The organism is Melioribacter sp. Ez-97, from assembly GCF_051488665.1.
Classification (GTDB): Bacteria; Bacteroidota; Ignavibacteria; order Ignavibacteriales; family Melioribacteraceae; genus Melioribacter.
The window spans coordinates 1-57,671 of sequence record NZ_JBPSEG010000015.1; the positions used below are offsets into that span (position 1 = coordinate 1).

General features: G+C 41.5%; 49 protein-coding genes (1 of these 49 running past the window's edge). 19 read left to right on the plus strand and 30 right to left on the minus strand.

Translation table 11 applies throughout. The features are described 5' to 3' along the window. Positions 1-358 precede the first annotated feature (358 nt). Positions 359-1,528 carry a glycoside hydrolase family 88 protein gene (locus ACSSWA_RS13430; protein ID WP_437357064.1) on the plus strand — a complete coding sequence of 390 codons (1,170 nt, stop codon included), beginning with the start codon at positions 359-361 and terminating at the stop codon, positions 1,526-1,528. Positions 1,529-1,558: 30 nt separating this feature from the next. After that, complete coding sequence (locus ACSSWA_RS13435) at positions 1,559-2,176, plus strand: class I SAM-dependent methyltransferase (RefSeq protein ID WP_437357065.1); 618 nt, start codon at positions 1,559-1,561, stop codon at positions 2,174-2,176. Between the two features lie 2 nt (positions 2,177-2,178). Here the strand turns inward: ACSSWA_RS13435 and ACSSWA_RS13440 are convergent, their stop codons facing one another. The 3 genes from ACSSWA_RS13440 to ACSSWA_RS13450 are packed head-to-tail and all read right to left on the minus strand — an operon-like array spanning position 2,179 to position 5,394. Further along, positions 2,179-2,961 carry a glycerophosphodiester phosphodiesterase gene (locus tag ACSSWA_RS13440; protein WP_437357066.1) on the minus strand — a complete coding sequence of 261 codons (783 nt, stop codon included), beginning with the start codon at positions 2,959-2,961 and terminating at the stop codon, positions 2,179-2,181. Continuing rightward, positions 2,951-4,531 (minus strand): glycerol-3-phosphate dehydrogenase/oxidase, encoded by a 1,581-nt coding sequence (locus ACSSWA_RS13445; RefSeq protein ID WP_437357067.1) that lies wholly within the window; start codon positions 4,529-4,531, stop codon positions 2,951-2,953. The genes ACSSWA_RS13440 and ACSSWA_RS13445 overlap by 11 nt, the downstream gene beginning before the upstream one ends. 2 nt (positions 4,532-4,533) lie before the next feature. Continuing rightward, entirely contained in the window at positions 4,534-5,394 is an 861-nt protein-coding gene (locus tag ACSSWA_RS13450; protein WP_437357068.1) for an alpha/beta hydrolase, read from the minus strand. A gap of 118 nt (positions 5,395-5,512) precedes the next feature. Between ACSSWA_RS13450 and ACSSWA_RS13455 the strand changes: the two genes are divergently transcribed. Continuing rightward, a complete protein-coding gene (locus ACSSWA_RS13455) occupies positions 5,513-8,578 on the plus strand; it encodes a discoidin domain-containing protein (protein ID WP_437357069.1) in 3,066 nt (1,021 codons plus the stop codon). Positions 8,579-9,209: 631 nt separating this feature from the next. On the opposite strand, the gene ACSSWA_RS13460 is transcribed toward ACSSWA_RS13455, so the two are convergent. Further along, a complete protein-coding gene (locus ACSSWA_RS13460; protein WP_437357070.1) occupies positions 9,210-12,389 on the minus strand; it encodes an N-6 DNA methylase in 3,180 nt (1,059 codons plus the stop codon). Positions 12,390-12,628: 239 nt separating this feature from the next. On the opposite strand from ACSSWA_RS13460, the gene ACSSWA_RS13465 reads away from it, so the two are divergent. The 3 genes from ACSSWA_RS13465 to ACSSWA_RS13475 all read left to right on the plus strand — a co-directional run bounded on the left by ACSSWA_RS13465 (position 12,629) and on the right by ACSSWA_RS13475 (position 17,426). Beyond that, a complete protein-coding gene (locus ACSSWA_RS13465) occupies positions 12,629-12,910 on the plus strand; it encodes a GIY-YIG nuclease family protein (protein WP_437357071.1) in 282 nt (93 codons plus the stop codon). A 593-nt stretch (positions 12,911-13,503) separates the two neighbouring features. Continuing rightward, the gene (locus ACSSWA_RS13470; RefSeq protein WP_437357072.1) at positions 13,504-15,060 is read left to right on the plus strand and encodes a T9SS type A sorting domain-containing protein; all 1,557 of its coding nucleotides are present in this window, start codon (positions 13,504-13,506) and stop codon (positions 15,058-15,060) included. Between the two features lie 272 nt (positions 15,061-15,332). Next, positions 15,333-17,426, plus strand: a complete 2,094-nt coding sequence (locus ACSSWA_RS13475) for a S46 family peptidase (RefSeq protein WP_437357073.1) — start codon at positions 15,333-15,335, stop codon at positions 17,424-17,426. A gap of 28 nt (positions 17,427-17,454) precedes the next feature. On the opposite strand, the gene ACSSWA_RS13480 is transcribed toward ACSSWA_RS13475, so the two are convergent. From ACSSWA_RS13480 to dnaA, 11 genes are all read right to left on the minus strand, one after another. After that, on the minus strand, positions 17,455-20,286 hold the full coding sequence (locus tag ACSSWA_RS13480) for a S8 family serine peptidase (protein WP_437357074.1): 2,832 nt from the start codon (positions 20,284-20,286) through the stop codon (positions 17,455-17,457). 141 nt (positions 20,287-20,427) lie between these two features. Next, complete coding sequence (gene arsM / locus ACSSWA_RS13485; protein WP_437357075.1) at positions 20,428-21,228, minus strand: arsenite methyltransferase; 801 nt, start codon at positions 21,226-21,228, stop codon at positions 20,428-20,430. 15 nt (positions 21,229-21,243) lie between these two features. Then, positions 21,244-21,561: an ArsR/SmtB family transcription factor gene (locus tag ACSSWA_RS13490; RefSeq protein WP_437357076.1), complete on the minus strand. Its 318-nt coding sequence runs from the start codon at positions 21,559-21,561 to the stop codon at positions 21,244-21,246. Between the two features lie 217 nt (positions 21,562-21,778). Further along, the gene (locus ACSSWA_RS13495; RefSeq protein WP_437357077.1) at positions 21,779-23,614 is read right to left on the minus strand and encodes a M1 family metallopeptidase; all 1,836 of its coding nucleotides are present in this window, start codon (positions 23,612-23,614) and stop codon (positions 21,779-21,781) included. A gap of 95 nt (positions 23,615-23,709) precedes the next feature. Next, the gene (gyrA, locus tag ACSSWA_RS13500; protein ID WP_437357078.1) at positions 23,710-26,148 is read right to left on the minus strand and encodes a DNA gyrase subunit A; all 2,439 of its coding nucleotides are present in this window, start codon (positions 26,146-26,148) and stop codon (positions 23,710-23,712) included. A gap of 37 nt (positions 26,149-26,185) precedes the next feature. Beyond that, positions 26,186-27,181: a magnesium transporter gene (locus tag ACSSWA_RS13505; RefSeq protein WP_437357079.1), complete on the minus strand. Its 996-nt coding sequence runs from the start codon at positions 27,179-27,181 to the stop codon at positions 26,186-26,188. After that, the gene (gyrB, locus tag ACSSWA_RS13510; RefSeq protein WP_437357080.1) at positions 27,181-29,169 is read right to left on the minus strand and encodes a DNA topoisomerase (ATP-hydrolyzing) subunit B; all 1,989 of its coding nucleotides are present in this window, start codon (positions 29,167-29,169) and stop codon (positions 27,181-27,183) included. The genes ACSSWA_RS13505 and gyrB overlap by 1 nt, the downstream gene beginning before the upstream one ends. A 4-nt stretch (positions 29,170-29,173) precedes the next feature. Further along, positions 29,174-29,470: a DUF721 domain-containing protein gene (locus tag ACSSWA_RS13515; protein WP_437357081.1), complete on the minus strand. Its 297-nt coding sequence runs from the start codon at positions 29,468-29,470 to the stop codon at positions 29,174-29,176. Further along, complete coding sequence (gene recF, locus ACSSWA_RS13520) at positions 29,445-30,545, minus strand: DNA replication/repair protein RecF (RefSeq protein WP_437357082.1); 1,101 nt, start codon at positions 30,543-30,545, stop codon at positions 29,445-29,447. Before recF ends, ACSSWA_RS13515 begins: the two co-directional genes overlap by 26 nt. A gap of 1 nt (position 30,546) precedes the next feature. Next, positions 30,547-31,668, minus strand: coding sequence for a DNA polymerase III subunit beta (gene dnaN / locus ACSSWA_RS13525; RefSeq protein ID WP_437357083.1), 1,122 nt, complete (start codon positions 31,666-31,668; stop codon positions 30,547-30,549). Positions 31,669-31,971: 303 nt separating this feature from the next. Continuing rightward, entirely contained in the window at positions 31,972-33,384 is a 1,413-nt protein-coding gene (gene dnaA / locus ACSSWA_RS13530; RefSeq protein ID WP_437357084.1) for a chromosomal replication initiator protein DnaA, read from the minus strand. Positions 33,385-33,773: 389 nt separating this feature from the next. Here dnaA and ACSSWA_RS13535 point away from each other — a divergent pair, with 389 nt between their 5' ends. Both ACSSWA_RS13535 and ACSSWA_RS13540 read left to right on the plus strand, forming a co-directional pair. Further along, positions 33,774-34,751, plus strand: coding sequence for an asparaginase (locus ACSSWA_RS13535; RefSeq protein ID WP_437357085.1), 978 nt, complete (start codon positions 33,774-33,776; stop codon positions 34,749-34,751). Continuing rightward, positions 34,744-35,280 (plus strand): hypothetical protein, encoded by a 537-nt coding sequence (locus tag ACSSWA_RS13540; protein ID WP_437357086.1) that lies wholly within the window; start codon positions 34,744-34,746, stop codon positions 35,278-35,280. The genes ACSSWA_RS13535 and ACSSWA_RS13540 overlap by 8 nt, the downstream gene beginning before the upstream one ends. Here ACSSWA_RS13540 and ACSSWA_RS13545 read toward each other — a convergent pair. The 6 genes from ACSSWA_RS13545 to ACSSWA_RS13570 form a co-directional block, all read right to left on the minus strand. Then, the gene (locus ACSSWA_RS13545; RefSeq protein WP_437357087.1) at positions 35,273-36,571 is read right to left on the minus strand and encodes a sodium:proton antiporter; all 1,299 of its coding nucleotides are present in this window, start codon (positions 36,569-36,571) and stop codon (positions 35,273-35,275) included. The genes ACSSWA_RS13540 and ACSSWA_RS13545 overlap by 8 nt on opposite strands. Positions 36,572-36,684: 113 nt before the next feature. Continuing rightward, entirely contained in the window at positions 36,685-37,104 is a 420-nt protein-coding gene (locus tag ACSSWA_RS13550) for an MFS transporter (protein ID WP_437357088.1), read from the minus strand. Between the two features lie 14 nt (positions 37,105-37,118). After that, entirely contained in the window at positions 37,119-37,931 is an 813-nt protein-coding gene (locus ACSSWA_RS13555; protein WP_437357089.1) for a hypothetical protein, read from the minus strand. Beyond that, positions 37,894-38,295, minus strand: coding sequence for a NifB/NifX family molybdenum-iron cluster-binding protein (locus ACSSWA_RS13560; RefSeq protein ID WP_437357090.1), 402 nt, complete (start codon positions 38,293-38,295; stop codon positions 37,894-37,896). The genes ACSSWA_RS13555 and ACSSWA_RS13560 overlap by 38 nt, the downstream gene beginning before the upstream one ends. Before the next feature lie 18 nt (positions 38,296-38,313). Next, on the minus strand, positions 38,314-40,182 hold the full coding sequence (locus tag ACSSWA_RS13565) for an NAD(P)/FAD-dependent oxidoreductase (RefSeq protein ID WP_437357091.1): 1,869 nt from the start codon (positions 40,180-40,182) through the stop codon (positions 38,314-38,316). Between the two features lie 65 nt (positions 40,183-40,247). Next, positions 40,248-41,162: a patatin-like phospholipase family protein gene (locus ACSSWA_RS13570; RefSeq protein WP_437357092.1), complete on the minus strand. Its 915-nt coding sequence runs from the start codon at positions 41,160-41,162 to the stop codon at positions 40,248-40,250. A gap of 213 nt (positions 41,163-41,375) precedes the next feature. On the opposite strand from ACSSWA_RS13570, the gene ACSSWA_RS13575 reads away from it, so the two are divergent. From ACSSWA_RS13575 to ACSSWA_RS13615, 9 genes are all read left to right on the plus strand, one after another. Beyond that, positions 41,376-41,756, plus strand: a complete 381-nt coding sequence (locus tag ACSSWA_RS13575; protein WP_437357093.1) for a hypothetical protein — start codon at positions 41,376-41,378, stop codon at positions 41,754-41,756. 178 nt (positions 41,757-41,934) lie between these two features. Then, positions 41,935-42,357, plus strand: a complete 423-nt coding sequence (locus ACSSWA_RS13580) for a MerR family transcriptional regulator (RefSeq protein ID WP_437357094.1) — start codon at positions 41,935-41,937, stop codon at positions 42,355-42,357. Between the two features lie 17 nt (positions 42,358-42,374). Beyond that, on the plus strand, positions 42,375-43,604 hold the full coding sequence (sqr, locus tag ACSSWA_RS13585; RefSeq protein ID WP_437357095.1) for a type III sulfide quinone reductase, selenoprotein subtype: 1,230 nt from the start codon (positions 42,375-42,377) through the stop codon (positions 43,602-43,604). Between the two features lie 2 nt (positions 43,605-43,606). After that, the gene (locus ACSSWA_RS13590) at positions 43,607-44,299 is read left to right on the plus strand and encodes a DUF1641 domain-containing protein (protein ID WP_437357096.1); all 693 of its coding nucleotides are present in this window, start codon (positions 43,607-43,609) and stop codon (positions 44,297-44,299) included. 16 nt (positions 44,300-44,315) lie between these two features. Then, positions 44,316-44,633 carry a TusE/DsrC/DsvC family sulfur relay protein gene (locus tag ACSSWA_RS13595; RefSeq protein ID WP_422882072.1) on the plus strand — a complete coding sequence of 106 codons (318 nt, stop codon included), beginning with the start codon at positions 44,316-44,318 and terminating at the stop codon, positions 44,631-44,633. Positions 44,634-44,654: 21 nt separating this feature from the next. Beyond that, the gene (locus ACSSWA_RS13600) at positions 44,655-45,122 is read left to right on the plus strand and encodes a DsrE/DsrF/DrsH-like family protein (protein WP_437357097.1); all 468 of its coding nucleotides are present in this window, start codon (positions 44,655-44,657) and stop codon (positions 45,120-45,122) included. A 222-nt stretch (positions 45,123-45,344) separates the two neighbouring features. Beyond that, the gene (locus tag ACSSWA_RS13605) at positions 45,345-46,616 is read left to right on the plus strand and encodes an OmpP1/FadL family transporter (RefSeq protein ID WP_437357098.1); all 1,272 of its coding nucleotides are present in this window, start codon (positions 45,345-45,347) and stop codon (positions 46,614-46,616) included. A gap of 203 nt (positions 46,617-46,819) precedes the next feature. Then, positions 46,820-47,512, plus strand: a complete 693-nt coding sequence (locus ACSSWA_RS13610; protein WP_437357099.1) for a DUF4386 domain-containing protein — start codon at positions 46,820-46,822, stop codon at positions 47,510-47,512. A 54-nt stretch (positions 47,513-47,566) separates the two neighbouring features. Continuing rightward, positions 47,567-48,004 (plus strand): hypothetical protein, encoded by a 438-nt coding sequence (locus ACSSWA_RS13615; RefSeq protein ID WP_437357100.1) that lies wholly within the window; start codon positions 47,567-47,569, stop codon positions 48,002-48,004. Here the strand turns inward: ACSSWA_RS13615 and ACSSWA_RS13620 are convergent. The 3 genes from ACSSWA_RS13620 to ACSSWA_RS13630 are packed head-to-tail and all read right to left on the minus strand — an operon-like array spanning position 48,001 to position 49,938. Next, the gene (locus tag ACSSWA_RS13620; RefSeq protein ID WP_437357101.1) at positions 48,001-48,189 is read right to left on the minus strand and encodes a hypothetical protein; all 189 of its coding nucleotides are present in this window, start codon (positions 48,187-48,189) and stop codon (positions 48,001-48,003) included. The two genes, ACSSWA_RS13615 and ACSSWA_RS13620, sit on opposite strands and share 4 nt — an antisense overlap. After that, positions 48,179-49,261 carry a peptide chain release factor 1 gene (gene prfA, locus ACSSWA_RS13625; protein ID WP_437357102.1) on the minus strand — a complete coding sequence of 361 codons (1,083 nt, stop codon included), beginning with the start codon at positions 49,259-49,261 and terminating at the stop codon, positions 48,179-48,181. Before prfA ends, ACSSWA_RS13620 begins: the two co-directional genes overlap by 11 nt. Positions 49,262-49,296: 35 nt before the next feature. Continuing rightward, entirely contained in the window at positions 49,297-49,938 is a 642-nt protein-coding gene (locus tag ACSSWA_RS13630) for an SOS response-associated peptidase (protein ID WP_437357103.1), read from the minus strand. Between the two features lie 110 nt (positions 49,939-50,048). On the opposite strand from ACSSWA_RS13630, the gene trmB reads away from it, so the two are divergent. Next, the gene (trmB, locus tag ACSSWA_RS13635) at positions 50,049-50,693 is read left to right on the plus strand and encodes a tRNA (guanosine(46)-N7)-methyltransferase TrmB (RefSeq protein WP_437357104.1); all 645 of its coding nucleotides are present in this window, start codon (positions 50,049-50,051) and stop codon (positions 50,691-50,693) included. Here trmB and ACSSWA_RS13640 read toward each other — a convergent pair. Beyond that, entirely contained in the window at positions 50,690-51,478 is a 789-nt protein-coding gene (locus tag ACSSWA_RS13640; RefSeq protein WP_437357105.1) for a hypothetical protein, read from the minus strand. The genes trmB and ACSSWA_RS13640 overlap by 4 nt on opposite strands. 237 nt (positions 51,479-51,715) lie before the next feature. Here ACSSWA_RS13640 and ACSSWA_RS13645 point away from each other — a divergent pair, with 237 nt between their 5' ends. Next, entirely contained in the window at positions 51,716-53,650 is a 1,935-nt protein-coding gene (locus ACSSWA_RS13645; RefSeq protein WP_437357106.1) for a sensor histidine kinase, read from the plus strand. Between the two features lie 3 nt (positions 53,651-53,653). On the opposite strand, the gene ACSSWA_RS13650 is transcribed toward ACSSWA_RS13645, so the two are convergent. The 5 genes from ACSSWA_RS13650 to ACSSWA_RS13670 form a co-directional block, all read right to left on the minus strand. Then, positions 53,654-54,136: a hypothetical protein gene (locus ACSSWA_RS13650; RefSeq protein WP_437357107.1), complete on the minus strand. Its 483-nt coding sequence runs from the start codon at positions 54,134-54,136 to the stop codon at positions 53,654-53,656. After that, entirely contained in the window at positions 54,133-55,041 is a 909-nt protein-coding gene (locus ACSSWA_RS13655; protein ID WP_437357108.1) for an MBL fold metallo-hydrolase, read from the minus strand. Before ACSSWA_RS13655 ends, ACSSWA_RS13650 begins: the two co-directional genes overlap by 4 nt. A gap of 92 nt (positions 55,042-55,133) precedes the next feature. Beyond that, entirely contained in the window at positions 55,134-56,123 is a 990-nt protein-coding gene (locus ACSSWA_RS13660) for a potassium channel family protein (RefSeq protein WP_437357109.1), read from the minus strand. Then, a complete protein-coding gene (locus ACSSWA_RS13665) occupies positions 56,120-56,785 on the minus strand; it encodes a mechanosensitive ion channel family protein (RefSeq protein WP_437357110.1) in 666 nt (221 codons plus the stop codon). Before ACSSWA_RS13665 ends, ACSSWA_RS13660 begins: the two co-directional genes overlap by 4 nt. Further along, positions 56,772-57,671, minus strand: partial view of an amino acid permease gene (locus ACSSWA_RS13670; protein ID WP_437357111.1) — the end only. Its footprint extends 1,380 nt past the window's final position; 900 of the gene's 2,280 nt are visible here — the last part of the coding sequence; its start codon lies off the right edge, out of view; it ends in the stop codon at positions 56,772-56,774. The genes ACSSWA_RS13665 and ACSSWA_RS13670 overlap by 14 nt, the downstream gene beginning before the upstream one ends.

A 57,671-nucleotide genomic window follows, 5' to 3' on the forward strand; every position in this document is an offset into this window, starting at 1 on the left:
ATCTTTTTGTCTTTTAACGACTTATAGCTATTTTATCAACCGATAACTGGGACGCCTATAAAAGGAATTAATTTGTTCGATGTTAATTAGGGGTTAGGGATCAGGGATTAGGGATTTGGGATTTTGGGTTGGGGAGTTTGGGTGTTCTTCGTTTTGGGATTTTAGTTATGGAATTCAACTTTCCGCATTAAAAGTTGCACAACTAAGAACCCCGGCGCTCAAAGTGAAAAACAATCTTCTGAATTTGCAAACCCGTTAATTTGGTACTAAAAAAATGTTTGGGGCGATATAAAAATTCCTTTTAATTCTCTGATTCTTATATTTGTGCTGATTCTTTAAGTTAACGCAGGGAAATAAAATGAAATCTTTTTTAAAGCCGTTAGTTTTTATTGGCGTGCCGCTATTGTTTGTTGCGACCGCTTTATACACTTTTGATAAAGAAACGGCAAAGAGAAATATTAAGAGAGCCGCCGAGCAATATTCATACATGCTTCAATTGATCGGAGATACGGATAAATTGCCGCGTTCGGTTGACGATTCGGGGAATGTAAATACGGTCGAGCCGTACGACTGGACAAGCGGATTTTTCCCCGGCAGTTTGTGGTATCTTTATGAATATACAAAAGACGAAAAGTGGCTTAATGCCGCTAAAACGTTTACAGAAATTCTCGAAGGACAACAGTTCAACAATACTACCCACGACCTCGGTTTTATGATCTATTGCAGTTTCGGAAACGGCTACAAACTGACCGGAAACGAACAATACAAACAGATATTGATCAACGCCGCTAAAACACTTGCATCCCGATTCAATCCGAAGATCGGGTGCATTAAATCGTGGGACGGACACGATGGCGTTTGGCAATATCCCGTAATTATCGACAATATGATGAATCTTGAATTATTATTTTGGGCTACAAAAGAAACCGGGGATTCGAGTTTTTATAATATTGCAGTAACACACGCCAACACTACAATGAAAAATCATTTCAGACAAGATTACAGCACGTGGCACGTTTTAAGTTACGATACAACGACTGGAAAAGTTGAGAAAAGAAATACTCACCAGGGATACTCCGATGAGTCTTGCTGGGCAAGAGGTCAGGCTTGGGGTTTATACGGTTTTACAATGTGCTATCGCGAAACCGGTGAAAGTCGTTATCTGAAACAAGCTGAAAGTATGGCGGAATATATTTCCAAACATCTGCCTGAAGATATGATTCCGTTTTGGGATTACGACGCGGCGGATTATCCGAAGGACGCTTCTGCTGCGGCGATTATGGCTTCGGCATTCTATGAATTGGCGAAACTTTCCCGAAAAGTAAAATATAAAACTTATGCCGACAAAATTATGAACGCACTTTCGCAGCCGGAGTATCTGGCTTCGCCGGGAACCAATGCCGGATTTATATTAAAGCACTCGACCGGAAACAAGCCGGCAAATTCGGAGATCGACGTACCGATAATCTATGCCGATTATTATTTCATCGAAGCAAATTTGAGGAAACTACAATTCGAGAGCAAATAAAATTAATTGCATAAAAGCAAAAGGATATAAATGAATCCACTTCAGCAACATTGGAATAAAATTTTCAAAGAAACCCCGGAAGAAAAACTCGGCTGGTATGAAAGAGAAGTTTCTAAAACCGTCGATTTTCTGGACGGAGTAGACTTAGAAAACAAAGTTGTTTTTCTTCCGGGCGCGGGCACTTCCAGATTGACAGATACTCTGATCGAAAAGGGCGCTCTCCTTGTACTGAACGATATAAGCGACGAGGCGTTAACGGCGCTGCGCAATAGAATTGAAAATCCCGGAAAACATCATTGGTATTGCGGCGATATATCTAAGCCTTTGCCTGAAGAAATTCCGGCTGCGGACATATGGATAGACCGCGCGGTTCTTCATTTTCTGATTGAGGAAACAGAGATTCAAGGATATTTCGAGAATCTCAATCGCATCGTTAAAAGGAACGGATATGTTATGCTGGCGGAATTTTCATTAAAAGGCGCTCAAAAATGCGCCGGGTTGAACGTTCATCGCTATTCTGTCGACGAATTACAAAAAAGAGTGGGCAATGATTTCAAATTGATTAAATCCGAAGACTACGTTTACATTAATCCGGGCGGAGGGGAACGCCCGTATGTTTATACGCTTTTCAAAAGAGACGAAGCATAATTTTATTCAAGGTATATCGATGAATTTAAATAATCGATTATCTTAGCCGGCGAATTTGTAGTTATGTAGTCGACTCCGAGTTTTGCCAGACGAACCGCGTCTGCACTGCTTTCAACATTATAAACGCATAACTCAAGTCCGAGCTCTTTAAGGCTTTCTACCAGATTATTGTCTATATACAACGCGTTGTTGAGATCGACGCCGTCGCAGTTGAGTTTTTTTAACGTATGCATCAATCGTTTGTGCGCTATTCCGTTAAGACATTTTCGCTTTGATGAAAACCATTCGAACAGCCAATAGGTTTTAATTTCCGGAAATAATTTTTTTGCCGAAATAATCGTGTCTGGATTAAACGCGATTATTCTCAGCCGGTCAGGCGATAATTTTTTGTTCTTCAGAGTTTCCGAAAGCTTAATCAGAAATTCTTTTCTGTCGTCTTTAATTTCGATAAAGAGGCCCCGGTCGGCCGGAATTATATCGATGATCTCTTCTAAAGTCGGAATCGATGTTCCTTTGAATTGTGGATTTTTCCAGCTGCCCACGTCGACGGATTTCAATTCCGAAAGCTTGGTTTTTACGACGTTTAATTTCGTTCCTCTTTTGGAAGTCCTTTTCGTATCGGAGTCGTGAATACACACGATATGATTATCGTTTGTAAGCCAGAAATCTCCTTCAATAAAATCCGCGCCTTCCGCAAAAGCTTTTTGAAAAGAAGGAATTGTATTTTCGGGCGCGTCGTCCGACGCTCCCCGATGAGCTACGATATAAATTTTTTTATTCGTCACCTTCAGGCAAATATCCTTTGGCAAGTCTCGTGTATTCTTTAATTTGAGTTTCTATCCATTCGTTGTCTTTCTTTAATTCATTAGCCATCAATTCGGCTACAACCGGAGCCATTTCGCTGCTTGCTTTTGAGTCGAGCAAAAGGGCACGAATTCTTCTCGAAAGAAAGTCTTCGACCGTTCTTGCCATTTCGTTTCTAACCGCCCAAACAATTTCCGCTTTTATGTATGGCAAGTCGGGATGAATCGGTTCGCTCAATTTTTTGTCTTTGGCAATAATTCTTTCTTCGATTTGAAATTTATCCGCGCCGTAATAGTAGAGCGGTTCGTTATGATTGGTATTTTTAAGATAGCCGTGAATGGGAAGATTTTTTGTAACCGACCCGCGTTCTTCGAGTCCCCCAACAAGGATTGCATGATCAATTAAATCCTCGCCCATTTTTCTGTAGATTGTCCATTTGCCCCCGGTTATGGTAATCAATCCGGACGGGGAAATCGAAATCTGATGTTTTCTGGAAATGTCTTTTGTCGGGATAGCTTTACCCTCCGAAATAGCCAGCGGTCTCAAACCCGCAAAGACGCTCAAAATATCGGATCGTTGCGGGTCTTTCGAAAGATAGCGCGCCGAATTCGAAAGAAGAAAATCGATCTCTTCTTCGGAAGCTCTCGGTTCGATTTCGGGTTTATCGACTTCGGTATCGGTTGTGCCGAGTATCACTTTATCGTGCCACGGAACGGCAAACAAAACTCTTCCGTCCGTAGTGTGAGGTATCATAATCGCCGAATCACCCTGCAGAAACGATTTGTCGAGCACAATATGAATGCCGCGGCTCAGAACCACCGAATTCGATCTTTCGCCTTCGTCCATATTTTTAATATCGCCGACAAATATTCCGGCTGCATTGATAAAAGTTTTTCCTTTAACGTGAAAAACATTACCCGTTTCGACGTCGAGTAAATTAACGCCGTTAAGAATTCCTTTCCTGTCTTTCGTAAACCCGACCGCCTTTACATAGTTGAGCAGAAGAGCTCCGTTTTCGTATGCTGTTTGAGCCAGATTAACAGCCAGTCGCGAGTCGTCGAATTGACCGTCGTAATAGATTACTCCGCCGAGCAATCCTTCGGGATCGAGATTGGGAATTGCATTTAATGTTTCTTCTTTTGAAATTTTTTCCGATGGACCCAGACCGAGTTTGCCCGCCATTAAATCGTAAACTTTCATTCCGATATTATAAAACGGACCTTCCCACCATTCATAAGCCGGAATAATGAACTGTTGATTCTTAACGAGGTGAGGCGCGTTTTGCATCAGGAGACCTCGTTCGTGCAGAGCTTCGAACACGAGCGACAAATCGCCCTGCGCCAGATACCGGACTCCGCCGTGAACAAGTTTTGTGCTTCTGCTCGATGTTCCTTTCGAAAAGTCGTATTGTTCTACCAGCAGCGTTTTAAACCCTCTTGAAGCCGCATCGACGGCGGCGCCCAAGCCGGTAGCGCCGCCGCCGATTATTATAATATCCCAAACTTCGCCTTTATCGGATAAAAGTCGTTTAAGTTGTTTGTCTCTGTTCATAATCAATATTGATGAAAAGCGTCGGAAATGAATTTAAGCACGTTCGGCAGCGATTCGCGCCAGTATGTCCAATTATGCGCGCCGTCTCTCATTCTGAATTCGTGCGGTATCCCTTTCTTTGTCATTGCAATATGAACTTCCGAATTCATGATCGTAAGAAAATCGTCGTCGCCGCAGTCGATATACCATCTGACCGATTTCAACCGTTCGGCGGGCAAATTGTTTATCAAATTAATCACATTATAATTATTATAAAATTCCAACGCTTTTTCTTCAGATAAATTTTCTATTCCCCTGAGGATGTAATAGCTGTTCAGACTGTCCGGATTGGAAGGACCTGTAGCCGCGCTCAGAGGGCATGCCGACGAAAAAAGCTCGGGGTGATGCAACGCATAGATAAATGTTCCCTCGCCACCCATCGACAGTCCCGCAATAGCGCGGTAGCGTTTCTGCGACCGGATTCTGTAAGTTTTTTCGATGTACGGTATGAATTCGTTAATAAAGAAATCTTCATACCGATAATCGGTCTCGGGACGGTTAACGTACCCTCGGTATGGAACGTCGGCGTTCGGCATTACAATAATCATCGGAGTGGCTTTGCCTTCTTTTATCGCTTTGTCTGCGATGTGCAATACCTCTCCGAACTGAATCCATCCCGATTGGTCGTCGCTGTACCCGTGAAGAAGATAGAGCACGGGATAGCTTCGCTCCGACAGATCGTAATCCGGCGGCAGATAAACTGCATACTTTCTTTCCCCTTTTAAGATTTCCGATTTCATTGATAAGTTATCGAATACTTTTCCGGATTGAGCGGAAATAACGAACGGAATTAACGTCATTAAAAGAAAAATTTTTTTATACATAAGCGCCTCTTTTATAATTGTCACGGAAAAACTAATTTTATTGAAATCAAATATCAAATTATTATTAGATAAATTTTATTTTTGATTATAGACATACATTTTTTTGCGGGGGTATACCATGAAAAAATATTTTCAATTATTATTATTTGCAGCTATTCTTTTTGCGGCGCCCACGTTAACCCATGCGCAGCTGTCGCTGCCTTACATTTTCGGGAACGGGATGGTTTTGCAGCGCGAGCATGAAATTCCGATTTGGGGCAAAGCCGCTCCGGGAGACAGCGTAACTGTAGATTTAGAAGGGAATATTATTAGCGCTATAGCCGACAGCCTGGGAAAATGGCAAACGGCATTGCCTGCAATGGAAGCGGGCGGACCTTTTGTTTTGAAGGTAACTTCGGGAAACCAATCAATTACACGCAATAATGTTTATATAGGCGACGTATGGCTTGCTTCGGGTCAATCGAACATGGAATATACTCTCAACAATGCTACGGGAGGAAGCGCTGCAATTTCTTCCGCAAACACTCAGTTAATAAGGCAGTTTAAAGTTGCAAAAGGATTATCCGACGAACCCGTTGACGAAGTTCCGTCCGGAAGTTATTGGATGCCGGCGACTCCTCAATATGCGGGCAATTGGAGCGCTGTCGGTTTCTTTTTTGCAAATTATCTTTACAAAGATTTGAACATTCCGATCGGTATAATTAATTCCTCATACGGCGGCAGCCGAATCGAAACATGGATGAGCGATGAGATGCTCGGTTTCGACGAGCAGGACGTTAAACTTGCAAACGGAGAGCCTGAAAGGCAGCCTACCGTTGCTTTCAACAGAATGATTCATCCGATAGTCGGTTTCCCGATTAAAGGCGTAATTTGGTATCAGGCAGAATCGAACGGCGATAATATGAACGACGCTCTTGCCTACGGAGAATTATTCATTAAATTAATTAACGGATGGCGCCAACTATGGAACTTAGGCGATTTTCCGTTTTTGTGGGTGCAGCTTCCGAATTTCGGACAGGTTTATGATCAGCCCCAAACATGGGACGCCTGGCCTCAACTAAGAGCTCAACAATCGAAAGCGCTGTCTCTGCCAAATACCGGAGAAGCTGTGGCAATCGATGTCGGCTCGTTGGATATTCATCCGCCCAAGAAAGAACCGGTCGGTTACCGTTTGTCGTTGCTTGCCCGTAAAATAGCCTACGGAGAGGATATTGTGTACTCAGGTCCGCGTTATAAAGGCAATTTGTTGAGAGACGACGGCAAGATAGAAATTTATTTCGATCATATCGGCGGCGGGCTTATGGCAAAGAATTCCGACAACGGCGAGGTCTATTCATTTGCGGTTACAAGCGACAATACGAACTGGGTTTGGGCTAATGCCGTAATTGACAGCAATAAAGCGCTTGTGTGGAACGACGATATTGCCGAGCCGGTTAAAGTACGTTATGCCTGGGAGTATAATCCGGCAAACGCCAATTTATACAACAAAGAAGAACTCCCCGCCGCTCCGTTTCTAGCCGATGTAAACCCTGGTTTTAAAATAGCTTCGTTTACTGCGGGAAGAACAACGCTCGAAACCGGACAAAGCACAACGTTATCGTGGACCGTTTTTGGAGCTTCGACAGTTACTCTTAACGGAAACAGCGTAGATACGGTAGGATCTATTACAATATCGCCCGCGGAAACAACCGTTTATACGCTCATAGCAATTAACAGGGAAAACCCTAACGAAGCCGATACGGCAGTCGTAACAGTCGAAGTGCTTGACCCGGATATGATTAACCGAGCTTTGAATCATAATGTAACAGCATCTACATACGAGGCGTGCTGCGGAGACGAACTTATTCCGGAATATGCGGTCGACGGAGATATGAATACAAGATGGAGCAGCGCATGGCAGCAGGAGTCCGAAACTACGGTTGCAGACCCGAATCTGGACGACAATCCGGATGACGAATGGTTGATGGTAGACCTCGGCGAGCCGATCGATCTGGAAAGAATCATTCTTTATTGGGAAACGGCATACGGCTCGCAATACGATATTGAAGTTTCGTACGACGGGTATTTATGGCAGACTGTATATGAGGAAAGAAACGGAGACGGAAATCAGGATAATATTATTTTTGAAAATCCCGTAAGCGGGCGGTTTATTAAATTTCATTTTCTTAAACGGGCTACTCAGTGGGGATATTCTATTTATGAAATTGCCGCATACGGAAAGCTGTCGCAAAAGAAACCGCCTGAAGCAAAAGTTACAACGGATTTCGGTAATGTGACCGAACCCAATAAAAAAGTAAACATTACCGCCGACGCAAACGACAGCGACGGGGAAGTAGTAAAAGCAGAATTCTATGCAGACGGTATTCCGATAGGAACGGCAAACAACGCTCCGTTTAAAGTTAGCTGGACGCCGGAACAATTTGGAACTTACAATATTATCGTTCGCGTAACCGACAACGACAGCATTACAGTTCAATCGGAGCCTTTTGAAGTTTATGTTGTTGATAACGCGGAAACGACAATCTTCGAAGCGGAAAACGGTTCTTATACTGGACAAGGCAATATACTCAGTTCGCCGGCTACGAGCGGCGGCAAATATCTGGAATTGCGCGATGCCTGGACTTTAACTTTCGACAATATCGAAGCTCCCGAAGACGGCGATTACTTGTTAATTATGTCTTATCAATTAACGTTTGAGTCGCCCAAGACTCAGTATTTGGTTGTAAACGGCGATACAATTGCAGCAGTTGAATTTACCGCTCCGAACAAAACCTCGTGGCTTAAACGCGGTATTTATGTGCCTCTAAACAAAGGAAATAATGTTATTGCGATTCACGGTTTCTGGAATTGGATGAGTTTCGATTATATAGCCATTAAAGGACTCATCCCGGTTTCTGTAAAAGACGATGATGTAATTCCGGGATATTTTATTGTTTCTCAAAATTATCCCAATCCGTTCAATCCTGTTACGAAAATTAAATATGAATTGCCGGAAAGAAGTCACATAAAATTAACAGTGTATAATTCGCTTGGGGAAGAAGTCGCAGAACTAATTAACAAAGAGCAGACGGCGGGAAGTTATGAAATAGAATTTGACGGAAGCGGCTTGCCCAGCGGAATATATTATTATACGATACAATCGGGCTCTTACAAGTTGACCCGGAAGATGATATTGTTGAAGTAATAACTGGCATGATGTTAATATAATTTGAAAGCGCGTTTCCCGCGTTTGACGTTTCGCGTTTCGCGTTTCGATACGCCCGATAAATCAGGCTACTCAACGCTCGATTTAAATGCAAAACTGCTTAGTAGTTTTGTGTGGGCATAGATTTCAAAACAAGCAAGGTTGCTGAGTTGTTTTGAGCAAAGTGAAGAATGAAAACAAGCCGGGTTAAATTACTTCTAAATGCATGAAGATTCTCGGTTTAATTTTTCATAATTATATCTACATTCATTCTTTCCACATTACGATACGCCCGATAAATCGGGCTACTCAACGCTCGATTTAAATGCAAAACTGCTTAGTAGTTTTGTGTGGGCATAGATTTCAAAACAAGCAAGGTTGCTGTGTAGTTTTGATCGAAGCGAAGAATGGAAATCAAGTCGGGTTAAATTACTTCTGAATGTATGAAGATTCTAAGTCTAATTTCTCATAATTATGTCCAATTCATTCTTCCCGCATTTCGATACGCCCGATAAATCGGGCTACTCAACGCTCGGTTTAAATGCAAAGCTGCTAAATAGTTTTGTGCAAGCATAAATTTCAATAGAAGCAAGGTTGCTGAGTAGTCCGAAGGACGTATCGAAGCAACCGGTTAGCCTACAATCTTCTTAACAAGCTTATCTATTTCCTTCATTTCTGATGAAAGATGATTTTTTATTTCAAGACGAAGTCTGCCGAGACGCGTAGCCGTCAGTTGATTTTGAGGCGGATTTTCCAGAAGATATTTTTCCGCTTTTTTATGCGCAATCTCGCTCAATTGGGCAAGTCTCATATGCGTCTCTTCGTTTTCATCAAATCTCGGAAAATATATATCGAGAATTTTTTTGTGTACATGGCGAGCTCCAAATAATCCTCTTGCTTGAAAGTCTTTCATTAATTTATTTGGAATATTTGAATTCAATATAGATGAAAGGAAAAAAGCTTCTTCAATATTTGCTGCATATAATACATACGATACACTCTCTGCAACAAAAGTTAAATCCAATCTTTCTCTGTCTACAACCGTTGCGTTTGCATCCTTTGCCGAGGAATTATATAACACCAAATATTGCGCATTAAGCTTTTGTTCAGTTAATCCTCTCTGATAATCCAATCTATCATTCGAAGTCATTTTTTTTGATTTTTCGGTTTTATAAATATTCCAGATATTTTCGGCATTCTTAAACCATTTTGAAGCGTTCAAATAGCCTTCCTGTCTTAGTTCGTCGGAGGAAAGGAGTTTTATTTCTTTTTCGTTTTTATCATTTGTTATTATAATAGCCGGCAAAACTATTAAATCGGGATTATAAAGGGCAAAAGGAAGAATACTTTTAGCGAGTGCGGTTCTGAAAAGAAACCGGCTTTCGATTTTTCCTTTAAACTCGAGTCCTTTCCAAGGTTTTTTTGCGTCGTTTTTGATTGCTTCCGAAGTTTTAATATTCAATATCCTGTCGCGAAAATCATCGGGCGTTTCCTGATCCAGATCTACAAAGTAGAAACATCTCGGCACAATCGTGGCTCCTTGTTTGAATAATTTTTTGTACGGATTTTCTTTATCGTTGGATTTAGATTTACGCGTCGAAAAGGCGGAAGCGTTTCCTTGTTTTATATAACGCCATTTAACAATTGTTTCTTTGATATAATCCTTTGCAATTAAAAGATTGCAGTTGTTGTCCGGTAGGTTCCCTTCGATTATTTTTCCGTTAACAACGGTAACTTTCTCTTTTTTAATTTTCTTTTCGGCAAAGAAAACGCAGCTTGGAATTTTGAATAGCGGATTGACATCTTTCAAATCCCATACATTATAGATTTTAAATCCGACTGCTTTGCCGTTGCGTGTATTTTCGTGATGATCGGCGCTAAAAAAGCTTCTGGGAAGCACGAAAGCAATTTTGCCTTCATTATTCAGAAAATATCCGCTGCAATATGCAAAGAAAATTGCGGCTATTTCAAGGTGTGGAAAATTTGCCACTTTTTGAGGTTTAACATGAAGTTTTTCCGCTAACGAATTTAGAATATTCTGATATTCTTCATTTCTAATCGAACTATAAGTAAACCATGGAGGATTGCCGACGATATAATCGAACTTGCCGGCAAGGAAATACGGTTTATACAGATTTTGGACAATAAACTTCCAGATGCTGTCTCTCCCTTTTTCTTTAACGGATTTCAATCCGGTATAAATTTTATAAAAGCTTTGAATAATTTGTTTGTTTGCGCCCGATTTATTTCCTATTCTTTCAACAAAGTGTCTTCTGAAAATCTTTTCAAAAACTTCTTCCGATTCATTCTTTTTGCCCATAGTTTGTTCGGCAAGGTCGTCGCAAATGGCGAGAGCCTCGTCAAACATTTTAACGTCTTCGAGTATCTGTGTAGTTAATGAATATTTATCCCTGTCGATATTCAATAGAAACTCATTGCCGAAAAGATTTTCCACTCCTTCGGGAGCAAGGAGCGTATTTGCAAGAATAATATTTAAATAAATCGGTTTTCTGGCGTTTTTAATATCCTTACCGAGCGCAAGTAATAAGGTCGTTTTAGATATTTGTACGCTGAGCGGGTGGATATCAATACCATAAATCCGTTCGTTGATTTCTTCGACTGAAATATCGGGATATAACTCTTTTATTCTATGAATAGCAGCCCTTAAAAAAGACCCGCTCCCGCAAGCTGGGTCGAGTATTTTATCTTTCTTTGTAAATTCAAACTCGTTTACAATTCTTTCGCAAAGCCAATCCGGAGTGTAATACTCTCCGAGCGCATGTCTTGTGTCAATGTCGATTAATTCCTGATAGACGCCTTTGAGAATATCCTCGTTTACTTCGGTAAAATCGAAATTGGATATTTCCTGGGCAATCAGCCTGAACACTTTTTTCAAATTGTTATAACTTCGTTCGGTATTAACCCAATGGAAAAAATCGTTATCGACAAAATTGAGTATGTTATATCTATGAAAAATTGTTCCGTCTAATACGGCTCTCATTTCGTTGTCGTCTATATAGTCGTCGTTGGATAAAACGCTATACGCCAACATTTTTGAAAAAATGCTAAGGTATGTATGAATTAGAAAAATGTTGTCCCTTGCTTCGAAAGAACCGTATGCGATGCTCAAAAACTTACTCCACTGTTCGTAAGAAACCTGAACTTCCCCGAACTTCTTTGCTTCGTTAAACCACTTATATAGTTCGCGGAACGATTCGATAAAAATATTGCTTTGGTAGCCGAAAGCTTCTTCGATTCTTTTTAAAGTCGCTTTTTGTTTTTCTTCTTTGAATAGAAAGCGGTCAATCCAATAATAAAATTCTTCTGCGTTTCGTTCGTTCAGCGAAAACGATGCGCTACGAATTTCATTTAGGATAAGTTCGTGTTCCCTAAGCGATTCGATCTTCTCAAGACAGTTTACATCCGGCGCAAAAACCTTCCAGTTAATAAAATCCGAGGCGATTAAAGTAAAATTATAACCTTCTCCCTCTCTTAATTGTCCCAGGAGATAACCGGCTAATTGCTCCTTTGCATGATTGAGAGTTTTCTTTAGGTCGTTTTCAAATTCGATAATAATATGATTGTAAAGCGTGTCTGCGCTTCCTTTGTGCAGCTTATCTTTTCGTGGAATATTTACAACTGTTTTTTCGGCTCCGAGCGTAATTTTGTCAATTAGCTCGAGAATTGTTTGGTCGCTTGAATACAGCCGATTTAACAAATCTTTAAATGCCTCTTTTTTTGTCAGTTCTTTATTAGCCGATTTGATTTTAGTTAAATAATCCCTGATAAGAGATAGCTTTGTGTTTTCCATTGTAAATGCTATGATTTATTGTAAATCGTTAAACGCATTGTCTTGTTTTGCCCTGCACGCTTAAATTAAAGACTCGACTTTTCTTCCAATAATAATCTTTATGGTTTAAGATAACAAAAATCGTCGATATGTAAATGAGATAATTTATGTATTTTATCGACGGTAAATGAAAATCTTTCCTATAATCGCGCTTTCTCCTTGATTGGAATTAAAATTCCGACGAGATGTCAAAAGGGTATATGTACATATTAAAATGCTCTGACGGCAGTTATTATACGGGAAGCACAAAAGATATCGAACGCAGACTTTGGGAACATCAACATCAAATTGGAGCAAAGTACACAAAGAGCAGACAACCCGTTGAATTAATCTATTATGAGGAGTATGACAGAATTGACGAGGCATATTATCGCGAGAAACAAGTTCAGGGCTGGCGCAGACAAAAGAAAGAAGCTCTAATTAACGGTTGCCCCGAATTGCTGCCTCAACTTGCTAAAAAAGTGTTTAGAAAGAAGGGATAACTTTCAATACCCCCGCGTTTCGCGTTTCGCGTTTCGATACGCCCGATAAATCGGGCTACTCAACGCTCGGTTTAAATGCAAAACTGCTTAGTAGTTTTGTGTGGGCATAGATTTCAAAACAAGCAAGGTTGCTGAGTAGTTTTAAGCGAAGCGAAGAATGGAAATCAAGTCGGGTTAAATTACTTCTGAATGTATGAAGATTCTAAGTCTAATTTCTCATAATTATGTCCAATTCATTCTTCCCGCATTTCGATACGCCCGATAAATCGGGCTACTCAACGCTCGATTTAAATGCAAAACTGCTAAATAGTTTTGTGCAAGCATAAATTTCAATAGAAGCAAGGTTGCTGAGTAGTCCGAAGGACGTATCGAAGCAACCGGGTGCATGTGAACAAAATCAATTTACAATCCATAACTGAAAAAATAACTTGCAAATTTCATCTACATAACTTTATTTGTATTGGAAATAATAAAATCAAACCATCTAAAGGGGTTATTTTTCGAGTATTTCTTTGTTTTAAAGAGGGCGTTAAACGAAAGGATTGCAGTAAATAAATAGATAAAAACAACTACTCCACAATGAAGGAGGATTTATGAGAACCAAGACGATCCTTTCGTTTATGATCTTATTTATATCATTTAATATTTATGCGCAACCGCTTCTGTCAATAGGTTCTGCATACAATCTAACCCAAGAACCGAAAAGCACAATCAGATATCAGTTGGATGTTCCCGCCCCGTGCGAATTAAGATTCAAATTCCAAAATTGGAAGTCGACGTACAACTGGGGTTTAGATTATGATCGACTCTATATTTATAACGCTTCTTTAGAGCCGATTGGAATAGAAGGTAATTTTACCGGGGAAGGGGATCCCTATATTTTTCATATGATGGAAACCGATTCGGTTTATATTACTCGCATTGGCAAAGCCGGTATATATTATGTTGACATTCATTCTGGCGAAGCATGGGATTGGCCGCAGGGACAGACGACGCAAAATTTTACTCTTTCGATCGAAGCGACTTATGCTCAAGATCAACATGAGCCTAACGACGAATTTACCTCGGCGACACGACTTTCAATCGGCAGTGACTTAATTGCTTATCAGTGGCGGTTTATAAATAATAGTTATGTATATAATGACGAAGATTATTACAAAATTGATTTACCCTCGCCGGGCAGATTAAAGCTTGAAATTGTGGATTGGATGGCAACCCTTAACTGGGGCTTGGATTACGATCGTGTTTATGTATATAATGAAATTTTCGAAGCAATTGGTTCTCGCAGCGGCGACGACGGCAATCCTTATTGGAACTGGATGTTGAGCAATCCCGACGAAGACAGTCTCAATTTTACACACGGCGGAACGTATTATCTTAGATTTCACAGTGGCGTTGGTTATAGCACAACACCTTACAAAATCAAAACGGTATTTATTCCTGTAAACGACATCTATGAACCGAACGACGATATTTCTACAGCCGCCGACGCGGAGTTAGGAAAAGAATTATTTGCCTATCAGTGGAAGTCTCTTGACATGAATACAAATATATATAATGACGAAGATTACTATAAAATAGCGGTCCCGGATTCGGGAACTCTTACAATTACTGTCAAAAATTGGAAGGCAACGGTAAGCTGGGTTACTGATTTTGATCGGTTATATTTGTATGATTCGAACGGCATACCGGTCGGCGCTGCCGGCTCCGATCCTTACGTTGGTCGTATGATGTACACTAATCCTTATACCATAAATGTCGAAATTTCGTCTGCTGGCGTTTATTATGTTAGGCTTCATAGCGGAAACGGAGTATCAACGCAGCCGTATAGTATTCAATTCGATTTTGAAGGTACAACTAACTTGGAATCCGAATCTTCTTTGCCGACAGAATATGAATTGAAACAAAATTATCCCAATCCGTTCAATCCCGTTACGAAAATAAAATATGAATTGCCGGAAAGAAGTCATGTAAAACTAACAGTGTATAATTCTCTTGGGGAAGAAGTCGCGGAATTAATTAACAAAGAGAAAGCGGCGGGAAGTTATGAAATAGAATTTGACGGAAGCGGCTTGCCCAGCGGAATATATTATTATACTATACAATCAGGCGCTTACAAGTTGACCCGGAAGATGATATTGTTGAAGTAATCAAAGATATGATATTAATACAATTTGAAAGCGCGTTTCCCGCGTTTCGCGTTTCGATACGCCCGATAAATCGGGCTACTCAACGCTCGGTTTAAATGCAAAGCTGCTAAATAGTTTTGTGCAAGCATAAATTTCAATAGAAGCAAGGTTGCTGAGTAGTCCGAAGGACGTATCGAAGCAACCGGTTAGCCCGCAATCTTCTCCTCTCTTCCGGGCATCGGAACTGTCCGTTTTTTATATTAGTCAGTAAAATAAATCAAACAGGAGAAGTAATGAAAAAACTGCGCTTTTCATTTGTAATAATCACGCTGCTGATTTTCAATATAGCCGTCAGGGGAATACCGGGCGAGGGGATGTATCCCTTGAGCGAATTGAAAAAACTCGATTTAAAGAAACTCGGCTTTAATCTGAGCTTGAACGACATTTATAATCCGGACGGAATCAGCTTGATAAATGCGATTGTAAATATAGGCGGATGCACCGGTTCGTTCGTCTCGGAAAACGGATTGATACTTACAAACCACCATTGCGCGTTTGGAGCCGTAAGCCGCGCCAGCACGCCCGAAAACAACTATCTTGAAAACGGTTTTTATGCAGCTGGCATTAAAGACGAAATTCCCGCAGCAGGATATACCGTAAGGATTACGGAATCTTATAAAGACGTTAGCGACGAAGTGCTGGCGGGACTCGACGAAATATCCGACTTTGCAGAACGGAGCCGCGTTATCGAAAAACGAATGAACGAGATTGCCGCGCGCGAAAAAGACGAAGCCAACGCTATCGATGCGGAAGTATCCGAAATGTTTCCGGGCAAATCTTATATTCTTTTCAAATACAAAATTATCAAAGACGTTAGACTCGTATACGTGCCGCCACGTTCAATAGGCGAATTCGGCGGCGAAACCGATAATTGGATATGGCCGCGTCATACAGGCGATTTTTCGTTTCTTCGCGCCTACGTTGCTCCTGACGGCTCCTCCGCAGAGTATTCGGAAAACAACGTGCCTTACCGTCCGCAAAAATTCTTAAAAATCAATCCCGGCGGAGTTAAAGAAAACGACTTTGTATTTATACTCGGCTATCCCGGCAGAACGTATAGAAACTATCCGGCGTGGTTTCTGGATTACCAGCAAAATTATTTTCTGCCTTATAACGAACAACTCTATTCGAATATGATCGACGCTCTCGAAAATCTGAGCGAGAACGATAAAGCTCTCGAATTGAAATACGCTCCTTTTATCAAAGGACTTTCTAACGCGATGAAAAATTACAGAGGCAAAATGCTTGGCATTCGTAAACTCGAACTCCTGAAAAAAGAATACGAAGAAGACAGAAAACTGAAAGATTTCATCGACGGCAATCCCGAACTCGAAGAAAAGTACGGCAATCTTTTTGACGAACTCGAAAGCGTTTACAACAAACTATTCGATAATATTCGTCCGTCGATGTGGCTGAACAGACTTTATCGTTTTTCGAACGTAATTAATTACGCCGACGGTTTATTAAATCAAATAGAAGGCAAACCCGCCAACGATATTAATAAAATTTATTCGCGTATCGACCTTCCATTTGAAAAAGCATTCCTCGGTAAAATGTTGAACGACGCGTTAACTTTTTCTGAGCTCTCGTCCGTCGAAGCCGTGAACGATTTTGTTAAAGATTCCGATACTAAGACGTTTGTGAACAAACTGGTCGGCTCGAAATTCCTCGCGGAAGAAACCGTAAATAAATTAATAAACGGCGATTTCAATTATTCCGACATTAATCCGGAAGAAGATTTATTGTTGGCGTTTGTCGCCTCTTTAAGAAAACAAAAAGACGAACTGAATGAAATTTCCGATTATGTCGACGGCAAGTTGAATATGCTTCTGCCTCAATATATCGAAGTAAGAAAACTTTACGAAGGCAAGTCGTTTATTCCCGATGCCAACGGCACTCTGAGAATGACTTACGGCAATATAAAAGGATACGAGCCGAGAGACGCGGTTTATTACAAACCGATAACAACGCTTGAAGGCGTTATCGAAAAAAGTTATCTCGGCAACGAATATGCAGTTCCGGACAATCTCAGAACAGCTTACGACCAAAAGAAATTCGGCGAGTTTTTCGACTCCTCGGTAGGCGGAGTTCCCGTTGCAATTTTATACAATACCGACACAACCGGCGGAAATTCCGGAAGTCCCGTAATGAATGCCAACGGCGAATTAGTAGGTCTGAATTTCGACCGTTGTTTCGAAGCAACTATTAACGACTATGCCTGGAACGATTCCTACAGTCGATCCATCGGCGTCGATATCCGATATATTCTGTGGATAGCCAAATATGTGGACAATGCAGATCGTATAATCGAAGAGGTAATTAAATAAAAAGCGCGGGCGCATAGCCCGCTTTTTTTTATTTGGCAAATATCATTTTCTTCACTATAAAATTATTTCCCGCTTTCAAAGTATAAAAATAAATTCCGCTGGAAAGTTTATGTTTTTCCGCAGAGAATTCCAGACTGTAGCTTCCCGCTTCTTTCACTTCGTTTACAAGAACAGCTGCTTCCCTGCCGAGTAAATCGTAAACTTTTATAGTAACAAAATTCCGCTCCGGAATTTCATACCTTATAATCGTCGAGGGATTAAAAGGATTCGGGTAGTTCTGGGAAAGATTGTAAGTATATGAAACGGGACTCTCGTTCACCGTTGTAATTAATTGATTGTATTTATTTCGCGCCGCTTGAACAGACGCGCGGAGCTCTTCGAGACTTTCGCCGGCTGCAATTACGAAAGGTATTTTTACTTCGCCGCCGGCTATTAAATCGTGCGGTCCGGATGAAACAACCATTGAAACGTCTGCCGGTCCGATCGTCTTTTTAATTACTCCGCCTGTCAATGAACTCCATTTTTCTTTTTTCGTAAAACCGTTTTCGTCGAAGAGCATTACGGCGCCGGTATCGGCTGAATTTTCGATCGGATAAAATCCGAGTTTACTATCGTCGCCAAGCAGACCGATCCCGACATACGTATCAAGTATCGAATCGTTTTCGCAATAAACATACCCGAAACGCCCTTCTTCGTCGAAATCGACTATATCAATATCGGGTATTTCGGCTGGCATATCCCAGTCGAAAAAGTATCCTGCATAAAGACCGTTAATGTCCGCTCCGCTTTGATTGATCAACTTGTTTACGAGAATTATGTAGCCGTCGTCCGGAGCGCTTGAAAATCCGTAAGAAGTAAGTTCCGTTTTAATTCCGAGAGCGCCCTGCCCGAATCCCGAATCGTCAAACGCCGTCTTTCCGATTTGATTATTATTTTCATCTGTTGTGATACGAACCTTTTCCAACAGATTGAAATCTTCATTCTGAAAAAAATCGTTCCTTGCGGCGTCCATCACTTTTGTCGAAGATGAGCCGTACATAAAAGCTCCTTCGAACAATAGATTGTCGCCGTTCTTAAAAACAAATCCTCTCCCTTCCTGGTTGTCGGGATAGTCGTTAAAACCAAGCGTGCCTTTGCTTGTTATAGTCATTACGATTTTATTGGCGTCGTGCGTAGCATAAGTCGGATTTACTCTTACCGAAAACCATTGATAGTCTTCGTATGAATCGCCTTCGTATTTAATCATAATATCGACGGTATGATTAAACGGCGAATTCTCGGATATTACAAATCTGAACAACGACGAAGAGTTGTCCGCTGTATCCAGCGTGTTCATTGCGGGCAGATTAAATTCTTTATTTTCAAGAATAATTGCGTCGTCGTCGGACATCAGATAAACTTTTGTTTGCGGCGACGGGTCGAGATAATTTGTAAACCGGATTCTGATGTTTACGGCTTCTCCGGATTCGAAGAGTCCGTTGCCGTTGCCGTCTTCAATAAAGTCGATTTTAGTGGCTCTGATTGAATAAAGAGTTGTATCCTTAACCGCGTTAAATGCGTCTAACTTACCTCCGCCGAGCAGATATTGATGCTGAGGCAAACCGTTTTTAACAGGAACGCTCGAGGCTCTTATTCTTTCCGCAATTTGAAGAGGAGTATAATTCATAAATCTGGCGGCTACGAGTCCCGCCACTCCTGCGGCGTGCGGAGAAGCCATTGAAGAGCCGCTTATTGAACGGTAAATCGAATCGGCGCCGGAATACGTTGGCCAGGTGGAATAAATAAAAGAGCCGGGCGCCATTACGTCGACCTGAGTGCCGTAATTGGAACCAGAATTAGAACCATAAGTGGCTTTCTCTCCTTTTTCGTTGAGCCAGCCGACGGATAAAACGCCTTCGTAGCTAGCCGGGTAAAAAAGATTTGAACTGTTTTCGTTGCCTGCCGCCGCAATTATAACTACTCCGTTTTCAACCGCATAGTCGATAATTTCTTTTTCGTAACGCGAATATCCGTATCCGCCCCAGCTGCAATTGATTATTTTGGCGCCGTTGTCAACAGCCCATTTAATACCTTCGAATCCGTACCATACAAACGGATAACCGCTTGCGTCGCGTTTGTCGCTGCGCGATACTTTTACGGGCATAATGGTACAATTATATCCAACGCCTGCAATTCCAATCGAATTGTTCGTAACCGCCGACGCTATTCCCGCCACATGAGTTCCGTGATACGAATTTCTGCCGTCCGGCGGAATGTCTTCCCGCGGATCGTCGTCCGGTCTGCCGTTTAATCCTCCGAAATCGGTTCCGACCAAATTGCCGTTTGAGTCGAATAATATGTTTGCTTTCAAATCGGGATGATTCCAGTCGACTCCCGTATCGATAATTGCAATTATAATCGAAGTATCGCCTTTGGAAATATCCCACGCTTTTTCTGCGGAAATCATTCCGATGTTGTACTGCCTGCCCGCATTAAAAAGCGAGTCATTCGGAACAACTGTAACTCTCCTGATTAACTTCGGTTCAGCCCATTCAACTTCTTTCATTTTATTCAACTTAGCCGAAACTTCGTAGGGGTCTTTATTGTCGCCGGTTGTTATTATATAAATCGATTCGAATCGGTCGGCGCCTTTTCTCAATGCGTTTTTGCTTTGAGGGAAAGCCTTTGCAATCGCATTTGCTTTAATGGATTTATTTTCGATTTCTCTTTTGAACTCGCTAATGTCCGTATTAGCGTTTTTTAATTTAACCACAATCGTATTGCTCAAATAATAAATATTGTCGCGCACTTTAATTTCGTCCTGAGGAAAGACCGTCGCGGCAACAAAAAGGAAAATTATAATTCTTAGAATCGATTTCATATTACACTCCGGTTTAAACCGAATTTAAACAAAAAGCAGTTACTGCAATAATAACAATTTATCCGGACTTTCGGTTCTTGGCGGGAAGATAAAATTGCCCGCGGTTATGCGGGCATCATTAAGCAATAAACGAAATGAAATTTATTTATTGGCGGTTACCGTAACGCTCAGGAGTCCTACGGCGCTCTTTTTGAAATTCGCAATCTCTTGTTCGCTCAGATATTTCCGCAAAAGTTCATCCGGCAATTCGATTTTTTTGGAAGTTTTGATTTCTATATTCTTAAAGCCGGCATATTCGATAATTCCAAGATATTCATTTTCCGGAATCGCTCCCGAAACACAACCGGCATAAAGTTCCGCCGATTTTTTAAATTCTTCCGTCATTTCGCCAGTCGAGACTATGTCCGAAACGCAGAAATGCGCGCCCGGTTTTAGTATTCTGTAAATTTCGGCAAAAGCCTTTCTTTTGTCCGGCACAAGATTTAATACACAGTTGCTTATAACGACGTCCGCACTATTATCTTCAAGCGGAATATTTTCGATATCGCCGAGCTTAAAGAACACGTTATCATAGCCGAGCTTAGATTTATTTGTCTCCGCTTTCCGGATCATTTCTTCGGTCATATCGATTCCGATGACTTTTCCTTTAGCGCCGACAATAGCGCGCGCTACAAAAGCGTCGTTTCCCGCGCCGCTGCCGAGATCGACAACAACATCTCCCTCTTTAATAACGGCGTATTTCGTAGGAATTCCGCATCCCAAACCGAGGTCTGCGTCGGGCACATATCCGGCTTCGCCCGTGTAATCGTCCTGGAGATTCGAATAATCGGTATCGTCAGAACAGCATGAGCTTTTGCCGCAACATGATTCCGGATCATTTTTAACTACTATTTTAGCGTATTTTTCTTTAACAATTTTTTTGAGTTCGTTTTGATTTTCCATATCGATTCTCCTTTCTCAGCAACATCCCGTTGCGGAAAATAATTTATCAAATTGTTTTTTAGCTCGCTGCAATGTTTTTTTATTCACGCAATAGCAGATTTTAGGACCGTCGATTTCGCCCTCGATAAGTCCGACTCGTTTCAGTTCTTTCAAATGTTGTGAAACCGTCGACTGAGCCAGAGGCAAACGCTCAACGATACTGCCTACCATGCACGAATCCATCTTGTTGAGAAACTTAAGAATTTTCAGGCGCGCCGGATGCGACAACGCTTTTGCCACCTCCGCCAGCCAAACTTCTTCGTCGTCGAATTTTTCTTTCTTCGAATAAGCCATTATTCCTCCAATCGTTAATCGTAAATATACGATAAATATTTTAAAAGTCAATTTTGTTTTTCTGTTTCTATTCCGGAATCATTTGAAAATTTTTTAATGCGGGGCTGACAAAAACTTGTCTATTATTTTGATAGCCGCTAAAAATTTGCCGGCAGGTTTCACAGGCGCGGCTTTACTTGCCGCGCCATACAGAAACTTTATTGAAGGTTGTCGTAAATCATTTCAGCGAAAATTTGTTGTCCGAGTCGTCAACGTCGGGTATTTGAGGCGTTCCAAGCAAAAGCTCTTCCGGTTTTTTGCATTTAATTTCGAGTTTAAGCTCTCCGGGTTTTCCTTTCCAGATGTCTGCCTGCGCCTCGAAAATCTTTTCTTTAACTTCATCGTTTTTTACAAATAAAACCACGGGAAGAGGCAAACCTCCTTTGTTCTCAACTTCCACAAAAAGATATCCGTCTTTGGCTTCCGCTTTTTTAATAGACAGATCCGGATATTTGAATTCGAAGAACCACGGTTTAAAAAACCAATCGAGGTCTTCGCCGCTTGCATCTTCGAAGGTATTAAAGAAATCGTAAGGAGTCGGATGTTTCCCGTTCCAGCGTTTGATGTATTCGTGCAAACAAGCTTTGAATTTTTCCTTGCCCATGAATTTCATCATAAAATCGTATGCGGCGCCCGGTCTGGCGTAAGAAGCAATTCTGTAGGTAATGCCTCTCAGTTGAGAAGACGGAATTATCGGCGGCAGGTCGTTGTCTCGACCGCCGTATTGCGAGTATCCTTCAGCATTCCGTTGTCTGGGGTCGTATCCCGGCGCATTTGATTCCTGAAAATCGAACGGAAGCATTGTTGCCCAGCCTTCGTCCATCCAGGCATATTTCCGCTCGTTGATTCCCATATAAAACGGCATGTACGTATGCGCAATTTCGTGCGATGTTAAATGAACCGTTCCTCTCAGATTGTCTAACGACGAGTCGTTGCACATCATCGGAAATTCCATGCCGCCTCTGCCGTTAAAAACCGTCATAACCGGATAAGGATATTTAATTCCCGGTAACTCTTCAGAAAAATAGATAATCGATTTGCGCGCCACTTCTGCAACGTTATAAAATCCTTTCGATTCGGGATTGTAAGCCGCCGAAATTAAAACGCCCTGCCACGACGAAGCATCCCACAAATAATGGTCGCTCATTGCAAAAGCAAAGTCGGGTATCGATTCCGATCTGAATCTGTACGTTATTTTATCGCTCTTTTTAGTTACGTTACCCAGATCCTCTTCGCTAATAATATGTATGATTTCATCGGAGGAATTTGCCCGTTTGTACTTATCGAGGATTTTTTCTTCGAACACTTCATCGGGATTCGATAATTTGCCCGAAGCCCAAACCACAAAGTTTTGAGGAACAGTAATGTCGACTTCATAATTACCGAAATCGTTGTAAGTTTCCGTATGTCCCGTATAATCGTTCGTATCCCAGCCGTCGATATCGTCGTAAACCGCAATTTGCGGAAACCAATAAGCCACAAAAAACGAAGTGGAATCATACGCGCCCATTCGAATTTGCGATTCTCCCGGAATGTTGACTTCCCAGTTGAAATAGATCTCCGCCTTTGTTCCCGGCAATAATTTTTCATTAAGCGGAATGATCAATTTGGTTCCGGTAATGTGAGGTTTTTCCCTGTCTCGAGTAATTTCGATTTCCGAGCCGTTCAATTTCGCCTTTGAAATTATCATGCCTTCATTAACGGCGTCGGGCGATATTTCGAAATCCCTTGCGTTTCCTTTTCGATATAAATCCCCAAGCAATTTTACAACTATCATATCGAGCGTGTCGGGACTGTTGTTGTAATAAGCAACGGTTTCTTCCGCTCTAATTCTTTTTTCCGAAGGTATTACTTCGGCGATGATTTTGTAATCGCTTTTATTTTGCCAGTAGTTCCGTCCCGGTCTGCCGTCATAAGACCTGGTTTGTTTTTCGTATGCCTGTTTGAAATTAATTGTGAGAGGTTGAGAAAGCAAAATTACCGGGATAAAGAGAAAGAAAGCCAGCTTTTTCATTTTTACGCCCTGAGTAATATTAATGAAAATCCAATTTAGGAGAGAAAATCGAAAGAAACAAACGGGCGGCGGATTTTCCCGCCGCCCTCTATTAACTATTCTTCTCCGTTTTCTTCTGGAATTACTCTTGCTATATCGGCAATTTCGTCGCCTTCGTTCAGTTTTATTAGCCGGACTCCCTGTGTGTTTCTGCCCATAACTCTGATATCTTTCACCGACTGACGAATTACCATTCCTTTTGTAGTAATAATAACCAGCTCGTCAGAGTCGTTCACTTCTTTCATGGCGATCATCTTGCCGTTCTTTTCGGAGGTTTTAATTGTAATAATGCCTTTGCCGCCTCTTCGCGTCAAACGATAGTCGTCCAGTTCGGAACGTTTGCCGTATCCTTTGTTGGTAACAACGAGGAGCGTAGATGCGTTTCTAACCACAATCATTCCGATGACTTTATCGTCTTTGGCAAGATTGATGCCCCGCACTCCCGTGGCGGTTCTGCCCATATCGCGCACGTCTTTTTCGTTGAAACGGATAGCCATGCCGTTCCGCGTGCCGATAATAATGTCGTTATTGCCGTCGCTCAATTTCGCTTCGACGAGATTGTCGCCTTCAACAAGATTGATTGCATTAATACCGCCGCGGCGAATGTTTGAATACGCGGAAAGTACTGTCTTTTTAACAGTGCCTTTTTCTGTAACCATTACGACATATTTGTCGTCGCTGAATTCTTTAACTGCTACGAATGCGGCGATTTTTTCTTCTTTCGATTTTTCGATAAGATTAAGAATAGACCTGCCCTTAGCCGTTCTTCCTCCTTCGGGAATCTCGTGCACTTTGAGCCAATAACATTTACCTCTGTCGGTAAAGAACATAATGTAGTGGTGAGTGGAAGCGACGAACATATGTTCAATGAAATCTTCGTCTTTAGTGCCGGCTCCGGTAACTCCTTTGCCGCCTCTGGACTGGCGTCTGTATCCGCTGACGGGAAATCTTTTTATAAATCCTCTGTGGGAAATAGTTACTACAACGTCTTCTTCCGCAATAATATCCTCGAGCGAAAAATCTTTATAATCGTAAATTATTTCCGTTCTTCTGTCGTCGCCGTATCTTTCTTTCAGAGCCAGAAGTTCTTCTTTTATTATTTGTTTTCTCTTCTTTTCGCTGGCGAGAATGCCTTTAAGTTTTTCGATTAATTTAATTGTTTCTTTGTATTCGTCTTCAATCTTTTTGCGTTCAAGACCGGTAAGGCGCTGCAATCTCATATCGAGAATCGCTTTAGCCTGGATTTCGGAAAGCTTGAACTTTCGCATTAAGTTGCGCTTGGCGGTTTCGACGTCGCGCGATTTTTTAATTGTCTCTATAACTTCGTCGATATTGTCGAGAGCAATTATGTATCCTTCGAGAATATGAGCTCTTCTTTCGGCGGCGTCGAGTTCGAATTTGGTTCTTCTGATAAGAACGTCCATACGATGGTCGAGGAAATGTTCCATCGTTTGTTTGAGAGTCAGAACTTTCGGCACTCCGTTAACGAGCGCAAGCATTATAACGCCGAAAGTAACCTGCATTTGCGTATGCTTAAAGAGCTGATTCAACGTGACCGCTGGCTGACCGTCTCTTTTCATTTCGATGACGATTCTCATGCCGTCTCGGTCGGATTCGTCGCGTATGTTCGAAATACCTTCGATCTTTTGATTTCTTACCAGGTCGGCTATTTTTTCAATGAGTGACGCTTTGTTTACCTGATAAGGCAGTTCAGTTATTACGATGTTTTCTCTGTCGTTTTTGAGAGTTTCAATATTAGCCTTGGCTCGAATAACAATTTTACCGCGCCCCGTCAAATATGCTTCCCGAACGCCTTCGTAACCGTATATAATGCCGCCGGTCGGAAAATCGGGAGCTTTAATGTGCTTCATTATATCTTCGGGCGTAATTTTCGGATTATCAATCAAAGCCACCAATCCGTCGATAACTTCCGAAAGATTATGAGGCGGAATGTTTGTAGCCATTCCGACGGCAATTCCGCTAGCGCCGTTTACAAGCAGATTCGGCAAGTATGCGGGCAATACCGACGGTTCCTGAAGCGTGTCGTCAAAATTAGGAACGAAGTCAACTGTATTTTTGTCGAGGTCTCTCAACATTTCTTCCGATATACGAGCCAGGCGCGCCTCGGTATAACGCATTGCCGCAGGACTGTCGCCGTCGATCGATCCGAAGTTACCCTGTCCGTCTACCAACGGATATCGCAACGAAAAATCCTGGACCATTCTAACCATAGTATCGTAAACTGCGCTGTCGCCGTGCGGGTGATATTTACCTAAAACTTCTCCGACGATACGGGCGGATTTTTTGTACGGTTTATTGTATGTTAATCCCAATTCGTGCATACCGAATAATACTCTACGATGCACCGGTTTCAATCCGTCTCTTACATCGGGCAATGCCCGCGCCACTATAACGCTCATTGCATAATCGATGTAAGACGACTTCATTTCTTCTTCTAATGATACAGGTACTATTTTTTCGAATATAGTGCTCATTTTTCCAGTCTGTATTAATTAATTATTAATTTCTTATTTATTCCAAAATTAAAGTTGCCGAACCGAGGTAAAACAGTATTGTTCCGATATCGGTAAGAGCAAGAGTTACCGGACCGGCGGAAATTTTCGGGTCTAATTTTGTTCTGTGTAAAATTGCGGGTACGCTTATTCCCCAGAAAGCCGCAAGCAATTCCACTATTACAATACTAAAACTTACAACGAACGCCGCCGTAAAATCGTTTTTCCATGCGGATATTACGATAAAGACTAAAAACGCGCAACTTAATCCCAGCAGAAACGCCGTTTTCATTTCTTTGGTAATCGATTTTAAATACCATTCTTTTGTCGGACGATTGGTATGAAGCGCCTGAATGGCTACAGTCATCGATTGTATACTGATGCTTTCGCCAAGACCAAGAACGAGAGTAATAAAAAACGCTATAACAATGCTCTCGGCCAAAGTGGCTTCGAACAATCCCGCAAGAATGGCGCAAATTGTTCCGCTGACAATTGTTGTAACGAGCCAGGGAAATCGATATCTCCAGGCTTTAAGCGGCGTAGCGTTTTTAATTTCCTCGATTGTAAAACCGATGGTTTCAAAGATGTCGCTCATTCTGTGGCGTTCTTCGATATCCGGTTCGATTTCGAGCAATTCCTCGGTAAACAAATTAACGTCGACTATCCCGATTATTTTATTCTCTTTGTCGACTACGGGCAGCGCCAAAAATTTATAAGTAACAAAAAACTCGCAAGCGTCGTAGACAGTTGAATTATCCGGCAGCGCAGCTACGCGCTTAATCATAATATCTTTAATTATTGTATTTCTCGAAGCCGTCAGCAATCGCCTTGTGGGAAGTACGCCCACCAGCCGTTCTTCTTCGTCGACCACATAAAAATAGACAATCCTTTCCCCGATTCCTTCGGTGCGGATTTTCTCCAGAGCCTCCTCTATCGTCAGATTCTGATTCAGCGCCGTATAGTCGTACCTGACGTATTCCTTAACGGGATGATTGTATTTATGATGTTTCGACATTAAACGTCCAGATTAGCGTACTTAGCGTGTTTTTCAATAAACTCCCTGCGCGGCTCGACGGCGTCGCCCATAAGAGTTTCGAATATTTTATCCGCCGCAGCGGCGCTTTCGAGATTTACCTGAAGAATAGTTCTCGTTTCGGGATTCATCGTAGTTTGCCATAATTGTTCGGGATTCATTTCGCCCAAACCTTTATATCTCGAAATAACAATGCCTTTCATTTGTTTTTGAGTTTGCTCTTCTCCTTCTTCGACTTCGGAAACTTCTTCCTCTTCTTTTCCTTTGGCGTCACCTTTCAAGCGTTTCAAAATGGCGTCGCGTTCCTCGTCGTCGTAAGCGTAAAATTCTTCTTTTCCTTTTTTGATTTTATAGAGCGGCGGCTGGGCAATAAAAACTTTACCCTGATTGATCAAATCCTTCATGTGACGATAGAAGAATGTAAGAAGAAGGGTTCTGATGTGGCTTCCGTCGACGTCGGCGTCTGTCATTAAAATTATTTTACCGTAACGCGATTTTGACGCGTCGAAATCCTCGCCTATTCCCGCACCGATAGCCGATATAATCGCCTGTATTTCTTGATTCTCGAGTATCTTATTAATTTTCGCTTTTTCTACGTTTATAATTTTTCCTTTAATCGGAAGAATAGCCTGAAATCTTCTGTCGCGTCCCTGTTTTGCTGAACCGCCTGCGGAATCGCCTTCGACGATATAAATTTCACAATGCTCAGGATCGTTAATAGAGCAGTCGGCTAATTTGCCGGGCAGATTCAGAGAATCGAGAGCGTTTTTTCTTCTGATCAATTCCCGGGCTTTTCTGGCGGCTTCGCGCGCTTCAGCCGCTTTAACGCTTTTCTCTATTATCTTTTTTGCCACCGAAGGATTTTCCTCAAGATATTCGGCGAGCTTTTCCCCGACAATCGATTCGACTATCGATTTTACTTCGCTGTTTCCAAGTTTTGTTTTTGTTTGCCCTTCGAATTGCGGTTCCATAACTTTTACGGAAATTACCGCTGTGAGTCCTTCTTTAAAGTCATCGCCAGTTAAAGAAATTTTGCTGTTTTCTTTAATAAGCTTGTTTTTATAGGCGTAGTTATTAAACGTTCTCGTAAGCGCAGTTCTAAAACCTACGAGGTGCGTACCGCCTTCAATGGTATTAATGTTATTAACATAAGTATGGACGTTTTCGCTGTACGAATCGCTGTATTCAAACGCAACTTCGACGGGCGTTCCCTCTTTTTCTCCTTCGATATAAATAGGCTTGTGAAGCGGATTGCGCTGTTCGTCGAGATATTTTACAAAGTCGATAAGTCCGCCCTTAAAATGATATTTTTCTTCGATGCCTTCATTCTCGTCGATCAAAATCATAGTAACATTCTTATTCAAGTAAGCGAGTTCTCTCAGACGTTCTGCTACTATCTCGTATTTGAATTTTACCGTTTTGAATATTTCCTTATCGGGCTTGAAAGTAATTTTAGTGCCGGATTTGCCTTTTTTATACGTTCCCGCTTCTTTAACCGGTCCTTGAGGAACGCCTCTTTTGTATTCCTGCGTGTAGATTTTTCCGTCTCTTCTGACTTCTACTTTGAGCCATTCAGACAGGGCGTTAACAACCGACACGCCTACGCCGTGCAGACCGCCCGACACTTTGTAAGTATTTTTATCGAACTTTCCGCCTGCGTGCAAAACCGTCATTACCACTTCGAGCGCGGATTTCTTTTCGACAGGATGGATATCCACAGGAATGCCGCGTCCAAAATCTTCCACTGTAACGCTGTGGTCTTTGTGTATAGTTACGATAACAGTGTCGTTAAATCCGGCAAGCGCCTCGTCTATACTGTTGTCTACAACCTCGTTAATAAGGTGATGCAGACCGCGCGAGCCTACGTCGCCTATATACATTGCGGGTCGTTTTCGTACCGCTTCGAGTCCTTTTAATATGTTAATATTTTTGGCTGTGTATTCGCCGCTTTGAACCGTGTTGTTTTTCATATTTTTATATCAGTTTGATTGTTTTTAAAATCTGTTTATTAAAAAACTTATTAATCTTTTCGGTAATCTGTTTTCTGTACAAAAAGAGTTCGCTTTTCCAAACCGAGTTTTCCACTTTTATGTAAAGCACCTTGTCTTCTACTTTTTTCGGTACGGCTATTTTTTTAAGTTCGGGAAATATCGTATAAAACTCTTCCACTACGTCGTACGATTCCGCAATTTCTCTGATGTCATTAAATTCTTCCAGCGCTATAATCTGACTAATACTCTTAACGTCAGTTGACGACTTTTGCTTTGCCATTTTCCACCGTAATCAATCTGTTGTCGTTGTTCAGTTCTTCGTAGTAAGTAAGATCCGTCATCGTAATAAATGCCTGTCCTATTTCCGAGAGATAGCCGCTTATTTTTTCTGCGCGGTATTTATCGAGTTCGCCGAACACGTCGTCCATCAAAAATACAGGCGTTCTGTTCAATCTTTCCTTTATGTAAAAAAATTGAGCGAATTTCAGGGCAATCTGAAAAGTTTTGTGTTGACCCTGCGATCCGTATTTTTTCAGTTCCTTTTCGTTGATTGAAAATATTAAGTCGTCACGGTGAGGTCCGATTAAATTAACGCCTCTCCTTATTTCGTCTTCTTTTGCCGAGTCGATTTGCGTTCTGAATATTTCAGCAATGTTTTCTTCCGGAGCGCAAAGCGTTGAATAATTTATGTGCGGTGTTTCAATATCACCCATAATATAACGATACGTTTGCTTAAGGTACTCGTTGAATTCCGATACGAATTTAATTCTTTGTTCGATGATTTGCGTTCCTTTGAGAATCAGCGATTCCGTCCAGGCTTCAAGCTGATCGTAAAGATTAATATTTCTGTTTTCCCTTATCTGCGATAAAAGGTTAGAGCGTTGTCTCAAAATCTTATTGTATTCAATGTATGCGCTCAAGTAAGAATGACTTAATTGAGACAGAGTGGAGTCGACAAATTTTCTTCTGTCCGAAGGCGAACCCTGAGTAAGAAGGTGGTCTGACTGAATAAGAGTCACTATCGGAAATTTGCCTATTATTTCGGCGGAATTCGGGATTATTTTTTCGTCGAGATAATAGTATTTCCTCATTGAATAGTAATTCAAACGAACCGAATGAACAGCCAAATCCTCAATCACTCCTTTAATTTCCATAAATTGCCTGCCAAAAGTAACAGTATCGGAATCGGATGAAGACAAAAGATTCTTAGTGGTGCACAGGTAGTAAATCGCTTCTAATACGGATGTTTTTCCCTGACCGTTTCCTCCTACCAGGAAATTTAATTTATTGGAAAATTCTACCGATGTGTCTTCATGCAGCCTGAAATTGCGCAAGTTAATATTTCTAAGGATCATCTTATGTATTCAAACGTACGGGCATCAACAGCATCATCAAATCTGTATTTTCTTTTTGTTCCACCGGTTCGATAATTACCGCTTTGGTAGGGGAATGCAGTTTAAATATTATCTCATCGTAATCCGACAGATGACTTAAAATATCGTTTATATATGTGGAATTGAAACCGATATCCATTTTCTCGCCCTGGTATTCGCATTTTACTTCTTCTTCTCCCGCTGCGCCGATATCGATATCTTCCGCAGAAATAATAATTCGTTCCGAATCGATCGAAAATTTGACTCTCCTGGTTGTGCTTGTAGTAAAAAGCATCATTCTTTTAATCGACTCGAGCAATTCATTTGTTTTAACTCTGAGCGCATATTCGTTTTCCAGAGGAATTACGCTCTTGTACTCGGGATACTTTTGGGCAATCAATCGCGTTATTAATTCCATGTCGTTCAGCTTGAACGATACGTAACTGTTGGTAAAATAAACTTTCAGTTCTTTTTCGTCCAAAACTTTGGATAAAACGGAAACGGCGCGTTCCGGAACCACATATTGCTTGTTAATATCCGCTTTGATGTTTTTCTTCAAATAATTTACGAGACGATGTCCGTCCGTAGTTACAAATCTCAATCCTTCGTCGCAAAATTCGAAAAGCGTTCCCATCATTGCGGGTCTAATTTCCTCTTTGCTCATTGCAAAAGCCGTTTTGTCGAATGCGCTTTTCAAATCGTGACCGTCAATCGATATTTCATAAACGTCGTTGCTCGTGTTAATGGTGGGAATTTCAGGGAACTCGTCCGCGTCGATATAGCTTAATGTATACTTGCCTTTTTCCGTAGTTATTTCAAGACGTTTGTTGCTGTTAATTTTGAAATGAACTGTCGTGTCCTTCAGGGATTTAATAATGTCGTAGAACAACCGGGCAGGAATAACTATTTTTACGTTTTCATCCGAAGCGATATTCAAAAAGGACTTCAGAGATATTTCCAGATCGGTTGCATAAACAGTCAGCACCCCGTTCTCAACTTCAAGCAGAAGATTTTCAAGTATCTGCATCGGCGTTCTTGTGGGCACTGCGGGAATGATTTTGGCAAGTAGCTTTTCGAGCTCTTTACTGTTCGCTTTGAATTCCATAAATTATCTCCACCTTTCAGCAAAAAATAATAAAATATAGAGAGATTTACAATTTTATTTTAGCCTTATCCACACACGTTATTATTATGTTTTTAGAGTATTATTATATGAATAAAATAACAAAAACAATAAGATTGTTAATATGTTGATAAGCGTTAAAAAAACGATAAACTGAACAAAAAAGAAGAAAATAAAAATAGTCGAATGTTGATAACCGGTAGAAAAAAACGAGATATCAAAACGATGTTTATAAAATGAAATAATCCACAAATAAAAAACAGCGAGTCAACAAGTTATCCACACCTAAGCGGCGCTCATTTCGATCTTATTTTTCAGACTTTCAATGATTTCTTTAACGTTGCTGTCCTTCTCAATCATATGCTCCATAGTATTATAAGCGTGAATAACGGTAGAATGATCGCGTCCGCCGAAATGCAGACCGATTGTTTTCAGAGAAGATTTTGTCAAAGTTTTGGAAAGATACATCGCTATCTGACGCGCCAGTACGATTTCTTTTTTGCGGTTTTTCTCGCGCACTTTATTTTCGTCCACTTTAAAATAATCGCAGACTACTTTTGTGATATAATCGATGGAAATCGATACCTGTTTGTTGGTAGAAACCTCTTTTACGATTTTCTTAACCAGATTGAAATCGATTTCTTTCGAATTCAGGGAAGAAGTAGCGAGAAGTTTAATAAGGCAGCCTTCCAGCTCTCTGATGTTGGATGTAATGTTGTGCGCTATATATTCGTAGATGTCGTTAGAGAGTTCCAGTCCGAAGCTTTCGCTTTTGTTTTTCAGAATAGCCACGCGTGTTTCGAAATCCGGCGGTTGTATGTCTGCCGTAAGTCCCCAGGAAAATCTCGATATTAATCGTTCGTTCAGGCCTTTCAATTCTTTCGGAGGCTTGTCGCTCGAAAGAACAATCTGTTTACCGCTTTGATGCAGTGTGTTGAATATCTGGAAAAACAGGTCTAATGTTTTTTCTTTGCCTACGAGAAATTGTATATCGTCGATAATAAGCGTGTCCATTCCTTTATAAAAAGCGGAAAATTCGTTGACTCGGTCGGATTGGATTGCTTCCACAAATTCGACCGTAAACGCGTCCGAAGAAAGGTAAATAACTTTCTTCTTCGAATCTTTTTCCAAAATTTTATTTCCGATGGCGTGCATAAGATGGGTTTTCCCGAGACCGACGCCGCCGTAAATGAAAAGGGGATTGAAAGAAGTTTGACCGGGATTGTCCGCTACAGCCAAAGCTGCGGCGCGGGCAAGTTGATTTCCCTCTCCCTTTATAAAATTATCAAAAGTATAGCGCGGATTCAGAAAAGATTCGAATTCGCTTTTTTTCTCTTCGACTACGGCAACCGATTCGTTTTTTTTCTCGTTAGCCGGTTCTTTAAATTCTTCGAGCGGGTCGTTTTCTTCGTAGACGATATAAACAAGTTTGCCGTCGGGACCCAGCACCTGGTTGACGGTTTTGTTAATCAACGTATTATAATGCTCTTCGATCCACTCTACAAAAAAGTTATTAGGTACGAAAATTTTAAGAGTGTTGTTTTCCAGTTCGTGCGGCTTAATAGGTAAAAACCAAGTGTTATACGTAATATAAGGTACGTTTTCTTTAATTATGCTTAAGCATTCTTTCCAGATATCTTTGGCGTTTTTTTCGGTTTCAATCTTTTCGGTATTTAGAGCAGATTGATTTAATTCCATATCACTTATCCACAATTAGATTAATGAAAAAATTGAGAATATTAATTGTTTGTTAAGAAATTATAAAGAGCAAACACAAAAATTCCACAAATTATTCACATTAAATAAACTCTATAACTCATTGAATTAAAATACGTTATCGAATTTATTCTAAAATAACGAACAAAAATTAACGTAAAAGTTGATAAAATCACCCTTGCAAAAGAAGTGTGAAACGTTTCACACAAACAACTTATCAACAAGTTATCAACACACGATTTCGGTTCCTTAACCGAGCGTGAAAATATGAGTTGCAGACGATAAGAGCAAATTAATTTTAAAATCTTTTTCACTTTTCTTTTAGGAAGAGTCAATTTATTTTGAATTGCGAAAAAAAACGGAGAAAGCAAGTGAAAAAAATTTTGATAATTTTTACGGGCGGCACCTTTTCGATGAAGATCGACAGGGAAACGAATTCGGCTGTGCCGTATTACCACGGCGAAGAGTTGCTTAAAATAATTCCGGAAGCGGATAAAAAAGCCAATATATTCGTCTATGAATTCGGCAATTATCCCGGTCCGCATATGACTCCGGAGTTAATGCTCGAATTGTCGGAAATAGTAAAAAAGCATATTAATCGAGACGATATCGACGGAATCATAATTACGCACGGAACCGATACATTGGAAGAGACCGCATATTTTCTCGATCTTACGGTAAAAACGGAAAAACCGATAGTAGTAATTGGCGCTATGAAAACGAGTTCGGAGCCGGATTGGGACGGACCGAAGAATCTGCTCGACGCTATATCGATTATTAACAATCCCAACAGCAAGAATATGGGAGCGCTTGTTTGTTTGAACGGCGAAATAAACGCCGCAAGCGAAGTTACGAAAACCCACACCGAAGATATCGAAACATTCCACAGTCTCGATTTCGGTTCGCTCGGATTTGTAGAAAACGACAGGGTGATTTTTAATCGTCTGCCGAGGAAACTGGAAACGTTCGAAACAACGAAAATCAATTCAAACGTAGACCTGATTAAAGTATATGCGGGAATGGACGAAAAATTTTTCAAATTTTCAGCCGACAGCGGCGCAGACGGTCTTGTGGTCGAAGCAATGGGCGTAGGCAACGTGCCTCCTAAAGCGTTCGAAGGAATTAAATACGTTCTTGATAAAGGAATCCCGGTAGTCCTGGTTTCCAGATGTCCAGCCGGCGAAACTCTAGATATCTACGGCTACGAGGGAGCCGGAAAGTGGCTGAAAAAAGCGGGCGTTATTTTTGCCGATTATTTGAACGGGCAAAAAGCCAGAATAAAATTGATTGTTTGTCTCGGCATTACGAACGACACCGAAAAATTAAGGTCGATGTTCGAAGATGAATAAAAATCTAACAGGCAAATGGATACCATCGCTGTTTTTTATACCGGCGGTCATATACCTTATTTATAACCACGGAAGGGTTTTTCTCCTGGACGAGCTGAATTTATTGATACACGAGGGCGGACACGGTGTCTTTGCAATCTTCGGTAAGTTTGTCTATACCTTAGGCGGAACGCTTATGCAAATTATCATTCCGTCGCTTTTTATTTTTTATTATTACAAAGAAAAAAAATATAATGCCGCGAGAATCTTTATGTTGTGGCTCGGACAGAATTTAATTAACATCAGCGTCTATGTTGCGGACGCCTCGGAAAAAAAATTGAGACTACTAGGAGGGAATAATGTTTACCACGATTGGAATTATATGCTTGGCGAGTTGAAATTGCTCGAGTACGACAAAACAATCGGCGCTCTATTTTACGTATTGGCAATACTTGTATTTATTTATGTAGTTATTATGCCCTTGTTTATCCGGGAAAACAAACGGCTGTCCCCCGAAGAAGAGGACAGCCTTGATAAAATGATCAGATGAAAATCAATTGAATAAGTATAAATACCGGCAGGAGAATAATCAGAGAGAATTTATACATATAAGCGAAAAAGCTCGGCATTTTAATATTATTTTCCTCTGCGACGGCTTTTACCATAAAGTTAGGACCGTTGCCGATGTAAGTCATACTTCCGAACAACACGGCAGCCACCGAAATTGCTTTCAACAACTCTTCCGGAATTCCGGCAACTAAATTGCCGCTTTCAATACCGAGTCCCAGCGCCAGCGAATGAAACGTTACGGCAGTTGGAGTATTGTCGAGGAAACTGCTGAGCGCTCCTGTGTAATAGTAAAATTGATGAGCCAGCGATACGCCCAGTTGATGAGCGTTTGTTTCGAGGTACAAAAGCGCGGGAACCATCGTTATGAAAATTCCGAGGAAAAGATAGGCTACTTCTTTAATCGGTTCCCATGTAAAGTTATTCGATTGACGTGTGAGTTTTGGAGTAAAAAGGAGAGAAAGAACAGCCATACCGAGAATAACGGCTTCGCGGATGAATTTATAGTATTCATTTTCCTTTATAAAATGAAGATATTGTTCATTGAGAAAAGCGACAGACAAAACTACGCCGATCAGCCATACAAAATTCAATTTGCCTTCGAGCCTGATGGGTCTTTGATTTTCTTTGTCTCTTTTTAATGCTTTTTGAGGTTCCTTTTTATGATAATAACTGTCCACAATAAAATAAATTATTATCAGCAACAGATTTGAAAAAAGCCATTCGGGAACCAAATTGAAAAACCAGGTAAAAGGAGCGCCGCGCAGATACATCATAAACAAGGGAGGATCCCCTAAAGGAGTAAGCAATCCGCCGCAATTGGCGACGATCGCAATGAAAAACAAGATTGTATGCACTTTGAAACTTCTTTCTTTATTCGTTTGAATTACAGGACGAATCAATAACATAGCGGCGCCGGTTGTTCCCATAAAGGAAGCCAATATTGCGCCGATACCCAAGAAAATTGAATTGACTTTCGGAGTCGCTTCGATATCTCCGGATAAATAAATGCCTCCCGTAATTGTAAATAAGGCTCCCAATAAAATAATAAACGGAATGTAGTCGAAGACCATAATTTCCATCAATTCATGGGAAAGACCGGCGGAAAGAAGATAAATAGTCGTGGGAATACTCAAAATTACTGCTATAATAAGTTTATTTCGATTGTTTTCCCAGAAATGTTCCCAAAAAAGGGGGAAGATGGCAATAGACAGAAGCATCAAAGCAAAAGGAATTATGCTTAAAAGCGGGATTGATACATGATGTGTTTCCATTTCAACAACCAGTTTAGTTGAACAAAATTACGCAAAACTATCATTTTCAGATGATTTTATCAACTTTTATAAAGCTTTAACCGTATTTATTAATATAAACTTTAAGAATCAAATTAATAATTTAAGTCAACAGGACAAACAATCTTTTTTATTAGAAGAAAAGAAAAGGCGGAGAATAGAGACGAAACAATAAATATATACGAAATATCGACGTTGTGTAATAGGGCGCCGATTACTATCGGAGCTATCATTGAAGATAAATTAAGAGATCCGAAAACGCCGAGATAGAGCGCTCTGTTTTCTTCTTTTGCAATTTCGATAATTGCCCCTTCCTGTATAATCTTCCACGACGCGACAGCCCCGCCAATAACGAAAAACAAAGCGTAGAAATATCCGATAGAATTAATCAATAAAGACAACAGCGGAATCGTCGTCAGGAGCGCTATGCTTATTTTCATCATGCCTTTGTATGAATAACGAGTTAATACTTTTTTCCAGATATAACTTGAAGAAATCATTCCCGAAATCTGCAACAGAAGAAAATTGCCTATTTCGTTCTGGGTAATAGGAAAAGAATTTTTATATGACCGATTAAAAAAGGAATAGTAACAAAAGAAAAGCCGGCAAGATTGGATATCAGTATCAATCCGCGCAGAGTTTTGTTGTTTCTTATTTCTCCGATTACGCTCTTTAGCAATTCCATCTTCTTTTTGATGATTACGCGCGACGGTTTTTCTTTTATCGTCCAGAAGCCTGCAGAAGCTATAAAAAGGAAGGAGGCGGCGCTGAAAAATGCCGTTTGATAATTACGAGGATATTCGAGTTCGCTCAACAAAAATTTTGCTAAAAATGCCGAAGACAGAACGCCGGCTCCCGCAATAAATTGTTTGGTTGCGAAAAATGTTTTTCGTTTCGACGTTTCGAAACTTTTTCCTACAATATCTCCGTATGAAATTCCCGCAAACGCTCCGCTTATTGAAAAGAGGAACATCCAGAAAAGAATAAGAAAAATGAAAGAGTCTGCCGAAATCCGGTCGATAAGATAAATCGATAAAGCGGCTCCTGCAAAGGCGGAAACCCGTAAATAAATGCCCGTAAGAAGAAACTTCTTTTTGTATTTTTTCCCGCTCAATAAAACAGCAAAGAGCAATTGCGACAAAAGCGGAACGCCGATCATTATCGAAGCGAGATATCCTACTTCGGTTTGAGCGCCGCCGGCAAAAAGAATCAATGCCGGCATTACAGTATTTTTATCGGCAAATGCCTCGGCAAGCGCCAACCAGAAAGCATGCCAAATCAATGAAAAAAAATTTCTTTTTTCATTAATGAGAGTGTCTGCCGTAACCGTAGCCTTCGCCATGACCTTGTTTTCCGCCGTGTCCGATACTCCTCTTTGCAGTCGGTTCTTTCAGCATTTCGAGTTTACCGTTCAATAAATTGTCGATTGCCTCTTTAACGGACATTTTTCTTGCAAGGTAAACGCTGCTTCGTGGAGTATTAATCATTTCAAAAGCATGAGGACCGATATTGCCGACAATAAAAGCTTGGGCGCCCATTTCCAGAAATTTTTCAAGGTTCTCGTGATTGTGTCCTTCGACATCGTTGGCAAAGCTTTCGAAAGAATTCGTATCGCTGTCGTAAAAAATATAATATGCGGCATGACCGAATCTCTTTGCCACCGGGCTTTCCAATCTATTTCCGTCCGAACCGATTATTATTTTCATGACTTTCCTCCTTTTTAATTAAAGTTCTTTTGCCGTAAAATAGCCGCTTTGAATAGCGGAAACGGCGTCGCCTGTTTTATCCGCGTCCCCGATAAGATAATAGGGAATTTTACCATCGAGTTTTTCCGCAAGCGAAGTATCCGGTTTCATACCGGCGGCAACCACACAAATGTCTATCTCTTTAATAACTGTTTCTGCTCCGTTCTTATCAGATATAAAAATTTCATTTCCGGTGCATCGGGTTACTTTAGAGCCGGTAAAAATACGCGCGCCGCCATTTTTTAGTTTGAGCATGTTTAATTTTTTTGTTATTAATTCCATGTCGCGCGCTAATTCGTCGAGCATTTCTACAATTGTAACAGTGTTGTTGAAGTCGATAAGAGCCGAAGCAATTTCTACTCCAATTGATCCGCCGCCGATAATCAATACGTTTTTGTTTTTCGGAGGATCCAAAAGAATTTCAGCCCAGTTGAAATTTTTCATCCCTTCGATTTCTGGAATAAAAGGCTTTGAACCGGTAGCGATTATTACGCCGTCGTATTTTCCGATTAAATCTTCCGGCGTTGCTTCTTTATAGATTACCGAAACGGCGCTGTCGTTAATTTCGTCGAGATAATATTCGATTTGTTTTTGCAAAGATATTTTGCCCGGAGGAAGCGGAGCGTAATTAAATTGACCGCCGAGTTTTTCTTTTTCAAACAGAGTAACTTTGTGACCACGTTTATCGAGAGTAAGAGCAGCTTCCATCCCTGCCAAACCGCCGCCTACAACGGCATAATGTTTTTTCGACGGGGCGGGAGTTATAATTTCGGATTCTCTGCCGACTGTGGGGTTTATTTCGCATTGCAAAGTTTTGCCGATTTTTATTCTTCCCAGGCATCCGGTTAAACAGGCGCTGCAGGGACGGATTCGCTCGTCGATAAGGTTTAAATATTTTCCCGCAAAATCCGGATCGGCTATAAGAGCGCGTCCGATTGCAACATAATCCGCTAAACCGGAATCGAGAATGGCGTCGATATCCCGCGGCTCGTTTATTTGTCCTACTGCAATAACCGGAATTGAAACGCTCTCTTTTATTTTTTTCGATAATTCCCAGTTCTTTCCTTTTGGAATGAAATGATGCTGGTAATACCACGGCGGACTCATGCATACGTTCCCCGAAGTTACATGAATTGCATCGATTTTTTCCTGTTCGAGCGCTTTTGCAATACGAATCGTCTCGTCTGTTTTTATTCCGCCCTCGTACATTTCGTCTCCGCTAATCCGCGCTATTACCGGAATTGCAAGGTTCTCTTTAAGAAGTCGAAGGATTTCGAGTCCGAACCGCATTCGATTTTCCAAGCTGCCGCCGTATTGATCGGTTCGTTTATTCGATTCGGGGGAAAGGAATTGAGCTATCAGATAACCGAGACCGAATTGAAGTTCTATTATATCGTAACCGGCTTTTTCGGCTCTTAAAGCGGCGTTTAAATATTGATTTTGTACTTCAACTATTTCTTCGATTGTAAGAGCTTTCGGTTTTTTGCCTCCGTTGGGGCATTGAATATCCGATGCCGAAAGATAGATATTGCCTTCGAGTTTGGGATTTGCCATTCTGCCGGGATGATTTATATGAGCTGCTGCGAGAGCTCCGTTTTTATGAACGGCTTCAATTAATTTTTTATGCCCTTCAATTTTATCGTCCGAATCGATACCGATTTGAGTCGGAAGTTCTCTCACTCTTCGATCGATATAAAACGGTTCGAATATAACAGCCGCCACGTGACGGGAGCGTCGTTCCCAGAAGGCAATGTGCCGGTCTGTAATTTTGCCGCTGCCGTCGCCGTAACCGGTTTTGACTGCGGACATGAATAGTCTGTTTCTTAATTTAGGAAGCGCCATATTCATTTTTTTTATCCGGTTAGATGCGCTTTTGAGGAATATGATTCGATAAGAAAAATTTTAGAGAGGAGTCAGGCTCTTTTCAACAGTCTCATTAATTTGAATAACCAGAGAGTAAGCGGAAAACGATTGACCAGTTTTTTTATTTCATAAAGGTTCTCAACTGCGGCAAGCTCTCCGGCTTTAATAATTTCGCCTGCGCGCTCGAAATCCGCCCACGATAAATTTTTAATGTCGGGATGTATAATCAGGTCGGCTTCCTGCAGCTTCAAGAGAGCCAGATGATAAGATGTAATATCTTCGGTACGGTAAAGCAGGTCGATAATATTGTAGGGAACTCTGGAATATTTCAATTGCCGCATAACGTCGACGGCAAGAACTCTGTCGGCGCCGAGCTCTTTTAATTTTGTGGCGGGAACGGTTTCCGAAGTATAACCGTCTACGAGCAAGTAATCTTGATATCTGACCGGAGGAAAAATTCCGGGAATTGCCGAGCTGGCTCTTATAGCTGTACGGAGCGACCCGCTTGTAAAATTTATTTCTTCTCCGCTGATAAGGTCTGTCGCCACAGCGGAAAATTTCAGTTTCAAATTTTCGATCGGAACGTCGGGAATAATGCCGAACATTTCTTCGGCTTCTTCCTCTTCGAAATAAGATAAACTCGAAAGAGACTTAAACGCTTTGAAACGGACTTCGATAAAATCGAAAAGTTGTTCCAGAAAATTTTTGTCGAGCCCGCCTTTCGATTCGCTTAATTTCGATATGCCGAGTTCCTTGAATTTCGGATTGTTCAATACGCTTTCAATAAAACTTTCAACTTCGTCGATATTGCCGTAGTAGGCATAGAGTCCGCCGATTATTGCGCCCATACTGCAGCCGGTTATAGAATGAATTATAATCTTATTTTTTTCGAGCGTTCTAAGAACGCCGATGTGCGCAAGACCGCGGGCTCCTCCGCCCCCAAGCGCTATTCCTAACTTCGACACGCCTTCCCCAAAAAAGTTATTGTAAATGCAAAAATAGAATAATATTTTTATATGCGGGCGGAAAAATTTAACAAGAAACATTTCATCAAAAAATTTCGTAGACGAAAAAGCTTTATTGCGGACAGAATCGGAAAAACGCGGAGGATGTATCAGAAAAAGTTTTGGAATGTAAATTCCTTGCGGCAAAAAAGAAAAATCTAAAGCGGGGGCAAAATGATTACATATCAAATCAAAACGGAAATATCAGACGGAGTCGAATTCGTTCACACCGAAATAGAAGGCATTATGAATGTCGAAAGCAGAAACAAGGCTGCTCTCGAAACGATTAAGTTTATGAGAGAAAAGAAGATTAACAGAGTTTTGTGGGATATAAGAAACGCAAAACTCGATTATACTCTCATTGGCAGTCATATGATAGTGACAAATCTCGACAAACTCGGAGTTACGGAAAAAGATCGGATTGCCGTACTCTATGAGCTCGACAAAGAGCAGCACGAGCACTCGAAAAACGTTGCCCTCAACAGAGGAATTTTTAACCTCTCCTACTTTACCGACTTCAACGAAGCGCTTAAATGGCTTATCTCGGGAAAATAGAACAATAAGACAACAAGACTTATATGTTTTTATTTCTGAGATTTTCCGCGCTTTCCTTTCCCGCCTTTGAAAAACTTCCTGTACTTGAAACCGTATAACATTCCCAAAACCTAATATTGTTTATTGGCAGGAAAGTTGATATTAGTTAATATCAACAATTATGACATGAAAGAATGTTATGGATGAACCTAAATATACAATAAGCATGGCGGCAAAACTTTCCGGTATTTCAGTGCATACTTTAAGAATGTACGAACGGGAAGGTCTCATAATCCCTTTTAAGAAGTCCAGCAATCAACGTCTTTATACCGACAGGGATATCGAAAGAATCGGTTGCATTCGGAGCACAATAAACGAAGACAAAATTAATATCGAAGGCATAAGGCGCGTTCTTGCATTAATTCCTTGCTGGGCTATTGTTAAATGTAGCGAAGAAGACAGAAAAGAATGCGTTGCTTATTCCGGTCATACAAAACCGTGCTGGATGATTAATCATAAAGACAATTACTGCTCGGGACGGGATTGCCGTCAATGCGAAGTTTATAAATCCTACGGGAACTGCGCATCGATCAAAAACAAATTAAAAGAATTATTAAAATAAATTATTCGGGAGAACGGATGAAAAAATTAGTAATACTCGGAGCCGGAACAGCCGGCACCATGATGCTGAATAAACTCTATCCTGTGTTAGACAGGAACGAATGGCAGATTACTATTGTCGACCAATTCGAAACACATTACTATCAGCCCGGTTTTCTTTTTATACCGTTCGGGATTTATTCAAAAAAAGACGTAATTAAGCCGAAGCGGGATTTCTTTCCGACCGGCGTGAACGTATGTATGGGCGAAATCGACAAAATCGAACCCGGTTCGAACAGAGTGCTGATGAAAGACGGAAAAGTGCTGGGATACGATTATTTGATTATAGCAACCGGCGCAAAAATTAATCCGGGCGAAACTGAAGGAATGCTCGGAGATTTATGGTACAAAAAAATATTTGATTTCTATACGATAGAAGGCGCCGTAGCTCTGGCTAATTTCTTCAAACACTGGGAAGGCGGCAAGCTGGTTGTTAATATTACCGAAATGCCGATTAAATGTCCCGTGGCTCCGCTCGAATTCGTATTCCTCGCCGACTGGTATTTTACGGAAAGGGGAATACGCGACAAAGTTGAAATCCACTTTGTAACGCCTTTGCCGGGCGCATTCACAAAACCGAAAGCTTCTTCAATATTGGGCGACTTCCTTGACAAAAAGAATATTAAACTGACAACCGATTTTAATATCGGGCGTGTGGACAATGAAAATCAGAAAATAATTTCGTGGGACGAAAGAGATGTACAGTTCGATTGTTTGGTTACAATACCTACGAATATGGGCGACGAAGCCATTGCCCGCAGCGGCATGGGCGACGAGCTCAATTTTATTCCTACCGACAAACATACTCTTCTTGCCGAAGGATACGATAATATCTTCGTTATCGGCGACGCTACGAATTTGCCTTCTTCGAAAGCCGGTTCTGTCGCTCACTTCGAAGCCGATATTCTACTCGAAAATTTCATCGATGTTATCGAAGGCAGAAAACCGAGAGCCCGCTTCGACGGACACGCAAACTGCTTTATCGAATCGGGTTTCGGCAAGGGAATTTTAATCGATTTCAATTACGATACCGAACCTCTGCCGGGCAAATTTCCCCTGCCTGGCGTCGGACCTTTTTCGCTTCTGGAAGAAACCAAAATGAATCACTACGGCAAAGTCATGTTCAGATGGATGTACTGGAACTTCCTGATTAAAGGAAAAGAATTGCCGATCGAATCTCACATGTCAATGGCAGGCAAGAGGTTATAATTATGGATGAAACAAAAATTCAAAATCAGATAGAAGAGCTGAACCGGAAGCTCGATATTGTGCTCGAAGAAATCGAACTGCAACGCCGGCACAGAAGAGAAATGGACGACCTTAAAGACGATCTGATGCGGGTGGGAACCGATCTCTATAAAACTGCGGTAGAGGAACTCGACGAGATAAGCGACTCATTCAATACCGCCGATTTGCTCCACCTCGGCAAAAAACTTCTCAGAAACGTCAACACAATCAACAAAGCGGTCGAACAGCTCGAAAGCATTAAAGATTTCTTCGAAGATTTTGCGCCTATTTCGCGCGACGGCATAATCGATTTGATGAATAAACTCGACGAGTACGACAGGAAAGGGTATTTCGATTTTATGAGAGAAACAAGAAAAATACTCGACAACGTCGTTACTTCATTCTCGCCGGAAGACGTAAGAGCGCTTGCCGATAATATTGTAATGATTCTCAGCACCATTAAAAATCTTACTCAACCGGAAATGTTAAATACTCTCAACAACGTTGTCAACGTATACAAAAATCTAAATATTAAGGTTAAAGAAGACGTCTCGTTGATTTCGCTTCTGAAAGAAATGAACGACCCTGAAGTTAAAAGAGGATTGGCATTCGGAATTGAATTCTTAAAAAATATAGCCAATCAACCGAAAGAATTAAACGTAAACACAAAACAATAACAACGGAGGTACTTTTATGGCAACCATCGAAATATTGGGCAAGCAACTTGAAGTCGACGCAGACGGCAATCTTGCCAATTTATCCGACTGGAACGAAGAAGTGGCTAAAGAACTCGCCAAAATGGAAGGCATTAACGAATTGACGGAGCGCCATTGGGCGGTAATTAATTTTATGAGAAAAGAATATCAGGAAAAGGGCGACGCCCCTTCAATCAGAAGACTTACAAAAGAAAGCGGCGTTAGCACTAAAGAACTCTATGAACTTTTTCCGAACGGTCCGGCTAAAAAAGCCGCTAAGATTGCAGGGCTTCCCAAACCCAAAGGGTGTATTTAATTAATAATAACGGAGAATAATATGTCCGAACAACTCAAAAAAGTATCAATAGTGGTTTCAAAAGGCTCCCTCGAGGGAGTTTATCCCGGGCTTATAATGGCTAACGGAGCGCGAATGGAAGGTATCGAAGCAAATTTATTCTTTACATTTTTCGGACTCGACGCTATTATCAACAAGAGAATGGATAATCTTAAAGTAGCCACGGTAGGCAATCCCGCTATGCACATTCCGTCGTTAATCGGAATACTGCCCGGAATGAGCGCATTTGCAACCAGAATGATGAAAAAAGAGATGGAAAAACTCGATATTCCTCCCGTAAGAGAATTCCTCGAAATGATTCACGACGCCGGATGCAATATCTACGCATGCAAAGCTACTGTCGATATGTTTCATCTTAAGAAAGAGGATTTCTGCGAACAGGTAGACGACATTATTACCGTCGGCGAATTTTACGAGATGTCTGCCGGCGGCGAAATTATCTTTACATGATTTTCAGGTTTGTCCCGTCTTATTCTCCGCGCTTAATCGAGACGGGACAGACTTTTTCGTTTTAAAAAAAGCGATTTCGTAAGTATCGTCTTTTTTTTTATTTTTCAGGGCATAAATTTAATTAGGGTATAAGGTGTGTTTATCCGATTCATCTGAGTTGCTTTTCACAGGGGCGAACTCAATGATATAAAATCATCCATCAACTATACAGGGGAGTGAAGCATGAAAAAATTAACCGCTATTCTGACTGCAGTATTAATGATAGCATTTACGGCAGTCCCATTAAAAGCAAACGGATTGAGTCTTAACAGCGTCGGGACCCGCGCGCTCGGTATGGGAGGCGCGTTTGTCGGGTTGGCTAACGACGGTTCGGCAATTTATTGGAACCCCGCAGGTCTGGCAGGATTGGATTCGAGAGTTTATTTGTACGGTACGTTCATTATGCCGAACGGCTATTACAAGAACGGACCCGTCGACGCCTCTCTTGTCAACAACGTTTATCCGGCGCCCGGATTGTTCGTTAATTATTCGCTCGATAATATGGCTTTCGGACTCGGAGTTTATGTGCCTGCGGGTATCGGAGCCGAATGGAATACTTCCGAATTCGGTTATCCTTCGCAGGCTAACTTAGAACTGATGTCGCAAATCGGAGTGATAAACATATCTCCGGCGTTTGCTTATCAGATTTCCGAAAATCTCTCTCTGGGCGTTGCCGTTAATGTTTCGTATGCAATGTTCGATATGAAACAGCCGGTTATGCAGGATGTAAACGGCGACGGCATTCCCGAATTTTTCCAGTACGACGAATCGTCGGACGGACTCGGATTCGGAGCTACTTTCGGATTGAAGTATAATTTCAATCCCGAACTCTCTTTCGGAGCCACTGTACGATTGGCGTCGAAAGTATCGATGAGCGGAACGGCAAAGAATAACCTGTTCCCGGCATTGCCCAACTTTCCGCCAGCAGTAATGCCAGGACCCGGCGAAAGCGATTTCGACAGGGACGTAACATGGCCGCTCTGGATTTCCGGCGGGTTTGCCTACAAACCGAACGATAAACTTACGTTGGTTCTCGACGCTCAATTCAGCCAATGGTCGGAACTCGACGAGCTTGTTACGGAATATAACGACGCTTACTGGAAACTGGCAATGAGCGTAGACGACGGAAATAAATTCATCCTTAAATGGGAAGACAAAGTACAGATTCGCGCAGGCGCCGAATATCAATTTTCTCCTTGTTTCACGGGCAGAGTCGGCTACTACTACGACCCGGCTCCGGCTCCGGACGAAACGGTCAACATTCTCTTTCCATCTTCCACAAATCATGTTCTCACGGGCGGACTGACTTATTCAACGGGAAAAGTTCAGCTTGAAGCTGCGGCAGAGTATCTCTTCGGCGCAGAAAGAGAGGTTACCCAGGGCGCTCACAATATGGGCGGAAAACACCTGCTCAATGTTTTCAGTTTCAGCGTAGGCGTCGGATACAATTTATAAGAATTATCGATCGTTTTTTAGGGCGGGTAATAGAACCCGCCTTTTTTGTTTTAAAATCTTTCCCTCCCATCGACAAATCACGCATATACATCAAAGAGTATAAACTATCGCCGCAACGAAATTCATCCGGAAAAAAATTGCCGGTTCTCGGATAATTTTCTTATTATTGTTTTTCAAGAGGGAGATAAATAGAAGGTTTCCGTTTGGCGGGAAAAGAAAAAAGAATCCGATATAACTTTTATGCCAGGATGGCTGGAATACTCTACCTGGTAATAATAATTACCGGTCTTTTCAGCGAACTCTTCGTGAGATCCAAAATTGTATTGAAAGACGACCCGGCGGCAACGATGACTAACATAAAATTATTTCACTCGCTGTATCGCGCCGGTTTTGTATCGGATACTGTAATGGTAACAGCTGATATTATTATTGCAATTCTCTTTTACATACTGTTCCGGAAGGTAAGTAAATATCTTTCTTTGTCGGCTGCGGTTTTCAGATTGGCGCAAGCCTTTTTGATAAGCGCAAGTTTGTTGTTTTATTTTGCTCCGTTGATTTTGCTCGACAATATAAATCCTGAAACCGGCGAAACAATAACGCCGCTTCTCTTTATCGAACTTCATGCATACGGATACGATTTCGGATTGATTTTCTTCGGAGTTTCGAATTTGATTCTCGGTTATCTGATTGTAAAGTCGAAGATTATACCGCAAATTTTAGGTTACGGTTTGTCAGCCGCAGCAGTAGTGTATATATTTGGTAGTTTTATTCGATTTTTGTTACCCGATCTTTTTTCTCACATACAACCGTTATATCTGATTCCCTTGATCGCCGAATTGTCCGTTGGAATATGGCTGCTTTTAAAAGGCGTGGATCTGAATAAATTATTCTCTTAAAATACTCTTGCTGCGATTTAAATGGCTCTCAAATAAATCGGAGGAGGAAAATCGATGTTCAAGAGGATTCTCGTCTGCGGTATCTCTTCGGGAATTGTAATGGGCATTATGCTTTTCATCGGCGGAGCGATTGTCTCGAGAGTTGTGTACGGACCGGAATTTGCGCCGCCCGGAAAATTCAAGCCGGAACAGCTCAATCCGTTTTATTTTATCTGGACAAAAATTGTAATCGGAATTTTCTTCGGATTGCTTTTTGCCTTTGTTTATGAAAAACTCCCGTTGTCCGGAAGATTTAGATCTTCATTGCAAGGAGTTTTGTACGGAGCGGGATTCTGGTTGATTATTTCATTGTGGGATATTTCTCATCCGCTTGTATACGGTTCGGCATTCGGCAGAGACAGAATTTTCTGGTTGATTTATACTTTTATCGGTTTTGTCGCTCTGGGATTTTCTTTCGGGTTTTATTACAAGAGGCAGTCAAAGCCGGATTAAACCTGTTTGTCCGGCTTATAATTTTCTTCGCCCGAAGTAAAAATTTTGCCGCATACCTGGCAAAGCCATTCTGCGTCGCGCCGGTTGTATTTTTTCGGATCGAGTATCAATGTGGCTGAAGATTTACACGATGGACACGGCGGATTATACCGACCTTCGTCTTTTATTTCTTTATTATTCTCCACCGCCGGTCTCGTTCAGTTTTTCTGCGCGGTCTGCTATTTTTAGTTTTTCTATCAACTCGTCGAGCTCGCCTTCCATAATCGAATCGAGATTATAAAGAGTCAATCCGATGCGGTGATCCGTAACGCGGTTTTGTGGAAAATTATAAGTCCTGATTTTATCGCTGCGGTCGCCTTTACGCACCATCAATTTGCGTTGAGCTGAAATTTCCGACATCTGTTCCTGCATTTTCATGTCGTATAAACGCGCTTTTAATACTTTCATCGCCTTCTGACGGTTCTTAAGTTGCGAACGTTCGTCCTGGCATTGAACGACAAGTCCGGTAGGAATATGAGTAATCCGAATGGCGGTTTCGACTTTGTTAACGTTTTGACCGCCTGCGCCGCCGCTTCTGTAGACGTCGATACGCAGATCGTTTGGATCGATTTCGACGTCGACGTCCTCTACTTCAGGCAGTACTACAACCGAAGCCGCAGAGGTATGGATTCTGCCGCTTGCCTCGGTCTCGGGAACGCGTTGAACGCGGTGTACTCCGCTTTCGAATTTCATATCTCCGAAAACGTTTGTGCCCGAGAGAGAAAAAACAACTTCTTTAATGCCTCCCAATCCGGTGTCGCTTATATCGATCAATTCCTTTTGCCAGCCGCGTTTTTCGGCGTATCTCGAGTACATTCTGTATAAATCGGCGGCAAACAATCCTGCTTCTTCGCCGCCGGTTCCGGCTCTTATTTCTACAATCACGTCTTTGTCGTCGTTCGGGTCTTTGGGAATCAATAATACTTTTATCTTCTCTTCAAGCTCTTCGAGCTTTTTGCTTAAATCTTTCAATTCGATTTCGGCAATTTCTACCAATTCTTTGTCGGAAGAAGTTTCTATGATTTCTTTATTGCCGCTGATTTCGTTGAGCACTTTTTCGTATTCGTTGAAAGCGGCTACGATTTCTTCCAATTCGCGGCGTTCCTTGATGAGAGAAATAACCTTCTTCTGATCCGATAAAACGTCCGGGTCGGTAAGTTTAGTGTTGATTTCTTCGAACTTTTCACGTATCGATTTTAATTTGTCGTATATTTCCATCGTTTCCTCGAAATTGGATTCCAAATATACTAAGTTTAATCTTTTTTTACTTCGGTTGCTTTCTTTTTTCGTACAGGTAAAACGGCTACTTCTTTTCTCATTTTAATCGAATGGGGGTACGGTCTAAGCCTTTTCAGAGATTCTTTTGCAGGCTCGTCCAGAATTTGAAGAGCTTCGTCGAGTTCAAAAAGAACGGGCATTCGATTGTGGAACGGCTCGACGAATTCGTTTGGCGATGTGGTAATAATCGAAACCGACAGATTGTTTTCTTTGTCTCGGTACATTATTCCCGGCACGAAAAAGTATTCTTCGTTATAGATATAAATTTTGTGTTGTACTTTTCTGCCTTCGACTTCGATCCATTCGTAAAAACCGGTCATCGGAACCAGGCAACGATTGTTTGTAAACAGATCGTTCCAGAATTTTTTTTCTTTTATAGTTTCGCTTCTCGAATTTACTATGTTGGGCTTATCTTTGCCGAATTTGATTCCCCATTTAATAAGACTTATCTGGAGCTTGTTTCCTTCTTTATAAACGCAAAGAATTTTATCGTTCGGACGGATATTTGTTTTTTTGAAAGATTCGTCGAGTTCTTTCGCCTCGATGTTATATTTTTTTTCGAGCAGCTTTCTTATCAGAACCGCCGCTTCTATTTTTGTTTCGAAACCGTAACACATTTTGCTCTCCTTCGGATGTTAATCCAAAAATAGTATTTTTTCCTGCAGATATTCCACTCGGTATTTCTTCCGAAATGATTAACTTTGCGTTTCATAAAAAACGGAATAAGATGCCGAGAAGAAAATTAAAGAAACTGCTTGAAGTAAGAACATTCGAAAACGTCTTCGACGCCAAAGCGGAAAATGCGGAAGAAGAATTGCGCCGGTATCTGAACAACGCCGACAGGGTTACTCTGGAACTCGGTTGCGGACAAGCCGATTACTCGATAAATCTGGCGCTCCTTCGACCCGACAAGTATTTTATCGGAATCGACCGGAAAGCCGCGCGAATCTGGAACGCGTCGAAAAACGCGGAGGCAAGCGGAGTCAAAAACGCAGCTTTCCTGATTTCGTATATCGAACGACTCGACGAAATATTTAAAACGATGAAAGCCGAGGAAATCTGGATTACATTTCCGGATCCGTATCCGAGGCGCGGCAGCATGAAAAAACGTTTGACGCATCCCCGCTTTCTCGAAGTTTATAAAAAAATTACTGCTCCCGGCGCCAAAATAAATTTGAAAACGGACGACGAAACTCTTTACGAATACACGCTTTCTGTAATAGAAGAAGAACAATTGAAATTGATCAAAGCCGTGGACGACCTCTACGCCGAAGAAAACTTGAGCGACGAAGAGAAAATTCGCACCAAGTACGAAAAGATGCACCTTGCCAACGGCAAGAAAATTAAGCTCGTACGGTTCAGGCTCGACTAAAAGCGATATTGAACCGAAGCGTTGAATTCAAGGTTTTGGTGAATTTGAAGATAAACTCCGCCGATAGTAGGGTTCATATCATTAAAGTATTGTTTGACGGGTTTTAAGTCTACGACGACAGTGTCGCTTAAATAAGCCTCGCACATATCACCGTGAGAATCATGAAACAGATAAAGATTTGCGTCGGGGCGCGAAGAATACGGAGGGTAATACCAAACCGCTCTGAACTCGTGAGCCGAGCACCCGCCGCTGTAAGAAACCCGTATAAAAAGTTTGTCGTTCGATAAATCGATTTTGTTGATTACAAACGGGTCTTTTTTGATACGGTCGAGTTCGCTTTCGTTTTCAATCCGTACGAATAGCGGCGCTTTGATTATTTCTAATTCTGCAACGTAATCTTTTTTGTCGATCGAATCCGGAAAAACAGGATAAGGCGACAACGATTTTAGGCGTATCAGATAATCGTCGATGTAATAGGAATCGCCGAAAGACTGAAACGTATTGAGCTCCACGGTTTTGATTTCGGAGCCGAGCGAGACTTTTAGCCGAACAACGGCGTTTCCCGCCCACACGCACATTACGCCGAGCGGACATCTCGAATCCTCCGGCACGTCTTCAAACAGAATTTTCAGTTCGTTGTTTATGTAAGCGTAATTTTTCATGCCGAGCTCTATACTGACCGTATCGGATTTCGATACATTGTATTCGACGGGCGCAATAATATCCGCTCCGTCCATACATGAAATTAAAAGGATAATTATTCCCGGAAATAATAATCTTTTCATTGCCCTTCCAGTTTTAAATCGTCGCCGTCAATCAAAATAGCGGTTAATATTTTCAGATGCAATATTGCCCCGGCATTAATTTCTCCGGCATTCAAATCCGAAGCGCAATCTAAACGAAGTCCGGGAAATTTCACGGTATAAGTTGATCTCCTTAATCCGGAAGGAGGTATTTTTTTGTTTCTTATTCAATTAAAAAAAAGTAAATTCGATAATAGAGCATAGAAGAACGGGTGCGCTATGCAGGAATCCAGAAAAATCGAAAATATCGAAACAAAGTTGAAACAGCACGAGGAGAGAACCCGTCTTCTGCTTAAAACGCTTTGCGGTATTTCGTATCAGTTCGACATTATCGAAAACCGGCTTGTTTATTTCGAGGGAGAATCGATAAAAATTACCGGCTATCCGGCGAGGGATTTTATATCGGGAAAAATCAAATGGAGCGAACTCGTATGCCCGCAGGATAAGGAAATGTTCGCCGGCGAAGCGGAAAAGTTAAGAACAAGAAAAAAACATACGGCAGACCATATCTACAGAATTAAACACAAAAACGGTTCGACCAGATGGATAAGGGATATCGCAGAAATTACCGTCTTCGGGAACCATAAAGTAATAAACGGCGTTTTGTACGACTTTGCCGAGCAAATAAAATTGAAAAATAATTTGGTTAAAGCGGAATTCAGCTACCGAAGCGCAATCGACAATTCGCCGAATATTATTTTCACCGTCGGAAAAAATCTAAAGTTTACTTATCTGAATAATGCCGCTCAAGCGGTTTTCGGAAATGCGGACAAGATGAAATTGAAAAAGGCAACCGATGTAATCTTACCTCCGATTATTATCGACGGCAAAGAATACGGTAAAAGTTATCTGAGAAAGATTGTAAACGATGTTTATGAAGGCAGGACTTTTTCCGATATCGAGCTTACATATAAAAGCGGCGACAACGACGAAATAAATACTATTACGAGAATCTATCCCGAGTTTACACACGACAAAAAAACTTACACATGCGTTTTTGCCAGTACGGATATTACCGACCGGAAAAAGCAGGAAGAAAAACTGAAGGCTATCGAGAAGTCGATAGAATTTTCGCACGACCCGATTTTCTGGGTAAATTCTAAGGGAAATATTATTTATGTAAACGAATCGGCATGCAGGAAACTCGGATATTCAAAAAACGAGCTTCTTTCGATGTCGGTGTTTGATATCGATCCGCATCTTAAACGGAAAGAATGGAAAGAACATTGGAAAAAGTCTATAAATAAAAAGTACTATACCTTTGAAACCCAACACAAGAACAGAAAAGGCGAAATAATTCCGGTTGAAATTTCGGTTACTTCATTCGAATACGAGGGAGAAAAGATACATTCCGATTTCGTAAGAGATATAAGCGACAGGAAGAAATACGAAACGGAATTAATCAAAGCGAAAGAGAAAGCCGAACATTCGGAAAAATTGAAGTCAGCGTTTCTGGCGCAAATGTCGCACGAAATCCGCTCGCCTTTACACAGAATTCTCGGATATGTTTCGATACTGAAAGATTTTATTGCGGACAACCTGCCGGAAAAAACGAGTCAAACGGACGAATATTTTCACGGCGTTGAACTCGCAAGCAAGCGTTTAATACGCACCATCGATTCGATTCTCAATATGTCGGAATTGCAAACCCGGTCGTACGAGCCGGTCTTTAAAAAGTTCGACCTCTACGACAGGCTGATATTGCTTTACAACGAGTATAATAACTTTGCCAGAGTGAAGAATCTGGAATTCAAACTCGAAAGAAAGACAAAAGAGACGCAAATAACCGGCGACGAATACAGTATTGTGCAAATTTTCGCCAACCTGATTGACAATGCAATAAAATATACGGAAAAGGGAAGCGTAAAGATTGTTATAGGCAGGAATAAAAACCGGCGTCTCTTTGTGGAAGTCGCCGATACGGGAATCGGAATATCCGACGAATTTCGCAAAGAGCTTTTCAAACCGTTTATGCAGGAGGAACTCGGCTATTCGAGAAAATACGAAGGGAGCGGTTTGGGGCTGGCGCTCGTTAAAAATTACTGCCGGATTAACAACGCCGTAATTTCTGTTGAGAGCGGTAAAAATACGGGCTCCGTATTCAGAGTAACTTTTAAAGGCGAAGATAATTTGTCTGAAATCGATACGACTTAGTTTTCAATACGCCACGCCGATAAACTGATTTTCAGCTTTTATCAGAAACTGATTTCCATCCAAGAAAACCAGAACCGCTACAGTTACGGATTGATTTTCCCAACCTGAAGGTCCGCTGCGACCAATTTTTTCGAATTTATAGGGATAATTGTTCGGGTAATCCTCGTCGACTGTAAATCCGGAAAAAACCTCTCCGTTCCTGATTAAGTAGTAGGCTTCGATGTCGATCTTGAAATCGATATCGGAGGAATCGGCGGTAAAGATTGTAAAGAGAGCTCCGAATCGGGGCCCCGTTTCAGGTATTGTCGGCATTTTATCGTACCAGATGTCGGCTTTTAATACGAGGCGTTTGTTTTTGTAGACCAGAGTGTCGGGCGTAGCCAACAGAGCCGAAAGCGGAAATTCCGGCGGTTTTTTTTCGCCTTCCTCGCATGCAAGCGCAAGAATAAAAACGGTCAGCAGTAATGAGACTGTTAATTTTTTCATTTTGTTTGCGTCAGTTCTTCATATGCCCGCTCGAGATTCATTTTTCGCGCGCCGTTCCAGTGCTCTTTTATAAATCCGAAACCGGGTATTTCCGGAGCCGCCGTTATTTCTTCTTTCGATTTGCCTTTTTGAATTTGACCGTCTACAAATTCGAGCAGAGCCGTAAGATAGTTTTTCATCTGTATCAGGCTTTCTTTGTTGCCGGTTACGTTCTCGTCGCTGTCGGCATGTCCGAAAATGAATACAGTCTTGTCGTCGAAATGCGCAAGCGACTTATCGATAAATTTAATCCAGTCGTGAAGATTAGATCCGCCCGGGAAATCGATATACGGATAAACGTTGTTGAAGACGATATCGCCCATATGAACGATATTTGAATTCACGAACCGCACGGCAATATCGCCTGCTGTATGAGCCGGATTGAAGTGGACGGCGTCTATTTTTTCATTTCCCAGATCGACGCTCCATTCCTTTTCGAATACGATGTCCGCATAAGCCTGCGGAACCTCTCCGCCGCCGTAAAACTTTTCCTGCATTTCACGGCATTTTTCGTGTCCCACTATTTTATCCGTATATTCTCTCAGAAAGTGATTGCCTCCGGTGTGGTCCCTGTGGTGATGAGTATTAATAAGAAAGTTGATTCGTCTGTCGGTCTTCTTTTTCAAACCGTTATAAAAATTGCGGACGGAGTCGTCCATCTGAGAGTCGATAACTGTAACAGCGTCGTCGTTTACATACCAGAGAATTGTGCCGCCTTTTTCGGTATAAATTCCGATGCGGTCGTTGAGATTTCTGAATCCGGAAATTTCCTGCGCCGCTTTTGCAAAGAAATTTCTGCCTTCGAGCAAAATCCCGCCTGTTATCAAAAGAGAAGTTTTTATAAAGTTTTTGCGCGTTGTTTTCATGTTCGCCCTTTGGTTTGTTTGTATGTGAAAACGCAAACCGGCTTCATAAAGTTTAATTCATTTTGCGAAGTGATTATTCTTTTTCTTAATTATCAGTAATCTTTCAGTTTTTCGAGATTTTTTCTTTCGCCGATTGCAATCAGAGTATATCCTTCTTCGATAATAGCGTCGCCTTTCGGATTATAAATAAAAGCGCCTTTTTCATTGTTCTGAATGGAAACTATAATAGCGTTGAATTCGGTTCTAATCGGCAGTTCGGAAAGCTTTTTCTTGTGCATTTTAGAGCCTTTTTTAACTACAAACTCTTCGATTTGAAGGTCGAGATTTTTATTTGCCGAGACGATTTCGATAAAATCCGCCACGCCGGGTCGAAGCAACAGCGAAGCCATTCTTACGCCGCCGAGTTCATACGGATTGATAACACGGTCGGCGCCGGCTTTAATCAATTTCGGATGAGTTTCTTCCTCGATAGCGCGCGCCACAACGAATATGTCGGGATTCAACGACTTTGCGGTCAAAGTAGTAAAGACGTTTTCCGGATCGGTCGGCAGTACGGCAACGAGCCCTTTTGCTTTTTTAATGCCGACTCGTTCCAGAGTTTCGTCCTGGGACGCGTCGCCGGTATCGTATAAATAGCCGGCGGCTTCTAATTTCGGGTGATTGGCTTTATTGTTTTCGATTACCACAAAATCGGCTCCTGCATGAACCAGTTCCTCGCAAATATGCGTTCCCATTCTGCCGTAACCGCACACGATATAGTGATTCTCGAGTTTTCGTATTCTGTTTTCCATTCTCTTTCTCTTGAATATTTTACTTTCTATAAGGATTTGGATTCCCACGCCGGCTACGTAAAGCACAACGGCAAAACTTGAGGCGAGGAGAAAAATCGTAAAGAGTTCGCCTCCTTTCGACAGCGGATGCACTTCCTTGAAGCCGGTTGTTGTGATGGTTATTATTACCATATAAAGCGAGTCGATAAAACTCCAGCCTTCGATTACAATATATCCGAAAGTGCCGATGCAGATAATTGCAAAGAGCAAATAGAGAGCGCTGATAAGAGGTTTAACCGGGGATTCCGTCATTGTTTTTCAAAATTTTTTTCGTTTTGATCTATAAATTCTCCGAGTATCGATTTTTTTGCCGCCAGCGCAAGTATTACGAAAATAATTCCGAGCGTAATCATAATTATAGTATATCCGATAATCACTATCTGCGTGGCGATGTCGATTTCCACAAGAGCCATAGCAGCAAAAAAGAGGACGATTATAAATTTAGTCATACGCGATATTAACGAATAATGATGAATATTTTCTTTCAACAAACTGTTATAAACGGCAGTGGATACTCTTCCTGCAATTATCCATCCGGCTCCGAATATAATAAAAGCGACGAATAGTTTCGGTATAAAAATTACGCTTTGCTGAATCAGGTTCGACAACACCGTTAGTTTCATAGCGTCGAGCGCTGAATTCAGGAAAATCAAAAATACTATAAAGAAAATTACATTGCCGATAAAATTAAAAACGGCGTACCGGATGTCGGCTTTCGAAAGAGCCCGCCGCCATTGCATTCTTACGAATAATCTTTCGAATCGCAATACAACAAGAAGTTGAACGGTCAATCTTTTGGCGAGCCACCCGATGAACCACCCGACTATTAATAAAATTACGCCGCCGAGAAGGCTCGGAAGATATCCGATAATTTGTTTGCCGAGATCGAGAAAAGGACTGTCAATTCTTTCCATTTATGACTCCTGATTCTTTTGGCGATTTTAACAACAGTTTCCAGAGGGGCTCTCTTTCTTCGTATTCTTTTACCCAGAGGACGGGGCAGGCGGCTTGTTCGGTAATATCCTGAGCCAGCGATTTGCCGAATAGCAGTTCGAGAAAGTCGCCCGTTTTGCCGCCCATCAAAATCAAATCCGCATTCTTCGATTCGTCTACGATTCCTTTTAAGATATCCGTATTTCTAAGAATCTTTACTTCGGCTTGAATCGAATTTTCCTTCAAAATTTCGGATATTTTTTCTTCGCGTCTCTTTTGTTCCGAAACCGGGGTTTCGGGTTCGTACACAAGCAGTATTTCGATATCAGCTTTAAAATACTCGCTGAGAGCCGGAGCGATTTCCGTTGCAAGCATAGCATGGGCGTCGATTGTGAAGGGAAGGAGAATTTTTTTGATTTTTTCCTTCTCGATATTTCCGTGCAGAACGGCTACTTCGCCCGGAAATTTTTGGATTACGCTGTCGATTATCGACGAAAAAAACCGCTCGAAAAAGTCGGGATTTTTTGCCCTTCCCAGTATTATGAAATTGCACTCTTCTTCTTCGGCGGTACTGATTATTCCCTGCGAAATCCGGTGAGATACGTTGAGTATCGAGCGCGTGGGAATATTTTCTTTGAGTGTAATTTCATTTGCCCGGTCGAACAGCGGTTTGGCTCTTTGAATGTCGGTCAATTCCGAAACGAGAGGATTGCCTTCGCGGACTTCGGTAACGTGCAAAAGCAAAATTTGAGCGTTCGATTTCTTTGCAACTGCAGAGGCAATGTGAGTTAAACTCGTAACGTTGTTTATGTTGGCTAACGGCAGCAGTATTCTGTATTCTTTCCGTTCGAGCCTTTCGAGCGAACG

What these genes read in the sequence shown, in the direction of transcription:
- ACSSWA_RS13650 (WP_437357107.1), bottom strand. Translation starts at nt 54,136, where the DNA reads ATGAAAAAATTAACAGTCTCATTACTGCTGACCGTTTTTATTCTTGCG.
- gyrA (WP_437357078.1), bottom strand. Translation starts at nt 26,148, where the DNA reads ATGAGCACTATATTCGAAAAAATAGTACCTGTATCATTAGAAGAAGAA.
- ACSSWA_RS13655 (WP_437357108.1), bottom strand. Translation starts at nt 55,041, where the DNA reads ATGAAAACAACGCGCAAAAACTTTATAAAAACTTCTCTTTTGATAACA.
- arsM (WP_437357075.1), bottom strand. Translation starts at nt 21,228, where the DNA reads ATGGAAAATCAAAACGAACTCAAAAAAATTGTTAAAGAAAAATACGCT.
- dnaA (WP_437357084.1), bottom strand. Translation starts at nt 33,384, where the DNA reads ATGGAATTAAATCAATCTGCTCTAAATACCGAAAAGATTGAAACCGAA.
- ACSSWA_RS13595 (WP_422882072.1), top strand. Translation starts at nt 44,316, where the DNA reads ATGGCAACCATCGAAATATTGGGCAAGCAACTTGAAGTCGACGCAGAC.
- ACSSWA_RS13475 (WP_437357073.1), top strand. Translation starts at nt 15,333, where the DNA reads ATGAAAAAACTGCGCTTTTCATTTGTAATAATCACGCTGCTGATTTTC.
- ACSSWA_RS13540 (WP_437357086.1), top strand. Translation starts at nt 34,744, where the DNA reads ATGAATAAAAATCTAACAGGCAAATGGATACCATCGCTGTTTTTTATA.
- ACSSWA_RS13640 (WP_437357105.1), bottom strand. Translation starts at nt 51,478, where the DNA reads ATGAAAAGATTATTATTTCCGGGAATAATTATCCTTTTAATTTCATGT.
- ACSSWA_RS13590 (WP_437357096.1), top strand. Translation starts at nt 43,607, where the DNA reads ATGGATGAAACAAAAATTCAAAATCAGATAGAAGAGCTGAACCGGAAG.
- dnaN (WP_437357083.1), bottom strand. Translation starts at nt 31,668, where the DNA reads ATGGAATTCAAAGCGAACAGTAAAGAGCTCGAAAAGCTACTTGCCAAA.
- ACSSWA_RS13455 (WP_437357069.1), top strand. Translation starts at nt 5,513, where the DNA reads ATGAAAAAATATTTTCAATTATTATTATTTGCAGCTATTCTTTTTGCG.
- sqr (WP_437357095.1), top strand. Translation starts at nt 42,375, where the DNA reads ATGAAAAAATTAGTAATACTCGGAGCCGGAACAGCCGGCACCATGATG.
- ACSSWA_RS13555 (WP_437357089.1), bottom strand. Translation starts at nt 37,931, where the DNA reads ATGGCGAAGGCTACGGTTACGGCAGACACTCTCATTAATGAAAAAAGA.
- ACSSWA_RS13600 (WP_437357097.1), top strand. Translation starts at nt 44,655, where the DNA reads ATGTCCGAACAACTCAAAAAAGTATCAATAGTGGTTTCAAAAGGCTCC.
- ACSSWA_RS13665 (WP_437357110.1), bottom strand. Translation starts at nt 56,785, where the DNA reads ATGGAAAGAATTGACAGTCCTTTTCTCGATCTCGGCAAACAAATTATC.
- ACSSWA_RS13470 (WP_437357072.1), top strand. Translation starts at nt 13,504, where the DNA reads ATGAGAACCAAGACGATCCTTTCGTTTATGATCTTATTTATATCATTT.
- ACSSWA_RS13580 (WP_437357094.1), top strand. Translation starts at nt 41,935, where the DNA reads ATGGATGAACCTAAATATACAATAAGCATGGCGGCAAAACTTTCCGGT.
- ACSSWA_RS13630 (WP_437357103.1), bottom strand. Translation starts at nt 49,938, where the DNA reads ATGTGTTACGGTTTCGAAACAAAAATAGAAGCGGCGGTTCTGATAAGA.
- ACSSWA_RS13465 (WP_437357071.1), top strand. Translation starts at nt 12,629, where the DNA reads ATGTACATATTAAAATGCTCTGACGGCAGTTATTATACGGGAAGCACA.
- ACSSWA_RS13605 (WP_437357098.1), top strand. Translation starts at nt 45,345, where the DNA reads ATGAAAAAATTAACCGCTATTCTGACTGCAGTATTAATGATAGCATTT.
- ACSSWA_RS13575 (WP_437357093.1), top strand. Translation starts at nt 41,376, where the DNA reads ATGATTACATATCAAATCAAAACGGAAATATCAGACGGAGTCGAATTC.
- ACSSWA_RS13615 (WP_437357100.1), top strand. Translation starts at nt 47,567, where the DNA reads ATGTTCAAGAGGATTCTCGTCTGCGGTATCTCTTCGGGAATTGTAATG.
- ACSSWA_RS13460 (WP_437357070.1), bottom strand. Translation starts at nt 12,389, where the DNA reads ATGGAAAACACAAAGCTATCTCTTATCAGGGATTATTTAACTAAAATC.
- ACSSWA_RS13545 (WP_437357087.1), bottom strand. Translation starts at nt 36,571, where the DNA reads ATGGAAACACATCATGTATCAATCCCGCTTTTAAGCATAATTCCTTTT.
- trmB (WP_437357104.1), top strand. Translation starts at nt 50,049, where the DNA reads ATGCCGAGAAGAAAATTAAAGAAACTGCTTGAAGTAAGAACATTCGAA.
- ACSSWA_RS13430 (WP_437357064.1), top strand. Translation starts at nt 359, where the DNA reads ATGAAATCTTTTTTAAAGCCGTTAGTTTTTATTGGCGTGCCGCTATTG.
- ACSSWA_RS13660 (WP_437357109.1), bottom strand. Translation starts at nt 56,123, where the DNA reads ATGACGGAATCCCCGGTTAAACCTCTTATCAGCGCTCTCTATTTGCTC.
- ACSSWA_RS13645 (WP_437357106.1), top strand. Translation starts at nt 51,716, where the DNA reads ATGCAGGAATCCAGAAAAATCGAAAATATCGAAACAAAGTTGAAACAG.
- ACSSWA_RS13450 (WP_437357068.1), bottom strand. Translation starts at nt 5,394, where the DNA reads ATGTATAAAAAAATTTTTCTTTTAATGACGTTAATTCCGTTCGTTATT.
- ACSSWA_RS13560 (WP_437357090.1), bottom strand. Translation starts at nt 38,295, where the DNA reads ATGAAAATAATAATCGGTTCGGACGGAAATAGATTGGAAAGCCCGGTG.
- ACSSWA_RS13515 (WP_437357081.1), bottom strand. Translation starts at nt 29,470, where the DNA reads ATGGCAAAGCAAAAGTCGTCAACTGACGTTAAGAGTATTAGTCAGATT.
- ACSSWA_RS13565 (WP_437357091.1), bottom strand. Translation starts at nt 40,182, where the DNA reads ATGAATATGGCGCTTCCTAAATTAAGAAACAGACTATTCATGTCCGCA.
- ACSSWA_RS13435 (WP_437357065.1), top strand. Translation starts at nt 1,559, where the DNA reads ATGAATCCACTTCAGCAACATTGGAATAAAATTTTCAAAGAAACCCCG.
- ACSSWA_RS13445 (WP_437357067.1), bottom strand. Translation starts at nt 4,531, where the DNA reads ATGAACAGAGACAAACAACTTAAACGACTTTTATCCGATAAAGGCGAA.
- ACSSWA_RS13495 (WP_437357077.1), bottom strand. Translation starts at nt 23,614, where the DNA reads ATGAAAAAGCTGGCTTTCTTTCTCTTTATCCCGGTAATTTTGCTTTCT.
- recF (WP_437357082.1), bottom strand. Translation starts at nt 30,545, where the DNA reads ATGATCCTTAGAAATATTAACTTGCGCAATTTCAGGCTGCATGAAGAC.
- ACSSWA_RS13480 (WP_437357074.1), bottom strand. Translation starts at nt 20,286, where the DNA reads ATGAAATCGATTCTAAGAATTATAATTTTCCTTTTTGTTGCCGCGACG.
- gyrB (WP_437357080.1), bottom strand. Translation starts at nt 29,169, where the DNA reads ATGAAAAACAACACGGTTCAAAGCGGCGAATACACAGCCAAAAATATT.
- prfA (WP_437357102.1), bottom strand. Translation starts at nt 49,261, where the DNA reads ATGGAAATATACGACAAATTAAAATCGATACGTGAAAAGTTCGAAGAA.
- ACSSWA_RS13505 (WP_437357079.1), bottom strand. Translation starts at nt 27,181, where the DNA reads ATGTCGAAACATCATAAATACAATCATCCCGTTAAGGAATACGTCAGG.
- ACSSWA_RS13490 (WP_437357076.1), bottom strand. Translation starts at nt 21,561, where the DNA reads ATGGCTTATTCGAAGAAAGAAAAATTCGACGACGAAGAAGTTTGGCTG.